This window comes from Streptomyces sp. NPDC093586, from assembly GCF_044764905.1.
Lineage (GTDB): Bacteria > Actinomycetota > Actinomycetes > Streptomycetales > Streptomycetaceae > Streptomyces.
This window is the reverse complement of the sequence record NZ_JBIWJA010000022.1, coordinates 1-57,014: the sequence shown is the minus strand read 5'-3', so window position 1 is coordinate 57,014 and position 57,014 is coordinate 1. Positions and strand designations below refer to the sequence as shown.

Here is a 57,014-nt window from a genome sequence, read left to right as displayed (position 1 = left end):
TGCCGGTGCCGTCCCGCTCCGGCCGGCCGGCACCGCGCCGGGCCACGCGCCGGTCAGCGGGACCTCGACACCCAGCCCCGCTCGTACGCGTGCCAGCCCAGCTGCAGCCGGGTCGTCACCCCGGCCAGTTCCATCAGCCGCTTGACCCGGCGCTGCACCGTCCGCAGGCCCAGGTCGAGCTGCTTGGCGACGCTCGCGTCGGTCAGGCCGGCCAGCAGCAGGGAGAGGATCTCCAGGTCGGTGCCGTCGGGCCCGTCCGGGCCCTGCTCCGTCACACCCGAGGCGCCGAGCCGCAGCGGCAGCGCCCCCCGCCACACCGACTCGAACAGGCCCGACAGCAGCTCCAGCAGCCCGCTGGCGTGCACGACCAGAGCGGCCGGTTCCGAGGAGCGCGTGGTGAGCGGCACCAGGGCCAGCGTCCGGTCGGCGATCACCAGCTTGGTCGGCACCCGGTCCACCACCCGCACCTGCTCGTCACGGCCCAGCGCCGCGGTCAGCTCGATGATGCCCGTCGGCAGGTCCAGGACCGACCGTTCGACCACCACCCGGTAGCGGACCCCGCGTTCGGTGGCCTGCTCCTCCGCGTCGTTCTCCATGCCGGTGACGGCGACCGGCCTGCCGGTGACCAGCGCGCACACCTCCTCGCTCGCGCCCAGCTGGAGCTGCAGGAAACGGCGCGCCACCGCCGCCGCGCCGGTCACCACCTCCACCAGGTCGTGCACCGCCGGTTCGCCCGCCGCCGCCCGGTACTCCTCGGCCAGCAGCGCCGCCGCCAGCTCCGCCTTCTCCAGCTCGTGCCGCTGCTGGGTGAGCAGCGCGCCCAGCGCCACGCCCGGCGGTGCGGCGACCCAGCGGCCGGGCCGGGCCGAGGACTGGGCCGCCAGACCGTTCTGTTCCAGCCGTCGCAGCGCACGCTCCGTCTCCTGCTCGCCGAGCGCCAGCCTCCGCGCCAGATCCGGGACGTCGGCCGCCCCCACGGACACCAGCGCCCGGTAGGCCGACTCGTGCGTGTTCTCCAGCCCCAGCACTCCCAGCATCAGGTGCCGCCCCTCCCCGAAGACCACCGGATTCCGCGACGTCCGTGTCGTGGCGGAAAACAGCCACGGCACAAACCCGCCTCGGAACATCATCGCCGTACCGTCGGTCACTCTGCCAAGGTGGCGTCGCCGGGCGGTCCTCCCGTGGGGGGTGGGACCGCCCGGCCACCCCACTCGCACCACCGTTCGACCACGTCACCCGACACGCCGTCCGTCGCGCGACGGGCCGGCGGATTTTCCGGATGCCCCGTTTTCATCCGGCCCGTGCGGTGGACAATCAGGGACATGAGTCAGCAGGGGGGAAGGCCCACCGGTCCCGAGGACGACTGGTGGGGGCAGCTGTACGACGACTCCACCGGCGACACCGGCCCGACGGCCGCGCCCGATTCCCTGGACGACCGGTTCGCCTCGGCGGCGGGGGCGGTGGCCCGCCCGGACGGCGCCCCGCCCGACGAGCGGCCTCCCCGGCGGGAGGCGCCGGGGCCGCCGGCCTTCCCGGAACAGCGCGGCACCCGCGAGCAGCGGGGCGTCCCCGGCCCTCGCACCGGCGACGCCGTCGGGGGGACGCCGCAGGACCCGCCCGACCGTGAGCCGGATCCCGTACCGAAGGACCCGCCCGAGGCGTCGTCGCCGCGTGCCCCCTGGGAGCCGCCGTCCGGTGCGCCCACCGGCCCGGTGACCTTCCCGCCCGGCGGGATCCGGCGGACCGGAGGAATCGGGCGGACCGGAGGGACCGGGCGGCGGGCCCGTACGGAACCGCCCGGACGATCGATACCCCCCGCTCCGCCACCGTCCGCGTCACCGCCTTCCGCGCCACGGCCCTCCGCGCCACCGCCCCCTCCGGCCGGCGCCGCCTCCGCCCTGCCGCCGCCCCCGCCGTCGTTCCTCCCCGCGCCTCCGCCGCCGCCCCCGCCGCCGCAGCCCCGCGACGACGGGCCGCCGCGGACCGACGGCCCCCGGCCCGCCGCCGGCGCCCCCGCCCGTGACCACGTCGGCTCGGGTCCGCCCACCTACGACCCCGAGCCCACCGCCCTGCCGCCCGCCGACCCCGACGCGCTGGACGACCTGGTGGCGGACACCGTGCTGGAGGGGGCCCGGTACGGGGCCTGCACCCTGCGGGCCGTCTCGGTGCGGGGCGACTCCGCGCGCTACCGGGGCGACCCGCGCCGCGACGCCCTGCTCGTCGCCCGGTTCGGCGCGGGGGAGCAGGCGCTGGTCCTGGTGGCGATGGCGACCGGCGCCCGCGGGACGGCCGGGACGCACCGCGCCGCCGCCCAGCTCTGCCGGTGGATCGGCAGGGCCGTGGGCCGCAGCCACGCCCGGCTCGCCGAGGACCTGCGCGCCGCCCGGCGCGGCGACCTGAAGTCCGGCCTGCACCGTCTCACCGACCGCAGTCTCGGCCGGCTCCGGGCCGAGGCCGCCGAGCAGGGCCTCGCCCCGCACGAGTACGCGGCCACCCTGCGCTGCCTGCTGCTGCCCGCCGCCCCCGAGTGCCGCACCCGCGTGTTCTTCGGCGTCGGCGCGGGCGGACTGTTCCGGCTGCGGGACGGTGCCTGGCAGGACATCGAACCGCGCCCCGGCGATGTCACCGGTGAGCCCGTCGCCGGCTTCGGCTCCACACCGGGCGGGACATCCGGGGGCGACCGGCTCACCATGGACCTGGGCATCACCACACCGGCCGGCCCGCACGCCGAAGGGCCCGGCGGACCGCCCCCCACGCCGTTCCGCTTCCGCGCCTCGGTAGCCCGCCCGGGTGACGTGCTGCTGATGTGCAGCGCGGGCCTGGCCGAGCCGCTGCTCGGCGAGCCCGAGCTGGGCGAACTCCTCGCGCGGCGATGGGCCGACACCGAGCCGCCCGGCCTCGCCGCCTTCCTCGCCGACAGCGGCGTCCGGGTCAAGGGCTACGCCGACGACCGTACGGCCGCCGCCGTTTGGGAGGCGTGACGCCGTGCCCTGTGCCTCCATGGAGCCATGGCCAAACAGAACGTCGCGGAACAGTTCGTCGACATCCTCACCCGTGCCGGAGTCAAACGCCTCTACGGAGTGGTGGGCGACAGCCTCAACCCGATCGTGGACGCGGTGCGCCGCCACTCCGGCATCGACTGGGTGCACGTGCGGCACGAGGAGACCGCCGCCTTCGCCGCCGGCGCGGAGGCCCAGATCACCGGGAAGCTGACCGCCTGCGCCGGCTCCTGCGGCCCCGGCAACCTCCACCTCATCAACGGGCTGTACGACGCCCACCGCTCCATGGCCCCGGTCCTCGCGCTCGCCTCGCAGATCCCCTCCAGCGAGATCGGCCTCGGCTACTTCCAGGAGACCCACCCCGAACAACTGTTCCGCGAGTGCAGTCACTACTGCGAGCTGATCTCCAGCCCCCAGCAGATGCCGCGGCTGCTCGACACCGCCATCCAGCACGCGATCGGCCGTTCCGGCGTCAGCGTGGTCGCCCTGCCCGGTGACATCGCCGGGCAGCCCGCCCCGGAGAAGGCCGTCGAGACCGCCCTGGTCACCTCCCGGCCGACCGTCCGCCCCGGCGACGAGGAGATCGACCGGCTGGTGCGGCTGATCGACGACGCCGACAAGGTCACCCTGTTCTGCGGCAGCGGCACGGCGGGCGCGCACGCCGAGGTCATGGAGTTCGCCGGGAAGATCAAGTCCCCGGTGGGGCACGCGCTGCGCGGCAAGGAGTGGATCCAGTACGACAACCCGTACGACGTCGGCATGAGCGGACTGCTCGGCTACGGCGCCGCCTACGAGGCCACCCACGAGTGCGACCTGCTGATCCTGATCGGCACGGACTTTCCGTACAACGCCTTCCTGCCCGACGACGTGCGGATCGCCCAGATCGACGTCCGGCCCGAGCACCTCGGGCGGCGGTCCAAGCTGGACCTCGCGGTGTGGGGCGACGCCAGGGAGACCCTGCGCTGTCTGATCCCCCGGGTGAAGGAGAAGAAGAACCGCCGCTTCCTCGACCGGATGCTGAAGAAGCACGCGGACGCGCTGGAGGGCGTCGTCAAGGCGTACACCCGCAAGGTCGACAAGCACGTGCCGATCCATCCCGAGTACGTCGCCGCCGTGCTCGACGAAGTCGCCGACGACGACGCGGTGTTCACCGTCGACACCGGTATGTGCAACGTCTGGGCGGCCCGTTACATCACACCCAACGGCCGCCGCCGCATCATCGGCTCCTTCTCGCACGGCTCGATGGCCAACGCGCTGCCGATGGCGATCGGCGCCCAGTTCACCGACCGGCGCCGGCAGGTCGTCTCGATGTCCGGGGACGGCGGGTTCACCATGCTGATGGGTGACTTCCTCACCCTCGTCCAGCAGGACCTGCCGGTGAAGGTCGTCCTGTTCGACAACTCCTCCCTCGGCATGGTCGAGCTGGAGATGCTGGTGGCGGGCCTGCCCTCGCACGGCGTGGCCAACCGCAACCCCGACTTCGCCGCCGTCGCCGAGGCCTGTGGTGCCTTCGGGGTGCGGGTGGAGAAGCCGAAGGAGCTGGCCGGGGCGCTGAAGGCGGCCTTCAAGCACAAGGGGCCGGCGCTGGTCGACGTCGTCACCGACCCCAACGCCCTGTCCATCCCGCCGAAGATCAGCGCCGACATGGTCACCGGCTTCGCCCTGTCCGCCTCGAAGATCGTCCTGGACGGCGGCGTGGGCCGGATGCTGCAGATGGCCCGCTCGAACCTGCGCAACGTGCCACGACCGTAGGCGCGGTGACGCCCGGGGCACGGCGGAATCCGGCCGGTTCGACCGCCCTGGTGGCCGAACGGGCACGGGTCGGCCATTCGGCATGACTGTCCGGGGTCCTGTCGGGCAAGGATTCCCCCGTGAACGTGTTCGAGACGTAGAAGGGAACCGACATCGGCACGCGGACGGGGGACATGGAGAGGCAGGCGGTGCCACAACTCAGGCGCAGACTGGGCCGGGCGGATCTGCGGGCGGTGCCCGAGGCCCGCCGGGCGCTGCGCGAGCTGCTGCGGCACTGGGGCGGACCGGAACGGTCGGAGATCGCGGAGCTGCTCACCAGCGAGCTCGTCACCAACGCGCTCGTCCACACCGACGACGACGCGGTGCTGACCGCCACGATCTCGGAGCGCGGGCTGCGGGTGGAGGTGCGGGACCGGATCGCCCGGCTGCCCCGGCAGCGCGCCCCGGAACCGGACGAGAGCACCAACGGCCGGGGTCTGCTCCTGGTGCAGTCCCTGGCGGACGCCTGGGGCGTGCGGTCGCACGACGGGGGCAAGTCGGTCTGGTTCGAGCTGGGTGCCGGGGCCGCGTGACCGCCGAAGGGGCGTGACACGCGGTCACGCCCCTTCGGCGGTGCGGTGGTCCGGGCCGGCCGTTCTGCCGTGCCGTCCTAGCCGAACTGCTGCTCCAGGTCCTTGAGCTTGCGCTCCAGGGAGTCCAGGCGCGGCAGGGCCTGGGTGTCGTCCTCCGCGGTGAGGTCGACGGTGACCTGGTCAGCTCCGCCACGCACGGGCTGCAGGGAGGGGAGCCGGCGTACGGGCAGCTGCTCCGGTGCGGATATGGCAGGCTCCGCGGCGGCCCGGTCCGAACCGCGCTCCACCTGCTCCACCTCCACCTCGACCTGCCGGTTGCCGCGGCCGGGGAGGCCCCGGTGTCCGTGGCCCCGGCTGATCGCCTTCAGCTGGGCCCGCTCCAGGCGCTCCTGCTCGCGACGGCGCTGGCGGGCCTCCTCCTTCTGGCGCCTGTCGTCGCGCACCTCCTCGACCGCCTCGTCGAGGCTGCGCACACCCTCCAGGAGCATCAGCGACCAGGCGCGGTAGGTCTCCCGGGGGGCCCGCAGCCAGCGGACCATGCGGATCTGCGGCAGCGGTCGCGGTACCAGGCCCTGCTCGCGCAGCGCGGCCCGGCGGGTCTGCTTCAGGGCCCGGTCGAACAGCACCGCAGCCGACAGGGACATGCCCGCGAAGAAGTGCGGGGCGCCCGCGTGGCCGATGCCCCGCGGCGCGTGCACCCAGTTGAACCAGGCGGCCGCGAACGCGAAGGCCCACACGAGTATCCGGGATCCGAGCGCCGCGTCGCCGTGGCTGGCCTCGCGCACCGCGAGCACGGAGCAGAACATCGCCGCCCCGTCGAGCCCGAACGGGACCAGGTACTGCCAGCCGCCGCTCAGACCGAGGTTCTGCTCGCCGAAGCCGACCAGTCCGTGGAAGGAGAGGGCCGCGGCGACCGCGGCGCAGCAGAACAGCAGCACGTAGGAGAAGGTGCCGTAGAGAGCCTCCTTGCGCCGCCGGCGCTCCTCGGCACGCTCCCACGAGTCGTCCGCGCCCGCGTCCTTCCCCGAGGAGCGCTTGCCGCGCGCGAGCACCGCCACCGCCGCCAGCATGCCCAGGAGCAGTACGGCGCCCGGAAGCAGCCAGTTCAGCGATATGTCGGTCAATCTCATCTGGGGTCCCTTGCCTTGGGATAGGGCGTAACGCCCGCCATGGTGGCCCAAACCCGGCAGCCCTCAGGGGGTTTCGGGACAAGAGGCCGCCGAGGGAGTGAGAGGGGACACCCGGGGACGGCGATCTGCTCGAACTGCCGCATGAGGGACGGGAGTTGAGTTCGAATAAGAATACCCGTGCGGGTGGTTCCGTGGAAACTTCCCGCGAAGCGTGGGGAAGATGTGAAACGGCGCGCGGGCGTCACGTGGCGCAGACCCGGACGATCTTAACGGGAGACGCCGGACGGCCGCACCCGCGGGCGGCTCAACCGGCGGCGGCGAGCAGCTTGTCGACGCGGTCCGCGTCGCAGGTGCGCGGGCAGGTGGCGCACGTGTCCTCGGGGCGCAGCGTGTAGAACATGCAGCAGCTCGCCCGGTCCCGGGTGTGCAGCGGTTCGCCGTCCGGTCCGGTCAGCTCCCGGAACGCGGCCTTGCCGACGTACGGCTTGGTCGCCCCCGGCAGCAGCAGCTCCAGTTCCCGCCGTGCCCGCTCCTGCTCGCCGAACAGATGGGCGACGTACCACAGGCCCTCGACGACCTCGTCGGTCGCCATGCCCCACAGGGCCCGGCCGCGTCGGCGCATGCGCGGCCCGAAGCCGGCCAGCACCGGTTCCAGGTGCTCGGCGACCGCGGCCCGCACCTCGGCCCGCAGCGCCTCCTCGTCGGCGACCACCCGTGCGCCGGGCAGCGCGGCGGCCGGATCACCGGGCAGGCAGGCGAAGCCGACGGGCCGCGCGGCCATGCGGCCCAGCGGCAGTCCGGCGGCGGTGCGGTCGTAGGCGACGTGCGCGGCCGGGTAGCGGGGCACCCTGCGGTGCAGGAACCACGGCACCGTGATCAACAGGCAGGCCGGCCACGCGTACCGGTGCAGGCCGAAGCTCGCGATCACGTCGGGCCGGGCCCGCTGCCCGTAGTCCCGCACCACCTGGGCGTCGTCCCAGGCGAGGAAGGCCTCCAGCTCCGCCCCGCCCGCCGCGAGCGCGGACGCGGCGACCCAGCCGCCCCCGCCGGGCAGCGCCTCCCCGGCCTCCGGCACCGTGATCCCCAGCCCCGGCAGGACCTCGGACAGGCGCGCGTAGGAGTCCGCGACGGCCGGGTGGGAGACAGGCATGCGGGACCACCGATCCATGTCAGGGCGACGGATTGCTTGTAGGTAAGCCTTACCTTACCGAAGATCGCTGATGTGGGAACCGGCGGGTCGTGCGCTTATGGTGCTTGACGGACCGAACGGCGACCCGCCGTAATGACCCCGTACGACCGCACAGAGTGATACGTCCTGGAGGAGGAACCCCGTGAAGCAGGACACGCAGGGCTCCGCCGGGACGGACGGTCCGCGCCCGGGCGTCGTCGGACAGGTCCGGGTACCGGCCCAGCCCGGTGCCGCGGACCGCGACCGCGTCCGGAGCCGGGACGACGTCCCGGACCCGTCCGGGACCGCGCGCGGTGAGCACACGCACGGCGAACGGCCCTTCGACGGTCCCCGCGCCCTCGTACGGCGTTCCTCGGTGCGCGGTCAGGTCCTCGACGCCCTGCGCACCGCACTGGTCGCCGGAGAGCTGCGTCCCGGCGAGGTCTACTCGGCTCCCGTGCTCGGCGAACGGTTCGGCGTCTCCGCCACCCCCGTGCGCGAGGCGATGCAGCAGCTCGCCCTGGAGGGCGCCGTCGAGGTCGTCCCCAACCGCGGGTTCCGCGTCGTCGAGCGGGGCGCCCGGGAACTGGCCGAGCTCGCCGAGGTCCGGGCCCTGATCGAGGTCCCGGTGCTGCTGCGGCTGGCCCGCACGGTGACCCCCGAGCGCTGGGCCCGGCTGCGTCCCGCCGCCGAGGCCACCGTCCGGGCCGCGTCCTCGGGCTGCCCGGCGACCTACGCCGAGTCCGACCGCGCCTTCCACCGCGAGCTGCTCGCGCTCGCCGGCAACGACCAGCTCGTCCGCGTCGCCGGCGACCTGCACCGCCGCGCGCAGTGGCCGCCGGCCGGTGTCCCCGCGACGCGGGGACGGGCCGACCTGATCGCCGACGCGCACCAGCACACGGCACTGCTGGACGCGCTGATCGCCGGCGACCAGGACGTGGTGCGGACCCTGGTGACGGAGCACTTCGCCCCCACCTCCTGAGCCGGGGCCCGACCGCGCGGCCTCCGCCCGGCCCGCTCACGCGGCCGGGCTCCGCTCGCGCGCCTTCGCGCGGGCCCCGTTCACGCGGGCCGCTACGGAACCTCCTGCGACACCTCCCGGGGCTCGCGTTCCCGCACGCGCTGCCGCACCGCCGGCTCCCCGCCGGTCCCGCCCGCACGGCGCGAGGAGCGCGACCCGGAGCCGCGGCCGTGCAGCTCGACGGCGAGCGGGGCGGCGGTGAACACCGACGAGTACGTGCCGACCACCACACCGATCAGCAGGGCGACGGCGAAGTCGGTGAGCGAGTCCTGGGCGAGCACCGCCAGCGAGGCGAGGATCAGCACCGCGCCCATGCCGGTGTTGACCGTGCGCGGCAGCGTCTGCAGGATCGCCCGGTTGGTGAGCCGGGCGAACGGCGTCCTGCGGTCCTTCCCGAGCAGCTCCCGGATGCGGTCGAACAGGACCACCGAGTCGTTGACCGAGTAGCCGATCACGGTCAGCAGCGCCGCCAGGAACACTCCGTCGATGGGCTTGCCGAGCCAGGCGAACACGCCGACCAGGATGACCACGTCGTGCGCGAGCGCGCCGACCGCGGCGGCGCCGAACAGCGGGCGGAAGCGGACGGCGAGGTACAGCAGCTGGGCGCCGAGGGCCAGACCGAGGGCGATGAGGGCGTTCCGGCGCAGTTCCTCGCCGAGGCTCGGCCCGATCAGCTCGTCGCGGACCTTGTCCGTCTTGCCGCCGAGTCCGGCGACGGTCTCGGTGACGGTGGTCGCCTCCGCGTCGCTCAGCTGCTCGGTGCGCACCGTGAGGCCGTTGTCGCCGGAGGACTGCACGACGGCGCGCGGGAAGCCCGCGTCGGCGAGCGCGGTGCGGGCCCGGTCGGGGTCGACCCCGGTCGCGGTGGAGTACTCGATGAGCCGGCCGCCGGTGAACTCGATGCCGAAGTCGAGGCCGCGGGCGACGATGCCCGAGCCGGCCAGCACCAGGACGATGCCGGAGGCGGCCAGCCAGCGGCGCGGCCGGCGCATCAGGAAGGGGTCGCGGCGCAGCAGGGCGTCGCGGACCGGGCCGGTGGTGGAGATGCCGGTGAGGTGCGGGCGGCGGTGGACCGACGGGCGGCCCGCGGCGAACTCGGCGAGCACCCGGGTGATCACCAGGGCGCTGACCATGGAGGCGAGGACGCCGATGCCGAGGGTGACGCCGAAGCCCTTCACCGGACCGGAGGCCAGGAAGAACAGCAGGGCGGCGGCGATCAGCGTGGTGATGTTGGAGTCGGCGATCGCGCTGAAGGCGCTGCGGAAACCGGTCGTCAGCGCCGCACGCGTGCTGGGCCGGGTGCGCAGGGCCTGTTCCTCCCGCGCCCGTTCGAACACCAGGACGTTGGCGTCCACCGCCATGCCGATCGCCAGGACGAAACCGGCCAGGCCCGGCAGGGTCAGCGTCGCGCCGATCGCGGCCAGGGCCGCGTAGGAGATGAGGCCGTAGCAGAGCAGGGCGACCGTGGAGAGGGCGCCCATGAGCCGGTAGACGACGATGATGAACAGGGCGGTCAGGGCGGTGCCGATGACGGCGGCCCAGGCGCCGGCCGAGATGGCCTCGTCGCCGAGGGTGGCGCCGATGGTGCGCTGCTCGACGGTCTCCACCGGCACGGGCAGGGCACCGCCCTTGATCAGCAGGGCCAGCTCGCGGGCCTCGGCGTCGTCGAAGGAGCCGGTGATCTGCGTGGAGCCGCCGGAGATGCCCGCACCGCAGGCCACCGAGGGGTCGACCTGCGGAGCGGAGATGATCTTGTTGTCGAGCACGATGGCGACCCGGCGCTTCGGGTCGCCGGCCGGGTGGCAGGCGGCCTTGCCGGTCACCTCGGCCCAGCGGTCGCTGCCCTTGTCCTTGAAGTCGACGGTGACGTGCCAGCCGGCGCCGTTCTGCTGGTCGAACCGGGCGTCGGCGCCCTTGACGTCCTGGCCGGTCAGGACGGCCGCCGCCAGTCGCAGCGGCTGGCCGGCCTCGTCCGGCAGGACGCGCTCCTTCGCCGCGTCGGCCGGCCGCTCGGCGGGACCGGCCGGCGTCTCGGCGGCGCCGAGCACCGCGTGGACGGTGAGCTGCGCGGTGCGGCCCAGCACGTCGGCCGCCTTCTTCGGGTCCTGTACGCCCGGCAGCTCGACGACGATGCGGTGGTCGCCGGAGCGGACGATGGTCGGCTCGGCGACGCCGAGCGCGTCGATCCGGCCGCGCAGCACCTCCACGGTGCGGTCGGTGGCCTCGGGACCGGCCTTGGCGGTGGACGTGGACCTGGTCTCCAGCACGATCTGGGTGCCGCCGCGCAGATCGAGTCCGAGGCGGACCGGCATGGTCACGGCGATGGCCACCGACACGGCGATCACGGCGAGGGCGACCAGCGCGCGGACGCGGAGCGCCCGGGACTGCGAACGGGAGCGGGGACGGGAACGGGGGTGGGGACGGGAACGTTTCACACGGGCCTCCGGCGGGCACGCCGCGGCGGCGGCTGCGCGGCCGCGACGGAAGTAAGGAAGGGATGAGGACGGATCGTCAGGTGCCGGAAGGCGCGGGGGGTGCCCGCCCGCGGTCGTGGCTCGCGCGGCCGGGGGAGACGGGCGGGGAGCCGGGTGGTGCCGGGGCCCGCCGGCCGGGGGCGGCCGGGACGGCGCCGGCCCCGCGTGCGGTGACGGCGAGGTGGTCCGGTGCCGAGGGGCGTTCGCCGAGGTGGTCGTGGCGGGGCCTGGCCTGGGCGGCGCAGGTGCCCGGACAGTCGTCGTCGGAGTGGAACCCGGTGTCCGGGCGGGGGACGGCCGTGACCGAGTGGGCCGGGAGCGGTCCGCCGGGCGCGACGCGTGCGCCCGGTGCGGGCCAGGCCGGGACCAGGGTCAGCAGGACGGCCAGCAGCGCGGTGACCGTCACCGCGAGGCGTTGCCCGCCGCGGGGGGCGCCCGCCCGGCGGGCCGGCCGCGGGGCGGCACACGGTGCGCCGCCGACCGGCCGCTCGGACGGCCGGGGAGAGCGCGGGGCGGACCTCGTGGGTGGGGGCGGGCCCGGTGTGCCGGCTGCCTGTCCCGGCGGCTCGGGGGAGTGCACGTCGGTTCCCGTGGGCGGGGTGGAATGCGGTGTGCGGGTTGCGTGCTCGGACGGACCGGGGGAGCGTGCGTCGGACTTCGCGGGCGGGGCGGCACACGGTGCGCCGCCGACCGGCCGCCCGGACGGCCGAAGGGAGCGCGGGGCGGATCCCGTGGACGGGGTGGAGCGCGGGGCGGACACCGCGGGCGGGGGCGGACACGGGGGGCCGGCTGCCCGCCCGAGCAGCCCGGAGGAGCGCACGCCGGACCCGGCGGCCCCGGAGTCGTCCGGGTGACGGGACCAGGGCGCGGGACGCATGCGCCGTCCCCTTTCGTGGTGGGTGCGCGGGCGGGGAGGGGCGGGCCCGGGGCCCCGGCCGGGGAGTGGCGGCCGGGACCCCGGGCGGTTCGGGGGAGGGGGTCAGGGTTCGATGAGGCCGGCGCGGATGGCGTACCGGGTCAGCTCCAGCCGGTCGCGCAGGCCGAGCTTCTGCAGCAGGTTCGCCCGGTGCCGCTGCACGGTCTTGATGCTGATGAAGAGGAGCTCGGCGATCTCCTTCGACGAGTGGCCCTCGGCGACGAGCTTGAGGACCTCCTCCTCGCGGGGGGTGAGGAGGTGACCGGCGGGCTCCTCGCCGTGCCGGACCCGGTCGAGGTAGTTGCGGATCAGGGCGGTGACCGCGCCCGGGTAGAGGAACGGCTCGTCGCGCATCGCGGCCCGGCAGGCGGCGACCAGGTCACGGTCGGCGACGGACTTCAGGACGTATCCGCAGGCCCCCGACTTCAGCGCCTGGAACAGGTACTGCTCGTTGTCGTGCATCGTCAGCATCAGGATCCGCAGGCCCGGCTTCAGCGCGGACAGTTCCCGGGCCGCCTGGAGACCGGTCAGCCGGGGCATCGCGATGTCCAGCACGGCGAGGTCCACGGCACGGGTGCGGGCCATGTCGATGGCCTCGGCGCCGTCCCCGGCCTCGGCGACCACTTCGAGGTCCGGTTCCCGGTCGAGGATGAGCCGCACACCGCGGCGCACCAGCGCGTGGTCGTCGGCGAGCAGGATGCGGATCCGGGACGGGTCGCGCGCGGGCGGCCCGGACGCGGTCGGCGCGGACGCGGTCGCCTCGGGCACGGACGGGTCGGGCAGGGACGGGTCGGACATGATCAGTGCTGCTTCCTGGGTGCGGGGACGGGTGCGGTGAGCCGGATCCGGGTGCCGGCCCCGGGCGCCGAGGTGATGTCGAGGGCGGCCCCGATCAGCAGGGCCCGTTCGCGCATGCCGCGGATCCCCGCGCCCTCGCACGCCGCCTCGATGCCGCGGCCGTCGTCGGTGATCGTGAGCACCACCGCGCCCTCGGCCCGGCCGAGGCTCACCTCCAGGCGTTCGGCGTCCGCGTGGCGGGCGGCGTTGGTCAGGCTCTCCTGCGCGACGCGGTAGAGGACCAGCTCCGTCTCGTGGTCCAGGGCGGGCAGATCGGAGTCGAAGCGGCGGACGACCCGCAGACCGGTGTGGGTGGCGAAGTCGTGCGTGAGCGAGGTCAGCGCGCTGATCAGGCCGAGGTCGTCCAGGACCCCGGGCCGCAGCCGGCGCACCAGGCGGCGGACCTCGTCCAGGCTCTCCCGGGTGATCTCCTGGGCCTGGTGCAGCTCGCCGCGCAGCGGCTCGTCGGCGTCGTCCGCCGCGCGCCCCAGCACCAGCAGGATCGCGGTCATGCTCTGCCCGACCTCGTCGTGCAGCTCCTGCGCGATACGGCGCCGCTCCGCCTCCTGGGCGAGCAGGACGCGGGCGCTGCTGGTGGCGCGCTCGTGCTCCAGGCGGTCGAGCATGGCGTTGAAGGTGCGGATCAGCTCTGCGACCTCACCGCCGCCGGACACCGGGAGCCGCTGGCCGGGGCGCAGCAGGTCGACCGTGGTCATCAGCTTCGTGAGCCGGTCCAGCGGCGACAGACCCCAGCGCAGCAGGGCGCCGTTGGCGACCAGCATGACGGCCATGCCGCCCACCAGGACGACGGCCTCGGTCAGCAGGACGGGTACGGAGACGGTCACCGGAGCCCACAGCAGCAGTGCCGTGGCGAAGCCCAGCACCACCGCGTTGAGCCCGAAGATCCGCCAGAACAGGGACACCGGGGGTACGCCTCCTTCTGCGACGCGGCAAGCCTCTGGTTTCGGTCATCGCGCACCCCGTCGGAGCTGCGGCCCTTGATCACGACCGAGCCTGCGCCCAGCCTGCCCCCTCCCACCCCGCCGGGTCGATGGGGTCCGACCCCCATTTCCCGGGTGCGCCGCACCCATACGGCAGTCCCGTACGCCGTGGAGTGGTTGCTCCGCCCCCGGCCAAATGGGGCCTGCGCCCGATGGGAAACCACCGCGGGACCGGCCAGGGTTGAGGGTGACCAGGACGTCCTCGGCCTGGCCGTACTCCTCACGACCCGCCGTACACCCGGTGATCCGCCGTACCCCCGGCCCGCCGTACTCCCGAGAGAAGGACTCATCGTGTCGCTCGACGCCTCCCGCATCGAACCCCGCCCCGAGCGGCTGACCGCCCACGAGGCCCGCCAGCGCCTCGAGCACGCGCGCAACACCCGTATGACCCAGCTCCGGGCCCTCGACGAGAGCAGCCAGGACGACCAGCTGATGTCCGCGCAGAAGACGGCCATCGAACGGGTGCTCAAAGAGATCGAGGAGGCCTTCGCGCGCGTCGAGGACGGCACCTACGGCACCTGCCTGGGCTGCGGCAAGTCCGTCCCGGGCGAGCGCCTGGAGATCCTCCCCTACACGCGGTACTGCGTCGCCTGCCAGCGCCGCGCCGCCGCCTGAGCACCGTCCGTCCGGCTTTCGTCTCCCGCCCTGCCGAGGGGTGAAGTGGTGAACCAACAGATCATCGACGGCCACGGCACACGCCTGTCGCCCGAGGACCTCGCCGTGCTCCGGGACAGCCTCCTGGAGCAGCGGCTGTTCCGCGAGGAGCAGCTGCGGCAGATCGAGACCGTCCCGTCCCGCGCCGGCGACCGGCGCCGGCGGCGCTCCGCCGCGCAGACCGAGGTCCGGGTCCAGCTCGCCGCCTCCGCGCGCATGGTCCTCGCCGACGTCGAGGCGGCCCTCGACCGCATGGCCGAGGGCCGCTACGGCTCCTGCCACCTGTGCCGGCGTCCCATCGCCCGCGAGCGCCTGATGATCGTGCCGCAGGCCCGCTACTGCGCCCGCTGCCAGCAGGTGCGGGAGGCCGGGCGATGACCGTGGTCCGGCGGCCCCGCGCCGCCCTGTCCCGGCACCGGCCGTGGCCCCTGTGCCGGCACTGCAGCGGCGTCGCCCTCGACATGGGCAGCGCCCGCACCCGTGCCTGGGTCGCCGGGCGGGGCGTGATCCTCGACGTGCCGACGGTGACCTTCCCCGGTGCCGGCGCGGTGTATCCCATACAGCGCGGCTCCATCGTCGACACCCAGGGCACGGCCCGGATGCTCGACCGGCTGCTCGGCCACCGCCTGCCCCGCTTCTCCCGTCCGCTGGTCGTGGTGACCGCGCCGGTCCTGGACGGGTTCGCCTACCGCACCGAGGCCCGTACGGCGGTGGAGGTGCTGCGTCCGCGCAGCGTGCTGACCGTCCCCAGCGCGCGGGCCGTCGCCCTGGCGGCCGGGGCGGACCTGTCCCTGCCGCTGCTGGTGGTGGACCTGGGCGCCCGTCTCACCGAGGTGGTGCTGCTGGTGGACGGCGCCGTCTTCGACGCGCGCCGCACCTCGATGGGCACGGACGACCTGGACGCCGCCACCCCGGCGACGCGGATCGCGGACGCGGTGGCCGACATGGTGACGTCGATGCTGCGCCAGGACCGTACGTCCCTGACCGTCGACGCCCTGGGCAGGGGGCCGCTGCTGGCCGGCGGGGGCGCCCTGCGTCCCGAGATCACCTGCCGCCTCGCCGCCCGGCTGCACACACCCCTGCGGGCGGTGCCGGCGCCGCACACGGCCGCGGTCCGCGGGGCCGCCAGGCTCCTGGAGGCCGCCCACGCCCACCCGTCGACCACGGGCCCCGACGCGGACGCGGAGCCACCGGACAGGTGCCCCCACTGACCACGGCCACGGCCCTGCCCCCGGTGCCGGCCGCGGCGGCGATCCACCCGTCCCCCGCCGTCGCGGCCGGCACCGGCCCGCCCGCCCCCTGACCGGCCCGGGAGGGCGGAGTGCGACCGGCCCGGGGCCGACGGCACGCACCCGCACCGCGAGGGCGCACCCGGCCCACCACCCCCGAGCCGTACCGGCACCCACGGCCCGCTCCGGCTGCCCGGACCCTGGAAGGAGGCACACCGTGGCCGGCGACCCACCGCGAGCGCAGCCACCTCCGGCTCCCGCTCCCCGACAGCACCCGTACGTCCCGCTGTGGCGGTGGCGCCGCAACCCCCTGCGGCGCCGTACCGACCGGATGCAGGCGTGGATCGCCCTCGGACTGCTGCTCGCCGTGCTGGCGGCGGCCCCGGCGGCGATGTTCGCGGCCGGTGACGCGGCGTACCGGCACTACCGCGACACCGCCGCGCACCAGGAACGCACCCGGGACCGCGTCCCCGCGGTCCTCGTCCACGACGCCCCGCGCCACCCGGAACCCGGGTCGCACGAGGCGCGCAGGACCCGCTACCCGGTCGAGGTCCGCTTCACCGCGCCGGACGGCGGGACGAGGACCGGGAAGGCCGACGTCGAGCCCGGGCTGCCGGCGGACAGCACCGTCCTGGTGTGGGTGGACGCGGCGGGAGGCGTCACCGAACCGCCGCTGGACGCCGGTCAGATCCGCAGCCGCAGCATGGGCTGGGCGATCCTCGCCTTCCTCGGTGTCGCCCTCGCCGGCCTCGCGGCGCACGCGCTCACCGGCCTGGTCCTGCACCGGCGCAATCTCGCCGGGTGGGACACGGCCTGGGCGGCTACGTCCTCCCGCTGGAGCAGATCCCCCTGACCGGCGTGAAGGCCGTACCGTCCCGACGGGCCGGCCCCTGCCGCCCCGGTCCCGGTGGTCGGGCCGCCCCCGCCTCGCGGTCCGGTACCTCCGCAGCGCGGCGGTCGGCACGGCCGGGCCATCGCGGCCACCGCGGCCGTGGTCCGGCCGTCGCCGTCGGCAGGCGTCACCGATCCCGCCGTCAGGCCGTCGCCGCGCCCGCGGCCGGTGGGGCCAGCCGGCGGGCCAGCCAGGTCGGGACACCGCCCAGGAGACGCAGGAGCCGCTGTGCCTCCTCCCGCAGCCGTGAGGCCTCCGGCTCCGACTCGGCGTCCGCGAGCGACACCAGTGCCGGGGCCGTTCCGACGAGGTACCCCAGCTCCTCGCGGATGCGGAGCGACTCGGCGAATCCGTGCCGTGCGTCCGCCAACTCGCCCTCCCTGAGGGCGAGTCCGGCCAGATGTCGCCAGGTGGACGACTGGAGGAGCGGATCCCCGTGCGCCGTCGCCCCGGCGTGCGCCCGCCGGTACGCCGCGCGGGCGGCCTGCGGCGAGCGGGTCAGGTTCTCCGCGACCAGCCCGCGCCGGAAGTCCAGCAGCGCCCGCTCCCGTGCCCCCGGCGCGATCAGCGCCGCCGCCCGCCCCAGCGCGGCCCGCGCCTCGTCGGCCCGGTCGCGCACCCCGTGCACGGTGGCGGCGTAGGCGAGCTGACCGCGTTCGCAGGCGGCGGCCCCGCGCTCGTCGTCGGTGTGGGCCATCGCCTCGGCGGTGCGCAGCGCGTCCTCCGCCTCCGCCCAGCCCTGCTCGGTGTACAGGCACCGCTCCACCAGCAACGCGGCCCGCTGCAGCGCGGTGGCCGCGGTGACCGGCTGCAGGAGCGCCGCCGCGTCGGCCCAGCAGGCGCGCGAGCGCAGCCGCCACACCGCGGTCTGGAGCGGATCGTCATCCTCGGTCGTTCCCCAACCAGAACCAGCCATGGCGGAATGCGCCACGTCGCCCTCCCCAAGCACGCCATCGAGCCGTCGAGTGGTGGCGGCATCTCAGCACGGATCGAGGGGCCCGGCCAAGGGGGCGGGTGAAAGATTTCACAAAGTGGGGGGAGTTTCGGCGTCCCGGGTTCGGGACGCCGTGCGCTCCGCGCCTCAGCTCATGCGCAGGGCCAGGAAGAAATCGAGCTTGTCCTCCAGGCGCGACAGGTCACGCCCCGTCAACTGCTCGATCCGCCCGACGCGGTAGCGCAGCGTGTTGACGTGCAGGTGGAGCCGGGTCGCACAGCGCGTCCAGGAGCCGTCGCAGTCGAGGAAGGCCTCCAGGGTCGGGATCAGCTCGGCACGGTGGCGGCGGTCGTAGTCCCGCAGCGGGTCCAGCAGCCGGGCCGTGAAGGCGCGGCGCACGTCGTCCGGGACGAAGGGGAGCAGCAGCACGTGCGAGGCCAGTTCCTGGTGGCCGGCCGCGCACACCCGGCCGGGCCGGGCCGCGGCGACCCGCCGCGCGTGCCGGGCCTCCTCCAGCGCGCCGCGCAGCCCCTCCGCCGAGTGCACGGCCGCGCTGACGCCGAGCGTGAGCCGCCCGTCGCCGTCCAGCCCGGCCGACAGCGGGTCCCGTACGGAGGCCAGCAGCGCGTCGGCGAGGATCCCGGCCTCGGAGCCGTCGTGCTCGCCGGCGACCGCCGGCAGCGGCACCAGCGCGATGGCCTCCTCGCCGGTGTGCGCCACGGCGATGCGGTCGGAGGGCTCGGGGCCCGCCGCCAGCGGGTCGACGAGGATCTCCTCCAGGAGCCGCTGGGCGACCGGCCCGGCCTCCACGGCGCCGTCCTCCCACTCGACGCGGGCCACGACGACCTGCCAGTGCGGAGCCGCGCCGAGACCCGGCAGCAGCACCGGCGCCGCGACCCGCAGCCGGGCCGCGATCTCGGCGGGCGCCGCGCCCGTCTGCACCAGCTCCAGCACCTCCTGCGCGAGCCGCCGCCGCACCGTGCGCGCCGCGTCCCGCCGGTCCCGCTCGACCGCTATCAGCTGGGTGACGCCGTGCAGCAGGTCGAGCCGCTCCTCGGCCCACTCCCCGGCGTCCGCCTCCACGGCCAGCAGCCAGTCGGACAGCACGCTCTCGCGCACGTCCCCCGCGACCTGCGGAGCACGCCCGGTACTGCGCACCGGGAAGAGGCTGTACGCCGTCCCGCCCAGCGTCACCCGGTGCGGCGCCCGGCGGCCCGCGCGGGTCGCGGCCAGGTGCTCCGCCGCCAGCCCGGCGCACACCTCGGCGGGCAGCACCGCGCCCGGGTCCTTCGGGTGGGCGACCGGCCGCCCCGTCGGGGACAGCACCCAGGCCCGCAGGTCGAGGTCGGAGCCGAGCAGGTCCAGGACCACGTCGGGGCCGCCGCCCGCCGGCCCGGAGGTCATCATCCGCCGGTGCCGGTCCACCACGGCCGCCAGGTCCCCGGCCCGCTCGCCGGACACCTGGCGCACGACGTGCTCGGTGATGGTCGCGAACGCCACCGACTCGTTCACCGCGAACAGCGGCAGCCGGTGCCGCGCGCACGCCACCACCAGGTCCTCCGGCACGCTCCCCAGCTCGGCCTCACCGGCGGCGAGGGCCGTCACCCCGGCCTGCACCAGGATCCGGACGAACGGTTCGGAGTCGGCGGCGTCCCGGCGCCAGGCCAGGCCGGTGAGGACCAGCTCCCCGCCCGAGAGGTAGCGGCTGGGGTCCCGCAGGTCGGTGGTCATCACGCCCCGGACGGAGCGGTCCAGCTCGTCCTCGCCGCCGAGCAGCTTGAGGCCCAGCGCGTCGGTGTCCAGCAGTGCGCGCAGCCGCATTCTCGTCGCCGCCGTTCTTTCGTCTCGACATGTTCGCTTGATCGTGGTGGGTCCGGGTCAAGGGACCGGTCGGCGGGCCGACGAGCGCCGCTCGCCCGCTTCCGAGCCGTGTTCCAGGTCACGCGGCTGTTTCGCCCGTTTCCAGAGGAATACGAGGAGGTTATTGAGAACCTCCGTTCATACGAATCTACAAGATGCCTGCCGTGGCCAGCCAACTCCTTCATGGTTTCTGCGACTGACCCAGGTGGAGTACCGGGCGGTGTACTGAGCCCACTCCACGTGAACAGCACATGAACGGATCGGGCCCGTCGCATCCGGATCGGCTCACTCCGTACACCTCTCGCGACGTACGCCCCACAAGACGATGAAGAGAGCCGGCCATGGACTTCCTTCGCCCCGCCAGCTGGGAGGAGGCGCTCGCCGCGAAGGCCGAGCACCCCACCGCTGTGCCGCTCGCGGGTGGCACCGACGTGATGGTCGAGATCAACTTCGACCGCCGGCGGCCCGAGTACCTCATGGACCTGAACCGTGTCGGTGACCTGGCCGAGTGGGAGGTCCGGGAGGACTCCGTCCGGCTCGGTGCCTCCGTGCCCTACACGAAGATCATGGAGAACCTGGGCACCGAGCTGCCGGGACTCGCCCTCGCCTCGCACACGGTCGCCTCCCCGCAGATCCGCAACCGCGGCGGCGTGGGCGGGAACCTCGGCACCGCCTCCCCGGCCGGCGACGCCCACCCGGCGCTGCTCGCCGCCGGCGCCGAGGTCGAGGCCGAGTCGGTGCGCGGCGTCCGCCGCATCCCCATCGACGCGTTCTACACCGGCGTGAAGCGCAACGCGCTGGAGCCCGACGAGCTGATCCGCGCCGTCCACATCAAGAAGGCCGACGGCCCGCAGCAGTTCTCCAAGGTCGGCACCCGCAACGCCATGGTCATCGCCGTGTGCGCGTTCGGCCTGGCCCTGCACCCGGAGACCCGCACGGTCCGCACCGGCATCGGCTCGGCCGCGCCCACCCCCGTGCGCGCGACGGCCGCCGAGGACTTCCTCGACGCGGCGCTCGACGAGGGCGGCTTCTGGGACAACGGAAAGACCATCACGCCGTCGGTCGTCAAGCGGTTCGCGGACCTGTGCTCCGCCGCCTGCAACCCGATCGACGACGTACGGGGCACCGCGGGCTACCGCCGCCACGCGGTCGGCGTCATGGCCCGCCGGACGCTCACCTGGGCCTGGGAGGCATACCGCGGCGCCCGCCGTACCACCGAGGGAGCTGCGTGATGCGCGTCAACTTCACCGTCAACGGACGTCCGCAGGAAGCCGACGACGTGTGGGAGGGCGAGTCCCTGCTCCACGTGCTGCGCGAGCGGCTCGGCCTGCCCGGCTCCAAGAACGCCTGCGAGCAGGGCGAGTGCGGCTCCTGCACGGTCCGCCTGGACGGCGTCCCGGTGTGCGCCTGCCTGGTCGCGGCCGGTCAGGCGGAGGGCCGCGAGGTCGTCACCGTCGAGGGACTGGCGGACTTCGCCGAGGAGCGCGCCGGGGGCTGCGCCGCCGACGCCCGCGGCAGCCGGGGCACCACGCTCGACGACGCCAAGCGGTGGCGGGCCCAGGGCAGCGACTCGCACACCGGCGAGGGCGCCGAACTCGCCCCGATCCAGCAGGCGTTCATCGACGCCGGCGCCGTCCAGTGCGGCTTCTGCACACCGGGGCTGCTGGTCGCCGCCGACGAGATGCTGGAGCGCAACCCCAACCCGACCGACGCGGACATCCGCGAGGCGCTGTCGGGCAACCTGTGCCGCTGCACGGGCTACGAGAAGATCATGGACGCGGTCCGCCTGGCGGCCGCCCGCCAGTCCGAGGGGACGTGAGCATGGCTGCCAACGGCGCACCCACCAAGATCACCCAGGGTTCGCGGACCAGGGGCGGCATCGGCGAGTCGACGCTCCGCCCGGACGGCGTCCTCAAGGTCACCGGCGAGTTCGCGTACTCGTCCGACATGTGGCACGAGGACATGCTCTGGGGCCAGATCCTGCGCTCCCCGGTCGCGCACGCCGAGATCGTCTCCATCGACACGAGCGAGGCCCTCGCACAGGCCGGCGTCCACGCCGTCATGACCTACGACGACCTGCCGACCGGCGTGCGGCACTACGGACTGGAGATCCGGGACACCCCGGTCCTCGCCCACGGCAAGGTGCGCCACCACGGCGAGCCGGTCGCGATCGTCGCCGCCGACCACCCGGAGACCGCGCGCCGCGCCGCCGCCAAGATCAAGGTCGAGTACCGGGAACTGCCCGTCGTCACCGACGAGGCCTCCGCCACCGCCCCCGACGCGGTCCTCGTCCACGAGCACCGCGACGACCCCCACGCCGCTCACGTCCCGCACCCGAACATCCTGCACCGCCAGCCCATCGTCCGCGGCGACGCCGACGCGGCCGCCCGGCGCGCCGACGTGATCGTCAAGGGCGACTACTTCTTCGGCATGCAGGACCAGGCCTTCCTCGGTCCCGAGTCCGGTCTCGCGGTGCCGGCCGAGGACGGCGGCGTCGACCTGTACATCGCCACCCAGTGGCTCCACGCCGACCTGCGCCAGATCGCGCCCGTGCTCGGCCTGCCCGAGGACAAGGTGCGCATGACGCTGTCCGGCGTCGGCGGCGCGTTCGGCGGGCGCGAGGACCTGTCGATGCAGATCCACGCCTGCCTGCTGGCCCTGCGCACCGGCAAGCCCGTCAAGATCGTCTACAACCGCTTCGAGTCCTTCTTCGGACACGTGCACCGCCACCCGGCCAAGCTCCACTACGAGCACGGGGCCACGCGCGACGGCAGGCTGACCCACATGAAGTGCCGGATCGTCCTGGACGGCGGCGCCTACGCCTCCACCTCCCCGGCCGTCGTCGGCAACGCCTCCTCGCTGGGCGCCGGCCCGTACGTGATCGACGACGTCGACATCGAGGCCCTCGCCCTCTACACCAACAACCCGCCCTGCGGCGCCATGCGCGGCTTCGGCGCGGTCCAGGCGTGCTTCGCCTACGAGGCGCAGATGGACAAGGTGGCCGCGGAACTCGGCATGGACCCGGTGGAGTTCCGCCGGATCAACGCCATGGAGCAGGGCGCCGTCATGCCCACCGGCCAGCGGGTCGACTCCCCGGCGCCGGTCGCCGAACTCCTGCGCCGCGTCAAGGCGATGCCGATGCCGCCCGAGCGCCAGTGGGAGTCCAGTGAGGGCGCCGACGTACGCCAGCTGCCCGGCGGTCTGTCCAACACCACGCACGGCGAGGGCGTCGTACGGGGCGTCGGCTACGCGGTCGGCATCAAGAACGTCGGATTCTCCGAGGGCTTCGACGACTACTCCACCGCCAAGGTCCGCATGGAGGTCGTCGGCGGCCGGCCGGTCGCCGACGTGCACACGGCGATGGCGGAGGTCGGCCAGGGCGGCGTCACCGTCCACGCGCAGATCGCCCGCACCGAACTGGGCGTCACACAGGTCACCATCCATCCCGCCGACACACAGGTGGGCTCGGCCGGTTCGACCTCGGCCTCCCGGCAGACCTACGTCACCGGCGGCGCCGTGAAGAACGCCTGCGAGCTCGTCCGCGAGAAGGTCCTGGAGATCGGCCGCCGCAAGTTCGGTACGTACCACCCCGCCTGGGCCACCGCCGAGCTGCTCCTGGAGGGCGGCAAGGTCGTCACCGACGGCGGCGAGGTCCTCGCCGACCTCGTGGACGTGCTGGAGGACGAGGCCGTGGAGGTCGAGGAGGAGTGGCGGCACCGGCCGACCGAGCCCTTCGACCGGCACACCGGCCAGGGCGACGGCCACGTCCAGTACTCCTTCGCCGCGCACCGCGCCGTCGTCGAGGTCGACACCGAACTCGGCCTGGTCAAGGTCGTCGAGCTGGCCTGCGCCCAGGACGTCGGCAAGGCGCTCAACCCGCTCTCCGTCATCGGCCAGATCCAGGGCGGCACCGTCCAGGGCCTGGGCATCGCGGTGATGGAGGAGATCGTCGTCGACCCGAAGACGGCCAAGGTCAGGAACCCGTCCTTCACGGACTACCTGCTCCCCACGATCCTCGACACGCCGACCATCCCCGTCGACGTGCTCGAACTCGCCGACGACCACGCCCCGTACGGGCTGCGCGGCGTCGGCGAGGCACCCACCCTGTCGTCCACACCGGCGGTCCTCGCGGCCGTCCGGAACGCGACCGGGCTGGCGCTGGACCGCACGCCGGTACGGCCGGAACACCTCACCGGCACGGCGTGACCGGGGGGTGTCGTTCGGATCAGGCCGGCTCCGGGCAACGGCGCCCATGGAACCGGGCCGAGCGGGGTCCGGTGCGTGCGGCTGCAAGGCGGAGGAGGGCGTCGGGGCGGAGCCCCGGCGACCGACGACAACGCCGCAGATGCGCGTGCCGGACCCCGCGACCCCGGCAAGATCCGAACGACACCCCCGCACCCTCCGGGCGGTGCGCGGAACGTCACACCCTCCGCGCCGCCCGGAGCACACCCCGGGTCCCGTCCGCTCGCGGGGCCCGGCGCACCACCACCCATGCGTTCGTCTCGGGCCGTCCCCCGGGTCGTGCACGTCCCACAACCCCGCGGCCGCCCCGGCGGTCGGCACGGGTGCCCCTATGAACCTTGGGAGACGACCCCATGACCCAGCAGTCAGTCGAGCCCGGGACCACAGCCGAGGACGCGGGCGCGGGCTCCCGCGTCCCCGCCGGCCGGTCCTGGCTCGACCGGTACTTCCACATAACCCACCGTGGATCCACGGTGGCGCGTGAGGTGCGCGGCGGCATCACCACCTTCATGGCGATGGCGTACATCGTCCTGCTCAACCCCGTGATCCTGTCCGGCAAGGACGCCGCGGGGGACACCCTGGGCCAGAAGGCCCTGATCACCGCGACGGCGCTCGCCGCGGCGGTCACCACGCTCCTCATGGGCTTCGTCGGCAAGGTGCCGCTCGCCCTGGCCGCCGGACTCTCGGTGTCCGGCGTGATCGCCGGCCAGGTCGCCCCCCAGATGACCTGGCCGCAGGCCATGGGCATGTGCGTCATGTACGGCGTGGTGATCATGCTGCTCGTGGTCACCGGGCTCCGCGAGATGATCATGAACGCGATCCCGCTCGCCCTCAAGCACGGCATCACCATGGGCATCGGCCTGTTCATCGCCATCATCGGCCTGGTGAAGGGCGGTTTCGTCCACAAGGGCGAGTCCACCCCGCTCACGCTCGGCCCCGCCGGTGAACTCGCGGGCTGGCCCGTCCTGCTCTTCGCGGGCACCCTGCTCCTGATCTTCATGCTCCAGGCGCGCGACACCCCCGGCGCGATCCTGATCGGCATCGTCTCCGGCACCGTCGTCGCGGTCCTGCTGAACGCCGCCGGGGTCATCGACCCGAAGCAGTGGGCCAACGGCGCCCCGGAACTGCACGGCAGCGCGGTCTCCATGCCCGACTTCTCGCTCTTCGGCAGCCTGGAGTTCGGCGGCTGGGGCGAGGTCGGCGCGATGACCGTCGGCATGATCGTCTTCACGCTGGTGCTGGCCGGGTTCTTCGACGCGATGGCCACCATCATCGGCGTCGGCACCGAGGCGAAGCTCGCCGACGACAAGGGCCGGATGCCGGGCCTGTCGAAGGCGCTGTTCATCGACGGCGCCGGCGGCGCCATCGGCGGTGTGGCGGGCGGCTCCGGCCAGACCGTCTTCGTCGAGTCCGCGACCGGCGTCGGCGAAGGCGCCCGCACCGGACTCGCCTCCGTCGTCACCGGCGCGTTCTTCGCGGCCTGCCTCTTCTTCACGCCGATCACCGCGATCGTGCCGCAGGAGGTGGCCTCGGCCGCGCTGGTCGTCATCGGCGCGATGATGATGATGAACGCCCGGCACGTGGACTGGGCCGACCGGGCCACCGCGATCCCGGTCTTCCTGACCGTCGTCCTGATGCCGTTCACGTACTCCATCACGGCGGGCGTCGCCGCCGGCGTCATCTCCTACGTCGCCATCAAGACCGCGCAGGGCAGGGCACGGGAGATCGGCGCGTTCATGTGGGCGCTGACGGCGATCTTCCTCGTCTACTTCGCCCTCCATCCCATCGAGAGCTGGATGGGCGTGCACTAGCCCCTCCCCCGGGGAACCCCTTCCATATCACCACGGGCAAGGAGACCGAGCATGCTGGACATCGCCGAGGAGCTGCACCGGTGGGTCGAGCAGGGACGCGACGTCGCCGTGGCCACCGTCGTGGCCGTCGGCGGCAGCGCCCCCCGTCCGCCCGGTGCCGCCCTCGCGGTGGACGCCGACGGCACGGTGATCGGCTCGGTCTCCGGCGGCTGTGTGGAGGGGGCCGTCTACGAGCTGTGCCGACAGGCGCTCCGGGACGGCCGAACCGTCGTCGAGCGCTTCGGCTACAGCGACGAGGACGCCTTCGCCGTAGGCCTGACCTGCGGCGGGATCATCGACGTCCTCGTCACGCCGGTACGGGCGGACGGCCCCGCCCGCCCGGCCGTCGCCGCCGCCCTCGCCGCCGCCGCGCGCGGGGCGGCGGCGGCGCTGGCGCGGATCGTGAGCGGCCCGGCGGACCTCATGGGCCGCGCCCTGGCCGTCCGCCCGGACGGCTCCCGCACCGGCGGCTTCGGCACCCACCCCGAACTGGACCGCACGGTGGCCGCCGAGGCGGGCGCCTTCCTGGACGCGGGTCGCACGGGCACGCTGGAGATCGGGGAGCGGGGCTCGCGCTGCGGAGCGCCGCTCACGCTCCTGGTCGAGTCGTCCGTCCCGCCCCCTCGCATGATCGTCTTCGGTGCGATCGACTTCGCCTCGGCACTGGTCCGCGTCGGCAAGTTCCTCGGCCACCACGTGACGGTGTGCGACGCGCGCCCCGTCTTCGCGACGCGGGCCCGCTTCCCGGACGCGGACGAGATCGTCGTGGAGTGGCCGCACGAGTACCTGGCGCGCACCACCGTCGACGCCCGCACGGTGCTGTGCGTCCTGACCCACGACGCCAAGTTCGACGTACCGCTCCTCGAACTGGCCCTGCGCCTGCCGGTCGCCTACGTCGGCGCGATGGGCTCCCGCCGCACCCACCTGGACCGCGACGAGCGTCTGCGCGAGGCCGGCGTGAGCGACCTGGAGCTGAGCCGCCTCAGGTCCCCCATCGGCCTGGACCTCGGCGCCCGCACGCCCGAGGAGACGGCCCTGTCCATCGCCGCGGAGATCGTCGCCGCCCGCCGCGGCGGCAGCGGCGCCCCGCTGACCGGCGCCCACACCCCGATCCACCACGCCGACGCCCCGACCGCGACCGACCGGGCCGGCTCCGTGGCCTGAACGCCCCGCCCCGGCTCAGGCGGCGGTCCGCCACCGGGTCGTCGAGGATGCGGTTCCGGAAGGGGGTCCCGGCCGCCGTCGGCCTTTTCCAGAGGGAGCGGCGGCGGACGGAAGGCGTGAGGACGGGAGCGCCGTCACGCGCGTTCCGCCCCGCGCTCGTCCGGCGGTGGCGGCTGGGCGCTCTGCCGAGCGGGCGACGGGGGATCCTCCCGCTCCCAGCACCGCAGCTTCTCCGGGTTGCGGACCACCCAGATCCGGTTGACGTGTCCGTCGCGGACGTCGAACGCGGCCACGGTCACGACGACGCCGGCCCGCCGGGCCACCAGACCGGGCATACCGTTGACCGACCGCTCCAGGAGTTCGAGCCCCGGTGCCTTGTCGGCGATGGCGGCCATGTACTGAGCGATGCGCGCGGCGCCCTCGACCGGGCGCAGGACGGTGCTGACCATGCCACCGCCGTCGGCGGCCATCACGGCGGCCGGGTCCAGGAGACCGACGAGAGCCGCGATGTCCTTGGTCTGCCACGCCTCCTTGACGTGCCGCACCACGTCGGCCTGGCCGGACGTCGTCACCGGAGCGTGCGCGGCGCTCACCCGCCGCCGGGCGGAGGCCGCCAACTGCTTGCAGGCCGCGGGGGTCCGGCCGAGAACGCCGGCGATCTCGGCGAACGGGTACCGGAAGACGTCGTGCAGGACGAATGCCACCCGCTCGGCCGGCGTCATCGACTCCAGGACGACGAGGAAGGCCATGGTCACCGATTCGTCCATGACGATCTGGTCGGCGGGGTCGGTGCGCTCCAGGGGACCGGCGCCGCCGGCGTGGCCCCACTCGGTGCGGTCGGGCAACGGCTCGGGCAGCCAGGCGCCGACGTAGCGCTCCCGGCGGGCCCGGGCCGAACCGAGCCGGTCCAGACAGATGCGGCTGGTCACCGTCGTCAGCCAGGCACCGGGGGAGCGGACCTCCTCCCGTCGGCTTCGTGGCAGCCCGTACCACCGCGCGTAGGCGTCCTGCACGGCGTCCTCGGCCTCGGTCACCGAACCGAGCAACCGGTAGGCGACATTGATCAGTTGACGCCGCTCGCCCACCGTCTCGTCCGCGCTGGTCCCGACAGTCCCCATGATTCCGGCCGCCCCCTCGCCTTACCTTTCGCAGGCCCGCGTCGTCGGACCGGTGAGACCTTACCGATCTACTGCCCGAGGGCGGGAAAAGGGGACTGCCGCATGACCACTCAGGTGACGACGACAGCGATGGCGACGGCGGACACGCGGCGCGCCTCCTCGTTCCTGCGGGCCGCGATCGCCCTGCAGACCCTCACCATCTTCCTCCAGGCGATCTCCGCGGGCTTGTTGCTGACCTCGTCCTACGGAGAGACGCTGCACAGCGTCGGAGCCCGGGTGATGTACGGGGCGTCGATGCTGTACGTGCTCGCGGCGGTGCTGGCGTGGAAGCCGGGCGGCGGCTCGGTACGCCCCGTATGGCACGCCACGGGTTTCCTCGTCCTCGCCTCGGTCCAGGTCGTGCTCGGCATCGCGCACGTTCCGTCGGTCCATCTCCCCCTGGGTGTCCTGATGTTCGGCCTGAGCCTGCTGGACCTGGTCCGCCCGGAGACCCGGCGCTGACGCCCGGCGGGGCTGCTCAGGGCCGCCTGAGCAGCCGGTTCACCGCCCGTCCGAACACGTACCGTCCCGACCGGCCCAGCACGCCGTCGAAGAGGGACGGCAACAGGCGGACGCGCAGCTCCTCGCGCCAGACCACCCGTGCCCGTCCGCCGGGGCCCGGCCTGACCTCGATCTCGGCCCACCCCCTGATCAGCCGGCCCCGCTTGACCAGCCGGCACCGGCCGGGCGCGTCCTTTCGTGGCGGCTCCCAGACGGTCACCTCCATGGTGTCGTCGAAGGCGAGGGGGCCGATCCCGGTGCGGGCGACCACCACCGTGCCCACGGCCGTGGGCGGGGGAGTGGTCACGGTGACCCGGGTCAGCGGCACGGCGTCGCCGTGGCGGTGCCATGCGGTGAGCCGTCGCCATGCCTCGTCCGGAGGGAGCGGAGCGGTGCGTTCGAGCGAGAAGGTGACCACGTCACGATCGTATGCGCGCGGAGCGCTGCCAGGATGTCAGGGCTCCGGCGATGTCGGCGATCGCGTCGACACCCGTCCGCGCGCGGGGTGGAGGCCCGGCGGAGAGGGTCACCCTTCGCCCGCCTGCCGCCCCTTCGCCAGGTCCCGTATCGCCCGCTCCAGCCGTGTCCGCCGGGTCTCCGGCGTCGCGGCCTGGAGGAGCGGGAGCATCACGAGGTAGCGGGCGGTGCGGTCGAGTGAGTCGAACGCCTCGCGCGCCGCCGGATCCGCGGCGAGTGCCGCGGCGAGGTCGTCGGGGACGGTCGCTGTCGCCTGCGACGCGTACGCGCGGTCCCAGCGACCGTCCTCCCGGGCCCGTCGGACCTCGGCGAGGCCGGGCTCCCGCATCCGGCCCGCCGCCGCCAGCGCCGCGACCTTCTCGACGTTCACCCGCGACCACAGGCTCCTCGGTCTCCGCGGTCCGTACTTCTGGAGGTAGTACCGGTCGTCCAGGCCCCGGCGCTGCCCGGAGATCCAGCCCCAGCACAGCCCCACGTCGACCAGTTCGTCATCGGTGACCGACGCGATCCCGGACGCCTTCTTCGCGACCTTGACCCACACGCCCTCTCGGCGCCCGTGGTGCGCGGTCAGCCACGCGTCGAAGGCCGCCGCATCCGGGAACGCGAGGATTTCCACCCCGTTGAACTCCTCCATGCGGGCCAGGCTAGGGTGCGGCCGGAAGCGGATCAATGCCCGGGCCGCGGCCGGTACGGCCGACGCGTGACGATCGGTCTTCGGCCACTTTCGTCCGAGCCGGCGGAAGAGGCCGAGACGGTCCGCGCGCGCCACCCTCGCGATCACCGAGTTCGTGGGCGGACCCACCACGATGCCCCGGGGTCTCTCGTACGGGTCGGGCCGCAGGGAAGCAGCGGGAGCCGCAGGGAAGCGGCGGGACCTGTCAACACCGCGGACGGGCGGGCCGGATCCCGCGTCCGCGGCATGATCCGAACGGAAGGCCTAGCGGTACACCTTGCCCGGTTCGGCCTTGCCCGGGGCCAGCAGCTGCGGCACCGTCACGAACACGTAGCCGCGCTTCTTGAGCGCGTCGATGATGCCGGGCACGGCGGGCACGGTGCCGTCGTAGAGGTCGTGCAGCAGGATGATGCCGTCCCGGGAGGACTGGTCCAGGACGCGCTCGGTGATCAGGTCGGAGTCGTTCGTCTTGTAGTCCTTGGCGGTCACGCTCCACAGCACCTCCGACAGGCCCAGCTCGCGGCTGATGTCGTGCACCGTGTCGTCGGTGCGGCCCTGCGGCGGGCGCATCAGCGTGGGGCGGTGTCCGGTCAGGCGCTCTATCTCCTTGTTGGGGCGCTCCAGTTCCTCGCGTATCTCGTCCGGCTCGGCATCTGTGAGGATCTTGTGCGTCCAGGTGTGGTTGGCCACCTCGTGGCCCTCGGCGGCCATACGCTTGACGAGTTCCGGATACGTGTCGATGTGCCGTTTGCCGAGCAGGAAGAAGGTCGCCGGGACCTGCTTCTCCTTGAGTATGTCGAGCAGCTTGGCGGAGTGCTCGCTCGGTCCGGCGTCGAAGGTCAGCGCTATGCACTTGGCCTTGCGGCAGTCGACGGTGCCGAAGCCGCCCGCGGCCCGCGCCTGGGCGCCGGCCGCGCCCCGGACGGAGCTGGGGGAGGTCGTCTCGAGCTTGGTGCAGCCGCTCAGTGCCAGTGTCAGCGAGGCGGCCGCCGCGAGAATCGCGGCTCCACGCAACCTGGTCCCGGTCTTTGTCGTCTTGCTGGTCAGCGAAGGCATGCGAGGAATATACACAGCGGGTATATACGCAGTGCATAGTGGTCCCTCGTATGCGCGTTCGAGGTAGCGGGGGCTTGCACCGGGTTACTCAGCCGGCACGAACGTGTCGGCGAGAGTGAGGAGAGACCCGTGAGCGAGAGTCCTGTGGGTGGACGCGCCTGGCGCCGGGCCCTGGTGACCGGCGGCGCCGGGTTCGTGGGATCCCACCTGTGCCACCGGCTGCTGGACGACGGCACCGACGTCGTCTGCCTCGACAACCTGGCCACCGGCTCCCGGAGCAACGTGGCCGACCTGGAACGGCACCGCGGCTTCCGCTTCGTCCGGGCCGACGCGACCGACCCGGCGGCCCTGCGCGGTCTGCCCGGCCGCTTCGACCTCGTCCTGCACTTCGCCTGCCCGGCCTCGCCCGCCGACTACCTCCGGCTTCCCCTGGAGACCCTCGACGTCGGCAGCACCGGCACCCGCAACGCCCTGGAGCGGGCCCGCGCCGACGGTGCCCGCTTCCTGCTCGCCTCCACCTCCGAGGTCTACGGCGACCCGCTCGAACACCCGCAGCGCGAGAGCTACTGGGGCAACGTCAACCCGATCGGCCCGCGCAGCGTCTACGACGAGTCCAAGCGCTTCGCCGAGGCCCTGGTCACCGCCCACCGCCAGGTGCACGGCACCAACACCGCCATCGTGCGCATCTTCAACACGTACGGCCCCCGGATGCGCACCGGCGACGGCCGCGCCGTGCCGACCTTCATCGCGCAGGCCCTGGACGGCATGCCCCTCACCGTCGCCGGGGACGGCGGCCAGACCCGTTCCCTGTGCTACGTCGACGACACCGTCGACGGCGTCCTCGCCCTGGCCGCCTCCGGCGAGAGCGGCCCGGTCAACATCGGCGGCTCCGACGAGATCACCATGCTGGAACTGGCCCGGCGCATCGTCGAACTCACCGGCTCCGGCTCCCGCATCCGCTTCGTCGAACGGCCCGTCGACGACCCGGGCCGACGCAGGCCCGACACGACCCTCGCCCGGGAGCGGCTCGGCTGGCGGCCGCGGGTCGGCTGGAGCGAGGGCCTGGAGCGGACCATCGGCTGGTTCGCGCACTCCGTCGCCGCGTAGGCCCCCGGCGGGGCGGTGCGCGTCGGCCGCTGTGCGGGCGTCCGGCGGGGCGGTGCGCGTCAGCCGCCGCGCAAACCTCCGCGGGATGGCGCGCGCACACTTCACACTCCGCGACGAATCAGCCCATTTCCGGAATTGAGCTGTCTCCAAGTGTTTGAGTCAGCCGCACCACGGCACCCGCCAGGCCAGACAGACCCAGCAGACGCCCGGGACGGAGCACACCCCATGCGCATCCTCGGTATCAACGCCCTGTTCCACGACCCGGCCGCCGCACTCGTCGTCGACGGCCGGACCGTCGCGGCCGCCGAGGAAGAGCGCTTCAGCCGCCGCAAGCACGGCAAGCGCCCGGTGCCCTTCTCCGCGTGGGAGGTGCCGGAACTGTCGGCGCGGTGGTGCCTGGAACACGCCGGGGTGCGGCCCGAGGAACTCGACGCCGTCGCGTACTCCTTCGACCCCCGGCTCGCCCGGCCCGCCCGCGACATGGGCCTGGACGACCCCTGGGACCCGCTGCGCCTCGAATACGCCCGCCGGGCCCCGGGGTTCCTCGCCGACGCGCTGCCCGGACTCGACCCCGACCAGGTCGTCTTCGTCCCCCACCACGTGGCCCACGCCGCCTCCGCCGGACCGGCCTCACCCCACCCCGACAACGACGTCCTCGTCCTCGACGGGCGCGGCGAGTGCGCCTCCCACCTGGCCGGCCGCTACCGCGACGGCAAGCTCGACACCCTCGCCACCCAGGCACTCCCGCACTCGCTGGGCCTGGTCTACGAGGAACTGACCGAGCACCTCGGCTTCCTGCGCAGCAGCGACGAGTACAAGGTGATGGCCCTCGCCTCCTACGGCAAGCCCCGCTTCCTGGACCGGCTGCGCGAGCACGTCCACGCCACCGGCGACGGCGGCTTCCGCGCCCACGGCGTCGACTGGGCGGCCCTCGCCCCGGCCCGCGCCCAGGGCGAGGACTGGACGAAGGACCACGCGGACCTGGCCGCCAGCACCCAGGCGGTGCTGGAGGAACTGCTCCTCGAACTCGTCCACTGGCTGCACCGCGAGGCCGGCGGCGAGGCCCTCACCATGGCCGGCGGCGTCGCCCTGAACTGCGTCGCCAACTCGAAGATCGCCGCGCGCGGCCCGTACCGGCACGTGTGGGTGCAGCCCGCCGCCGGCGACGCCGGAACCGCCCTCGGCGGCGCCCTGCACGTGGCCGCCGCCCAGGAGGGCACCGCCCCCGCGCCCATGCCCGGCGCCGACCTCGGCCGCGGCTGGAGCGACGACGAGATCCGCGCCTGGCTCCAGACGGCCGCGATCCCCTACGAGGAACCGGACGACATCGCCGAGACGGTCGCCGAGGAACTCGCCCGGGACGGCATCGTCGCCTGGTTCCAGGGCCGCAGCGAGTTCGGGCCGCGCGCCCTCGGGCACCGCTCCCTGCTGGCCCACCCGGGCCGCGCGGAGAACCTGGAACGCCTCAACCACGTCAAGGGCCGCGAGGAGTTCCGCCCCGTGGCGCCGATGGTGCTGGCCGGCCGCGCCGCCGACATCTTCACCGGGCCGATCCCCAGCCCGTACATGCTCTTCGTGCACGACGTCGCCCCCGCCTGGCGCGACCGCATCCCGGCCGTCGTCCACGTCGACGGCACCGCCCGCATCCAGACCGTCGAGGAGCGCCGCGAGCCGCTCGTCGCGCGGATGCTGGCCTCCTTCGAGAAGCGCACCGGGCTGCCCGTCGTCGTCAACACCAGCCTCAACACCGCCGGGCGGCCCATGGTCGACGACCCGCGCGACGCGCTGGAGTGCTTCGGCTCCGCGCCCGTGGACCTGCTGGCCATCGGCCCGTTCGCGGTGCGCCGGGGGAAGGCGTTCGGATGAGCGGCGCCCCCATGACCGGCTACGCCGTCGTCATCCCCACGCTCGTCCGCGAGACGCTGGCCGACTGCCTGGCCGCGCTGGCCGCCGCGACCGGCCCCGGGCCCGACGAGATCGTCCTCGTCGACGACCGGCCCGCCCCCGACGCCGACCCGGCCGCCCTGGAGCACCCGCTGAGCGTCCTCGGCGACCTGCGCGAACGCACCGTCGTGCTGCGCAGCGGGGGCCGGGGGCCCGCCGCCGCCCGCAACACCGGCATCCGCGCGGTCACCTCGCCGTGGACCGCCTTCCTCGACGACGACGTCCAGGTCGGCCCGCACTGGTGCGACCAACTGGTCCAGGACCTCGCCGAGGCCGCCCCCGACACCGGCGCCGTCCAGGGCGTCATCGCCGTCCCCCTGCCCGGCGAACGCCGCCCCACCGACTGGGAACGCGGCACCGCCGGGCTCGCGCAGGCCCGCTGGATCACCGCCGACATGGCCTACCGCACCGACGTGCTCAAGCGGGTCCACGGCTTCGACGAACGCTTCCCGCGCGCCTTCCGCGAGGACGCCGACCTCGCGCTGCGCGTCCTCGACGCCGGCTGGCGCATCCAGCGGGGCCGCCGCACCACCCGCCACCCCGTCCGCCCCGCCTCCCGCTGGGTGTCCCTCGCACAGCAGCGCGGCAACGCCGACGACGCCCTGATGCGGCGCCTGCACGGCCCCGACTGGTGGTCCAAGGCGATGGCCCCCCGGGGCCGGATCCGCCGCCACGCCGCGATCACCGCCGCCGGCGTCGCCGCCCTCGCCCTCGCGGTCGCCGGCCGCCCCCGGGCCGCCGCGCTCGCCGGGCTCGGCTGGGCCGCCGGCACCGCCGAGTTCGCCTGGGCCCGCATCGCCCCCGGACCGCGCACCCGCGACGAGGTGACGACCATGCTGGTCACCAGCGTCCTCGTCCCGCCCGCCGCGACCTGGTACCGGCTGAGCGGACTGTGGCGGCACCGCGGTGCCCGCGCCTGGCGGGAGGTGGCCGCATGAGCCCCGTCAAGGCCGTGCTCTTCGACCGCGACGGCACCCTCGTCCACGACGTCCCCCACAACGGCGACCCCGAACGGGTCCGGCCCGTCGACGGCGCCCGCGAGGCGGTCGCGCTGCTGCGCGAGCACGGCATCGGCGTCGGCGTCGTCACCAACCAGTCCGGCGTCGCCCGCGGCCTGATCGGCGACGCCGACGTGCGCCGCGTCAACCGGCGCGTCGACGAGCTGATCGGCCCCTTCGACGTCTGGGCGGTCTGCCCGCACGGCCCCGACGACGGCTGCCACTGCCGCAAGCCGCAGCCGGGACTGGTCCTGTGGGCGGCCGGACGGATCTGCACCGACCCCGCCGACTGCGTCGTCATCGGCGACATCGGCGCCGACGTCGAGGCCGCGCGACGGGCGGGCGCCCACGGCATCCTCGTCCCCAACGAACAGACCCGGCCCGAGGAGACGGCCGCCGCCGACCACATCGCCCCCGACGTCCTGACCGCCGTACGCGCCCTCCTCACCGGCCCGCCGAAGGGCCGCGTCCTGGCCGACGAACGCCCCGTCAAGGCGGCGTTCGCCACGGGCGGCGCCGCCGGCACCCGCGGGAGGCCGCGATGAAGGCACTGGTCACCCGGCTCGACAGCTTCGGCGACGTACTGCTCGCCGGGCCCGCCGTGCGCGCCGTCGCCGCCCGCGCCGACCACGTCACCCTGCTGTGCGGACCGCGCGGCGCGCCCGCGGCCCGGCTGCTGCCCGGCGTGGACGAGATCCTGGTGTGGGACGCGCCGTGGGGCGGATTCGAGCCGCCCGACGTCAGCCGGGAGGACATCGACGCCCTCGCCGAGAGGATCGACGCCGACACCGCGCTGGTCCTCACCTCCTTCCACCAGTCCCCGCTGCCCACCGCCCTGGTGCTGCGCCTGGCCGGCGTCCGGTACATCGCCGCCGACAGCGTGGACTACCCCGGCTCCCTGCTCGACCTGCGCCACCGCCGCGCCCCGCACGCCCACGAGGTGGAGGCCGCCCTCGACCTCGCCGAGGCGGCCGGGTTCCCGCGGCCCGACGACGGCAGGCTCCGGGTGCACCCGCCGCCCCGCACCGACGACCTCACCGGACCCGGCCCGTACGTCGTCCTGCACCCCGGCGCCAGTGTCCCCGCCCGCGCCTGGAGCCCCGAGCGCAGCGCCGAGGCCGTACGCGAACTGGCCGCCGCCGGGCACCGGGTGCTGGTCACCGGCGGCCCCGACGAGCGCGGCCTCACCGCGTACGTCGCGGGCACCCACGGCACCGACCTCGGCGGCCGCACCGAGGCACCGGAACTGTCCGGCGTCCTCGCGGGCGCCTCGGTCGTCGTCACCGGCAACACCGCGCCCGCCCACCTCGCCGCCGCCGTCGGCACCCCCGTGGTGTCCCTGTTCGCCCCGGTCGTACCGGCCGAGCGCTGGCGGCCGTACGGCGTCCCGTACGTCCTGCTCGGCGACCAGGACGCGCCCTGCGCCGACAGCAGGGCCCGCGAGTGCCCCGTCCCCGGCCACCCCTGCCTGACCACCGTCACCGGCACCGACGTGGCCGCCGCCGTCGAGAAACTCCTGGGGGAGGCATGAGGATCCTCATCTGGCACGTGCACGGGTCGTGGACCACGGCCTTCGTGCAGGGCCCCCACACCTACCTCCTCCCGGTCACCCCGGACCGCGGACCCGACGGCCTCGGCCGCGCCCGCACCTGGGACTGGCCCGCGTCGGTGGTCGAGGTCCCGCCCGAGCGGCTGCGGGACGAGGACGTCGACCTCGTGATCCTCCAGCGCCCGCACGAACTCGCCCTGGTCGACCAATGGCTGGGCCGCCGCCCGCCCCTGGTCTACCTGGAGCACAACGCCCCCGACGGCCGCGCTCCAGGGGTACCCGACACCCGCCACCCCGCCGCCGACATCCCCGGCGTCACCCTCGTCCACGTCACCCACTTCAACCGGCTGATGTGGGACTCCGGGACGACGCCCGCCACCGTCGTCGAACACGGCATCGTCGACCCCGGCCACCGCTGGACCGGCGAGCTGGAGCGGGCGGCCGTCGTCGTCAACGAGCCGATACGGCGCGGCCGTACGACCGGCACGGACCTGCTGCCCGAATTTGCGCGCGCCGCCCCGCTCGACGTGTTCGGCATGCGCACCGAGGGACTCGCCGCACACATCGGCGTCGACCCCGGACGCTGCCGCACCCGGGACGTCGCCCAGAGCGACCTGCACACCGAGCTGGCCCGCCGGCGCGTCTACGTCCACCCCGTGCGCTGGACCTCGCTGGGCCTGTCCCTGCTGGAGGCCATGCACCTGGGCATGCCCGTGGTCGCGCTCGCCACCACGGAGGTGACCGAGGCCGTCCCCCCGGGCGCCGGAGTCGTCTCCAACCGCATCGACGTACTGACCGACGCCGTACGCGACTTCCTCGCCGACCCGCCGCACGCGCGGGCCGTCGGCGAGGCGGCCCGCGCGGCGGCCCTGTCCCGCTACGGGCTGTCCCGCTTCCTGGACGACTGGGAGCGGTTGCTGAAGGAGGTGACCCGATGAGGATCGCCATGGTGTCCGAGCACGCGAGCCCGCTCGCCGCGCTCGGCGGCGTCGACGCCGGTGGACAGAACGTCTACGTGGCCCGTCTCACCGAGGAGTTGGCCCGGCGCGGCCACGACGTCACGGTCTACACCCGCCGTGACTCGCTGGACCTGCCCGATCGGGTGCCGCTGCCCGGCGGCGGCATCGTCGAGCACGTCCCGGCCGGGCCGGCCGAGGTCCTCCCCAAGGACGACCTGTTCCCGCACATGCCGACCTTCGGCGCCTGTCTGGCGCGCGCGTGGAGCCGGGAGCGGCCCGACGTGGTCCACGCCCACTTCTGGATGTCCGGCATGGCCTCCCAGATCGGCGCCGGACCGCACGGCATCCCCGTCGTGCAGACCTTCCACGCCCTGGGCACCGTCAAGCGGCGCCACCAGGGCATGCGGGACACCAGCCCGTACGAACGCATCGGCATCGAGCGGCAGATCGGCCGCACCTGCGAACGGGTGCTGGCCACCTGCACCGACGAGGTCGTCGAACTCGGCGACATGGGCGTACCGCCCCGGCAGGTGTCCGTCGTGCCCTGCGGCGTCGACGCCGGGCACTTCCGCCCCGGCGCCGCCTCCGGCCGCACCCCCGCCCGACGGCAGCGGCACCGCCTGCTGGCCTGCGGCCGGCTGGTGCCCCGCAAGGGCTACGACCAGGCGATCCAGGCCCTCGTCGACATCCCCGACACCGAACTCCTCATCGCGGGCGGCCCCCCGTCCGACGCCGTGGCCGCCGACCCCGAGGCGCGGCGCCTGACCGCGCTGGCCCACCGCGCCGGCGTCGCCGACCGGGTCCGGCTGCTCGGCGCGGTCGACCCGCGCGACATGCCCGCCCTGCTCGGCAGCTCCGACCTGGTGCTGTGCACCCCGGTCTACGAACCCTTCGGCATCGTCCCGCTGGAGGCCATGGCCTGCGGCGTGCCCGTCCTCGCCACCGACGTCGGCGGCCACCGCGACTCCGTCGCCGACGGGGTCACCGGCCGCCTCGTCGCCCCGCAGGACCCGGACGCGATCGCCGAGGCCGCCTGCGAACTCCTCGCGGACGAGGAACTGCGCCGCCGGTACGGCGCGGCCGGCCGCGAACGCGTCCTGACGCACTACACGTGGCGGCGCGTCGCCGACGGCGCGGAACAGGTGTACCGCCTGACGCTCGCCGACCACGCCCTGTCGAAGGAGGTGGCGTGATGACCGTGCACCCGCCCGTTCTCGGGCACTGCGACGAACTCCAGGAGGCGCTGGACGCCTTCCGTGCCTCCGCGCACATCACCGAACGCTGGGGCGAGCGGCTCGCCGACGTCCTGTCCGGCGGCGGCAGGCTGCTGGCCGCCGGCAACGGCGGCAGCGCCGCCCAGGCCCAGCACCTGACCGCCGAACTCGTCGGCCGCTACCGCGACGACCGGCCGCCGTTCTCCGCGATCGCCCTGCACGCCGACACCTCCAGCACCACCGCGATCGCCAACGACTACGGCGTCGACGAGGTGTTCGCCCGCCAGGTGCGCGCCCACGGCCGCGAGGGCGACGTGCTGATGCTGCTGTCCACGTCCGGTGCCAGCGCCAACCTGCTGTCCGCCGCCGACGCCGCACGCGTCACCGGCATGCGGGTGTGGGCGCTCACCGGCTGCGAACCCAACCCGCTCATGGCGGGCAGCGACGAGTCGCTGTGCGTGGACGCCCCCTCGACGGCCACCGTCCAGGAGATCCACCTGGTCGCCGTGCACATGATCTGCGCGGCCTTCGACGCCGCCCTGGACCGGGGCGCGCGGGGCAGGACGACGCGGAGGTGACGACGCATGGCTGACAGGTCCCCGCTGGTGGTGGTCGGCGACGCCCTGCTGGACCGCGACCTGACCGGCTCCGCCGACCGGCTCGCCCCCGACGCGCCCGTACCGGTCGTGTCCGGGTGCGCCGAACGCGTACGGCCCGGCGGCGCCGCGCTCGCCGCCTACCTCGCCGCCCGGGACGGCCGCGAGGTCACGCTGGTCGCGGGCGTCGGCGACGACCCGGCGAGCCGGGTCCTGCGCGAACTGCTCGACCCGTGGCTGACGTTGATCGCGCTGCCGCTGACCGGCACGCTGCCCGAGAAGACCCGCGTCCTCGCCCAGGACCGGCCCGTCGTCCGCCTCGACCGCGGCGGCGGCCGGGCCCGTGAGGCCACCGGCGAGGCCCGCGCCGCGCTGCGCTCCGCGCGGGCCGTGCTGGTCTCCGACTACGGCCGCGGCGCGGCGGACGCCCTGCGGGACGTCCTGGCCGCCCGCCCGCCCCTGGTCTGGGACCCGCACCCGCGCGGGGGCACCCCGGTGCCCGGCACCCGGCTGGTGACGCCCGCCGAGAAGGAGGCGCACGGCTTCGCGCCCCGGGACGGCGACGCCGGCGGCGGTCTGCGCGCGGCCGCGCACCACGCCGCCGCGCTGGTACGCGACTGGCGGGTGGCCGCGGTGACGGTGACCCTCGGGGCGCGCGGCGCCCTGCTGTCGTACGGGGAGCACCCGCTGCTCGTCCCCGCGCCCGCCGCCCATCCCGGCGACTCGTGCGGGGCGGGCGACCGGTTCGCCGCGACCGCCGCCGGACTGCTCGCCGACGGCACGCTGGTGGGGGAGGCCGTCGAGGGCGCGGTGAGCGCCGCGACGGCGTTCGTCGCCGCGGGCGGCGCGGGCGCCCTGCCGCCCGCCGGGTCCGGTCCCGTGCCGGACCCGCGGCCCGACACCGACGATCCGCTCGCCCTGGCCGCCCGCGTGCGCGCCCAGCACGGCACCGTCGTCGCCGCGGGCGGCTGCTTCGACCTGCTGCACGCCGGACACGTCGGCCTCCTCCAGGCCGCGCGGCGGCTCGGCGACTGTCTGGTGGTGTGCGTCAACTCCGACGCCTCGGTGCGCCGCCGCAAAGGAGCCGGCCGCCCCGTCAACCCCCTCGCCGACCGCGTCCGCGTGCTGCGCGCCCTCGCCTGCGTCGACGCGGTCGCCGTCTTCGACGAGGACACCCCCGAACGCCTCCTGGGCGACCTGCGTCCCGACGTGTGGGTCAAGGGCGGCGACTACGCGGGCGCCGACCTCCCGGAGGCCGCGCTGCTCCAGGAGTGGGGCGGCCAGGCGGTCCTGCTGCCGTACCTCGACGGCCGCTCCTCGACGGCCCTGATGGCCCGCGCGGCGGAGGGCGTCCGATGACGCACGGCACCCCGCCCCGGACCCGGCCGCCGGCCCCGCCCTTTGCCGGGGGCCCGGTGACGGGCGACCCCGTGCACCCGCCCCGGCCGGACGCCGCGCGCGCCGGCGCCGCGCCCGGGACCGGCGCGGAACGGGGCGGGCTGCGCGCGGCCGTGCGGTCCGCGGGCGGGGAGCGGACGGACGGCCGCGCGGTCGAGGCCCCCGGCGACGGGGCACCGGCCCGGGACGCGGGCCGCCGCGGCCCATCGGTGCCGGGCGGCTCGCCGGCCGCGGGGCCGGTGAGCGGTGAGGCGCCCGTGCCCTCCGCCGGGGGCCCGGTGACGGGCGACCCCGTCCATCCTCCGCACGCCGGCCTCGTGCCCCCGCCGCCCGGCCGCCCCGCGTCGCACCGGACGTCCGGTGCGACGCGGGACCGGCAGGCCGGTGCCCGGCCCCGGGTGCTCGTGCTGCGGGCCCTCGGGCTCGGTGACCTCCTCGCCGGTGTCCCCGCGCTGCGCGCCCTGCGCCGGGCGTACCCCGGGCACGAGCTGGTGCTGGCCACCCCCGCCGAACTGGCGCCCGTCGCCGCGGCGACCGGTGCCGTCGACCGGGTGCTGCCCGCCGCCGAACCCGGCCGGGCCGTGCCGCGCGGCCTCGGCTGGACCGGCCCGCCCCCCGACGTCGCCGTCGACCTGCACGGCAACGGGCCGCCCAGCCACCGCCTGCTGGCGGGACTGCGCCCGCTCAGGCTGATGGCGTTCGCCCACCCCGGGACCCCGGAGGTCGACGGCCCGCCCTGGTACGCGGACGAGCACGAACGCGACCGCTGGTGCCGGCTCCTGACGTACTACGGCATCGACGCCGATCCCGCCGACCTGCTCCTGCCCCGCCCGGAGACCCCCTCCCCGGCGCCCGGCGCGATCGTCGTGCACCCCGGCGCGGGCGCCCCCTCCCGGTGCTGGCCCGTCGAGCGGTACGCCGCCGTCGCCGAGGCCCTGCGCGCCCGCGGCCGGCGGGTCGTGGTCACCGGGGGAGCGGACGAGGGCGACCTCGTGGCCCGTCTCGCCAAGCTCGCCGCCCTGCCCGACGCGGACGTGTTCGGCGGCGGCCTGCCCCACGACCGGCTCTCCGCCCTGGTGGCCGGCGCCCGCGCCGTGGTCAGCGGCGACACCGGCATCGCCCACCTCGCCGTCGCCCACGCCGTACCCTCCGTCACCCTCTTCGGCCCCGTCCCGCCCAGCCGCTGGGGCCCGCCGGACCACCCCCGCCACCGCGCCCTGTGGCACCCCGGGCCGGACGGCGACCCCCACGGCCACGAGACCGACCCCGCGCTGCTGCGGATCGGCACCGACGACGTCCTCGAGGCGCTCGGCGCCCTGGACGCCCTCTGCGAGGCACCATGAACCACCACACCCCCCACGCCCCCGGCGCCGCGGCGGCCACCCGCGAACGGCCGCACACCGACCCCACGGGACACGCCCCCGTCGGCATCGTCATCGCCACCCGCAACCGCTCCGCGAGCCTCGCCGTCACCCTGCGCCACCTGCTCGCCCTGCCCGAGCGGCCCGAGATCCTCGTCGCCGACAACGCCTCCACCGACGACACCCGCGCGATGCTCGCCCGCGACTTCCCCCGGGTACGCGTCCTCGCGCTGCCCTTCAACCGCGGCGCCCTCGCCCGCACCCACGGCGTCCGCGCGCTCGACACGCCGTACGTGGCGTTCAGCGACGACGACTCCTGGTGGGCGCCCGGCGCCCTCGCCACGGCGGCCCGCCTGTTCGACGAGCACCCGCGGCTCGGCCTGCTCTCCGCCCGCACCCTCGTCGGCCCCGACGACGACCCCGACCCGCTCGACGACGTGCTCGCCGACTCCCCCCTCGGCCGCGCCGCCGACCTGCCCGGCACCCAGGTGCTCGGCTTCCTCGGCTGCGCCGCCGTCGCCCGCCGCGAGGCCTACCTCGACGCCGGCGGCTACCACCCCCTGCTGTTCTTCGGAGCCGAGGAGACCCTCCTCGCCTACGACCTCGCCGCCCGCGGCTGGGGCGTCACGCACTGCCCCGAGGTCGTCGCCCACCACCACCCGGCCCCCGGCCCGCGCACCGGCCGCCCGGCCGTCGTGCGGCGCAACGAACTCCTCACCGCCTGGCTGCGCCGCCCCCTGCCGCACGCCCTCGCCCGCACCCGTGCCCTCGCCGTCGAGGCCCGCCGGGACCCGCACGCCCGCCGCGCCCTGCGCGAGACGCTCACCCGCCTGCCCTCCGCCCTGCACGCCCGCAGGCCCCTGCCCCCGCACGTGGAGCGGGCCGCCCGCCTCCTGGAGGGAGAGACCGCGTGACGGACCCCCGCACGACCGTCGTCGTCATCACCCACAACCGGTGCCCCGAACTCCTGCACACCCTGGACCGCCTCGCCCGGCTGCCCGAGAAACCCCCGGTGATCGTCACCGACAACGGCTCCACCGACGGCACGGCCGACGCCGTCGCCCGGCACCACCCGGACGTACGGCTGCTGCGCCCCGGCCGCAACCTCGGCGCCGTCGGCCGCAACCTGGCGGTCCGTCAGATCACCACGCCCTACGTGGCGTTCTGCGACGACGACTCCTGGTGGGCGCCGGGCTCGCTGTCCGGCGCCGCCGACCTGCTCGACCGGTACCCGGCGGTCGGCTCGGTCACCGCCCGCATCGTCGTCGAACCGGACGGCACCGAGGACCCGATCGTCGCGGAACTGCGCGACTCGCCCGTGCCCCGACCGGACTGGCTGCCGGGGCCGGCGCTCGGCTCGTTCCTGGCCGCCGCGACCGTCCTGCGCACCGACGCCTTCCGCGCCGCGGGCGGCTTCCACCCCCGGCTGTGGCTGGGCGGCGAGGAGGAGCTCCTCGCCGCCGACCTGGCCGCCGACGGCTGGTGGCTGACGTACGACGACGACCTGACGATCCATCACCGCCCGTCGGAGGTACGCGACTCGACGCTGCGCCGGGCGCACGGCATCCGCAACACCCTGTGGTTCACCTGGCTGCGCCGCCCGGCCGGATACGCCCTGCGCCGCACCCTGCGTCTGGCCCGCACCGTCCCGCGCGACACCGCGTCCCTGCGGGCCTTCGCCGAGGCGGCGGCCGCCCTGCCGTGGGTCCTGCGCGAGCGCCGGGTGCTGCCCGCGGAGGTGGAGGCGCGCCTGCGCGCCCTGGAGCCGGCCCAGCGCGCGTCGACGGCGCGCAGCTACACGGGCTGAACAGCCGCACGCGTCCGACCCCACGCGGAGGGGACGCGGGGTCGGACGCGTGTGCGGACCGTTACGGCGGTGCGGACTCAGTCGGAGCCGCCCGGGCGCTCGCCCTCGGGGCCACGGCCGTGTTCCGTCCGCGGACCGCGACCGCGCATGCCGTCGCCTTCCTGGAGCTCCTCGTCGGCAGCCCGGTCGGCGTCCTGGTCGGAGATCCCGGACCGCTCGGCCTCCCTGCGGAGCCTGGACCGCAGGGTGTCGTACCTCTTGCTTCCGGGTTCGGGCACGACGATCACCTCCCTGTGGCGACCGGCCCCCGGGCCGCAGACGCCGGGCGGTCAGCCCCGCGACCACCGGCACAGCAGCCGGAACACCGCGAACAGCGTCCCCGGCCACACCGCGGCGAAGGCCCAGATCACGCCGGGGTCGGAGGTGACGACGCCGGTCACCATGAGGGTGACGGACAGGACGAGCAGCAGGAGGACGGTCAGGGCGCGCGGGCGGTAGGCCGCCACGCGGGTGAGGTCGGGACGGCGGCTGAGCCGGAAGGTGCGCATCCGCCGGTCGAGCCGGCGGTCGCGGCGCAACGCCCGTTCCACCTCGTCGAGTATGCGCTGTTCGTGATCGGGGAGCCGGCCGATGGTCACGATGTCTCCTCCAGGGTGCGGACCGACGACCACCGGGTGCCCGCCCGCGCGCGGAGTCAACCGACCGGCCGTAGCCCCAGTGCCGCCACGAGGCCGTCGGCACCGTCCGGCCGCGCGTCCGCCCGGAACGCGGCGCCGGCCCGCCGCGCGGCCTCCCGCCCGTCGGCCAGGCACCACCGCCACCAGCGTTCCAGCACCCCCGTCTCCAGCCGCTCGGCGGCCACCAGCGCGGGCCAGCCGCAGGCGCGGGCCTGCGCCGTCACCTTCGCGCCGCCCGCGACCGGGTCCACCGCCAGCACCGGCGTCCCGGCCCGCAGCGCCAGCACCAGCCCGTGCAGCCGGTCGGTGACGACCAGGTCCAGCCGGGCGAGGACGGCCTCCAGCTGGGCCGGGGTGCCGCACAGCCGCCAGTCGTGCGCGTCCAGCCGGGTCTCCAGCTCCAGGCGCGCACAGTCCTTGCCGGCCAGCCAGCGCGTCACCCCTTCGGCGACCCGGTCGTGCCGCCGCCGGGCCCCGTACTCGTGCTGCCCGTGCGTGAGCACCACGCCGACGACGGGCCGGGCGGGCAGGGCGGGGGCGCGGGCCGCGAGGTCCGGGGTCGGTCCGGTGCCGGCGGCGTCCCGGGCCAGGACGCGGTCGAAGCCGGTGACGGCCGGGGAGGCGGGATCCACGACGGAGACGCCGACCGCGATCCGCACGCAGTGCGCGAACCGCCGGTGCAGCTCCTCGACCTGCCACCCGTGCGCCGGCCCGCACACGAACACCAGATGCGAGTACGCCGCCGGGTCCACGTCCGCGACGTGCAACCCGTCCGCCCGGAAGCCCGGGCTCCACACGACGTCGTGGGCGAGTCCCGCGCCCCGCAGCACCTCCTCGACCCGGTGCAGCGCCAGGACGTCCCCGGCGGTCGCCTCCCCGTCCAGGAAACTGAACCACCCGGTCACCAGCACCCGGTCCCGCGCGGCGCGTCCGTCGCCTCCGACGCGACCGTCCCGCCCGTCCCGACCGTCCCGTCCGTCGTGTTCGTGTAGTCCGTGCACAGTGGCCCCGGGTGCCCGCCCGGCCGCGGGGCAACCACCGTGTCCCCCGTTCGCCTACTCCTCCTCCGAGGCGACGTTCATGTCGGCGTCGATCACGCCCTCGGCGTGGAACAGGTCGGAGGTCAGCCGCACGGCGTCCCCGGTCCCCTCCAGCCGCAGCAGCACCCGTGCGGCCGGATCCGTACGGCCCGGCAGCCGGTCGGCGGCCACCCGCAGGATGCGGAACCCGCGCCGCGTGCACGTCTCCATCAACTGCGGCAGCAGCGCCCTGCCGGTCAGGTACGTCAGCCGGAGCTCCACCGTGGTGGCCGTCTCCTTGGCGAGCCGCGAGGTCAGGGCCGGGTAGCCGCGCACGACCACGAAGTGCAGCGCGGTGGTCGCCAGGGCCAGGATCGGCAGCCCCCCGCCGCAGGCCATGCCGACCGCGCAGGTCAGCCAGATGGTCGCGGCGGTCGTCAGCCCCCGCACCGCATCCCGCCGTACGAAGATCAGACCGCCGCCGATGAAGCCGATCCCGGAGACGATCTGGGACGCCACCCGGGACGGGTCGAGGGAGACGCCGTCCATGCCCAGCACGCCGGTGAAACCGTGCTGGGAGACCTCCATCATCAGCGCGCTGGCCACGCCGACCAGGGTGTGGGTGCGCAGCCCGGCGCTCTTCTGCTGGGCCTCGCGCTCGAAGCCGATCAGGCTGGACAGCAGCAGGGCGAGTCCCAGCTCGGCCAACTGGCGCAGCCCCTGCCCGTTGCCCACGTCCCACAGCGACACCGCCAGCTCACGCATCCGCGGCCTCCCTCGCGATCCCGTCGTTGCCACACCGGGCCGGCCCTCTTCGCGATCATCCCGTACGACCGCTCCGCCGGCCCCCCGAGGACCCGGCGACCCGCCGCCCGCCCCCGGGACGCCCGGTGCGGGCCCGCCATCGAGGACAGAAGCTGACCGCGATCGGCACTACCGTGCACGGCATGACGTCCAAGGCATCCACGACGGCCCCCGTGCTCGGCACCCGCGCGCTCAACCGCGCCACGCTCGCCCGCCAGTCGCTGCTGCGCCGCGCGCCGATGCCGGCCGAGGACGCGGTCGCGCACCTCGTCGGGCTCCAGGCCCAGAACGTGAGGCCCCCGTACTACGCGCTCGCCGCCCGCCTCGACGGCTTCCGCCCCGAGGACCTGTCCGCCCCGATGGCCGACCGCCGGGTCGCCCGCATCGTCACCCTGCGCTCCACCATCCACACCCACACCGCCGACGACTGCCTGACCCTGCGTCCGCTGGTGCAGGCCGCCCGGGACCGCGAGCTGAGGACCTTCCGCAAGGGGCTCGTGGGCGTCGACCTGGACCGGCTCGCCGACGTCGCCCGCGAGCTGGTGGAGGCCGAGCCGCGCACCATGGGACAGCTGCGCGAGGCGCTGCTCGCCGAGTGGCCCGACGCCGACCCGCAGGCCCTGTCCGTCGCCGCGCGCTGCCGGCTCCCGCTCGTGCAGGTGACCCCGCGCGGACTGTGGGGCCGCAGCGGCCAGGTCGTGCTCACCACCGCCGAGCACTGGTTCGGACGGCCCGCGCAGCCGGCGCCGGCACCGGACGACGCCGTGCTGCGCTACCTCGCCGCCTTCGGCCCGGCGTCCGTGAAGGACATGCAGACCTGGGCCGGACTGACCCGGCTGCGGGACGCCTTCGAACGGCTCCGCCCCCGGCTCGTCACCTTCCGGGCCCCGGACGGCACCGAGCTGTTCGACCTGCCCGACGCGCCGCGCCCCGCCCCGGACACCCCGGCCCCGCCGCGCTTCCTGCCCGAGTTCGACAACCTGCTCCTGTCCCACGCCGACCGCACCCGCCTGGTCCCGCCGGAGCACAAGGGCCGTACCTGGCGGGGGAACCTGGCGTACCGCGTCCTCCTCGTCGACGGCTTCGTGGCCGGACTGTGGAAGCTCGGGGACGGCGCCCTCGTCGTCGAGGCGTTCGACCGGCTCACCGCGGCGCAGCGGGACGAGGTCGTGGCCGAGGGGGAGCGGATGCTGACGACGATGCACCCGGGGGAGGCGTACGACGTCCGGTTCGGGACCGTGCGCGACTGACCGGCGGCGCCGGGCGCCGGCACGGAGAGGGGGCGTCGCGGGAGCGGGCGGGGAAGACCAGCGCCGGCCCGTTTCCGACGGCCTCGTACCACAGCCTGTATCCGTCATCGGCGGCGACGATCGGCAGGCCGGCCCCTCCCATCGGCACGACGGCGAGCAGGCTGGCGCCCGGTCACCCTGCGCCCCGGCCACCATGGCAGCGTGCGCCGGCCCGTTCTCAGAGGGTGGTGCGCGAGTCGGCGGCCCATATCCTCGGTACCGCCGTACTCGCCACCGGAGGTATCCGATGACCAGCTCAGCCACACCGGACCAGCCCGTCCCGCAGGCCGACACGGCAGCGAACCCGACGGAACGCCTGGTCGAACAGCTCGGTAGCCGGGCCTCGGTGACAGCCGTCTTCGGCGAACCCGTCACCAGCGGCGGAACCACCGTCATCCCGGTCGCCGAGACCGGCTTCGGATTCGCCGGCGGCACGGGCCCCGAAGCCGGAGGCGCCCACACCGGCGGAGGAGGTGGCGGAGTCGGCGCCCGCCCCCGCGGCTACATCGAGATCAAAGACGGCACCGCCACCTACAAGCCCCTCCGAGCCCCCTGGGTGGATGTCGCCGTACCGCTCGCCGCCCTCCTGGCGGGAACCGTCGTCCCTCTGCTCCTTCGTCGCCTCGCCAAGCGCTGTCCTCGCTGAACGACCGCGACGACGAACCGGACGGCGCCCGCGAGGCGGGTGCGTGGAACAGGGGCGGCCCTCCTGCTGCTCCACGCGGTGGTGCCTGCGCCACTTCGCCCGCCGGCTTGCCCTCCTGGCCCTCGAGATGTCTTGACGGACCCAGCTAACGGCATTAGCTTGTGGCTAACGGTGTTAGCCAATCGGATCCGGGGGATGCCATGACCGAGTACCTTGCCGTCGACGGCGGCACGATCGCGTACGAGGTGGCGGGGACCGGACCTCTCGTCGTCCTCGCCCACGGCATGGGTGACAGCCGCGCCGCCTACCGCGCCGTGATCCCCGTCCTGGTGGCGGCGGGCCACCGGGTCGCCGCCGTCGACCTGCGCGGCTGCGGCGAGTCCAGCGTCGGCTGGCCGGCCTGGAGCCGCACCGACATCGCCGGCGACCTGCTCGCCGTCATCCGGCACCTGGGCGGTCCGGCCGTCGTCGTCGGACACTCGGTCTCCGGCGGCGCCGCCACCATCGCCGCCGCACGGGAACCCTCGCTGATCACCGCGGTCGTCGAGCTGGCACCGTTCACCCGCAAGCAGTCCGTCCGCCTCGGCGACCTGCGGGTGAAGCGCTTCAGGCGGGGCATGACGCGGCTGCTCGGCGCGGGCGCGTTCGGCAGCGCGCGGCTGTGGCGCTCCTACCTCGACGTCGCCTATCCCGGCGTCAGGCCGGCCGACTGGGCCGAGCGGCTCGACCGCATCGACTCCCTGCTGCGCGAGCCCGGCCGGATGAAGGCCATGCAGGGCATGGGCCGCAGCGCCCCGGCCGACGCCGGCGCACAGCTCGCGGCCGTCCGCTGCCCGGTCCTGGTCGTGATGGGCACGCTCGATCCCGACTGGGCCGACCCGCGCGCCGAGGGCGCGGCGATCGTCGACGCCCTGCCGCCCGGCCTCGGCCGCCTCGAGATGATCGAGGGCGCCGGACACTACCCCCACGACCAGTTCCCCGACCGCGTGGCGGAACTCGTCCTCGCCTTCCTCCGGGAGGACGCCGCCCGCGCGTAGGAGCTGTCTCCCGGCATCCTGCCGCGACGGGGTCCGGACCGTCGGCCCGTCCGGCGACAACCGGCGGACCGTCGCGAAAGATCGCGATTAACCCCCGCATCATTCCCGGGACGCATTTCGTTCTCCTTTCGGCCGGCGGAGCGCGTCCCGGATTGTTTCGGCGCGCCCCCCGCGCATTTCGTCATTCACCATTCGTTCTCCGTTCATCGGCCACGACACAACTCTGGTGGAATACCCCCGGTCTAATCGGTCGTACAAAGCGCGCAGGGAGTGACGTCCCCACAAGAGGCGCTGTACGCAACGAATTTCCTGGGGGCCCGCCGAGAATGGATCGCTCAACCCTGCGCGGCAGGCCGCGGCAGGCCGCCGCACTGCTCGCCGCGGCCATCACCGTCACCGCGTTCTGCGCGGCCGACGCCGTCGCCCGCAGCTATCCCTTCGGCCCGCGCACCCGCGCGGTCAACGACCTGGGCAACCAGTACGTGCCGTTCCACGCCCACTTGTGGGACCTGCTGCACGGCCGGTCCGACGGCGGGCTGCTCGTCAACTGGCAGTCCGGGTTCGGCTCCAGCTTCCTGCCCGACCTCGGGACGTATCTGAGCAGCCCGTTCGCCCTGCTGGTGGCTCTGTTCCCGAGGGACGAGATCGACCTCGCCGTCTATGCGGTCACCGTCCTGAAGACGGCGTGCGCCGGTGCCGCCATGGCCTGGCTGCTGCTCGGGCTGCGCCCCGGCCGCTGGTGGGCGGCGGGACTGCTGGGCGCCGCCTACGCGCTGTGCGGCTGGTCGCTCGCCGAGGCCTCGTACAACCCGATGTGGCTCGACGGCCTCATCGCCCTGCCGCTGCTGTGCCTGGTCGGCGAATGGGCGCTCACCGGGCGGCGCCGGACGCTCGGCGTGCTGATCGTGGCACTCGCCTGGATCGCCAACTTCTACACCGCGTACATGGCCACCATCGGTGCCGGTCTCGTCCTGCTGCTCCGGCTGTGGCTCTCCGGTCTCCCGCGCCGCCGGGCGTCGGCGGCGGCCGGCCGGGCCGCGGTCACCGTCGCCCTGGGCGTCGGCCTGGCCGCACCGCTGGTCACGGTCGTCTACTTCGGCACCCGGCACGCCTATCCGGGCCGGGTCACGCACTTCTCGCCGGTCGCCACGCAGGACCTGCTGGCCCGGCTGCTGCCGACGACGTACGGATTCAGCAGCCCGGCGCTCTTCGTCGGCACCACCGCGCTGCTGCTGGCCCTCGCCCTGCCCTTCCACCGGGCGGCCCCCGTACGGGTGCGCGCCGGGTGGAGCCTGCTGGTGGCAGCCGTCACGCTGTCGGTGCAGTGGACGCCGACCCATCTGGCCTGGCACGCCTTCGCCACTCCCAACGGCAGCCCCTACCGTCAGACGTTCGTGCTGTGCGCGCTGCTGGTGATCGCGGCCTGGCACACGCTGTCCTACGGCGTGCCCGGCCGGCGCGCGCTGGCCGCGGCCGGCGCGCTGCTCGCCCTCGTCGCCGCCGTCGCGGGCCGGAGCGGCCTGGTGCACTCCTACGCCTGGCCGGTACTGCTCCTGGCCGTCGCCGGAGCGGTCGGGGGGCTGCTCCTGCTGCGCCGCGCGGAAGCCGTCCGGTCCGCCGCGCCCACAGGCCCCGGCGCCGAGAGCGGCCCCGCCGCGGGGGAGGGCCCCGCCGCCGGGCCGAGCGGGGACGGACCCGCCGCCGGGGCGGGCGCCGCAGCCGACGGTGCGGCCGCGCGCCGCCGCACCGCGCTCGCCGGGCTCGCCGTCACCCTCCTGGTCGGCGCCCAGCTCGGCGAGGCCACCGCCACCGCCGCCGTGGCCACCCGGCTGCGGTTGAACCACATGGACGACTACGCGCCCTGGGGGAGCCGGCAGGAGCGTCAGGCGGAGGCCATCGCCGGGGCCGACGGCTGGCCCGCCCACCGCACCGACCCCGGCCGTGAGCAGACCGTGGGCAACGACCCCATGATGGTGGGCGGCCAGGGCTCCCAGTACTACAGCAGCCTCACCGCGGACGTCCTCAGCCGCACCCTCACCGCCCTCGGCGACGGCTGGACCTCGCGCGGCCGGAACGTACAGAGCCTGGACAACGCCGTCACCGACGCGATCTTCTCCGTGGGCGCCCGGGTGCACTCCCCGCCGGACCAGCACCAGAGGTGGAACCCCCGCGACCGCGGCCCGGTGACCGTGTCCCGGCAGGACGTACCGCCGCTGGTCACCGTCCGGCCGTCCGCCGCGCCCACCGCCCGCACCGGCGTCTCCTCCTTCGGGCCGTCGCCCTACCGCAACCAGGAACTGCTGCTGGGCACCCGCGTCTACACCGTGCCCACGCTGACCGTGCGCACCGGCGACGGCGGGCAGCCCGACCGGGCGGCCGGCGACCGGGCGGGCGCGGTGATCGAGGCCCCCCGCGCGAAGGCCGCCGCCGCGCACCGGCCGACGATCACGGCCCCGTGCCCGGCCGGCAGCGAGGTCTACCTCTGGGCACCGCACTTCTCGGGCACCGCCCGCCTCACCGGCACCCCGGCCCACCCGCCGACCGGCCGGTTCACCTCCGACGCCGCCAAGATCGCCGCGATGCAGCGGCTCGGCACGGCCCCGCCCTCCGGCCGGGTGCGGATCGAGCTGTCGCCCACCCGGACCGGCACCGTCCCGGACGGCGCGGTCGGCTGCCTGGACACCGCGCGCCTGCACACCGCCGTCCAGCGGCTCAAGGCCACGGGCGCCGTCGAGGTGACCGTCTCCGACGGCACCGTCCGGGCCCGGCTCCCGGCCGGCAGCAAGGGCACCGCCGTGCTCGCCGCCCCCCGGATCGCCGGCTGGCGGTGCGCCGCGGGCGGGGCCCCGGCGACGCCCGCCCGGACGTACTACGGGCTGATCGCCGTCCCCCTGGACGGCTCCGCGACCAGCGTCACCTGCACCTTCCATCCGCCCGGCCTCCGGCTGGGCGCGGCCGTCGGGGGCGTCTCGCTCCTGACCCTCGTCCTGCTCCGCGTCGTCACCGCCGTCCGCGGACGGCGGGCCGCACACCGCCCGGCGCTCCGCACCGCCGCACGCCCGCGCGAGCGCACCACCAGCGTCCTCTGACCGCGTCCCCCGATCGCGCCCCGGAGAAAAACCATGCTCATCTCGATCGTCGCCCCCTGCTACAACGAGGAAGACGTCATCGAACGCTTCCACGCCGCCGTGCAGAAGGTCGCCGACGACCTGCTGCCGCTCGGCCACGACATGGAGTTCGTCTACGTCGACGACGGCAGCCGCGACCGGACGCTCACCCTCCTGGAACAGCTCGCCGACCGCGACCCGCGCGTCCGCTACGTCTCCTTCAGCCGCAACTTCGGCAAGGAGGCCGCCCTCCTCGCCGGTCTGCGCCACGCCTCCGGCGACTCGGTGGTGGTCATGGACGCCGACCTCCAGCACCCGCCGGAGCTGATCGGACGCATGGTCGAACTGCGCGGCCAGGGCTACGACCAGGTCCTCGCCCGGCGCAGCCGGCGCGGCGACCGGTTCGCCCGCACCCTCACCGCCCGCCTGTACTACCGGCTCGTCAACCGGCTCGTCGACGTCGAACTCGTCGACGGGGTGGGCGACTTCCGGCTGCTGTCGCGTCGCGTGGTGGACGCGGTGCTGGCCCTGACCGAGTACAACCGCTTCTCCAAGGGCCTGTTCGCGTGGGTCGGGTTCCCCAGCACCACCTTCGAGTACGAGAACGCCGTACGCGAGCACGGCCGCAGCTCCTGGACCCTGAAGTCCCTGCTCAACTACGGGCTCGACGGCCTGCTGTCGTTCAACAACAGGCCGCTGCGCGCCGCCCTCCACCTCGGCATGACCCTGCTGACGTGTGCCGGGCTCTACACGGCGTGGATCGTGGGCGCAGCCCTCGTCAACGGCGTGGAGACGCCCGGGTACGTCACCATCGTCACCGCCGTCACCGCGCTCGCGGGGGTGCAGATGGTGATGCTGGGCGTCATCGGGGAGTACACCGGCCGGATCTACTACGAGGTCAAGGGACGCCCGCACTTCCTGGTGAAGGCGACCAACGTGGAACGGACGAAAGACCTCATCCCCTGATGCTTACCGCCATGTCCCGTCCGATGCCGAGACAGATCGCGACCTTCACCGTGGTCGGCGTCGTCAACACCGGCACGTACTACGGCCTTTACCTGTTGTTCCTCATGTACGTGCCCTATCTTCTCGCGCACGTTCTCGCATTCCTGCTCAGCATGGCCGGGTCCTTCTTCCTGAACGCGCGTTTCACCTACCGGACCCGGCCCACCTGGCGGAAATTCCTGCTGTTCCCGCTGACGAACGCCGCGAATTTCGTGATCACCACGGCCGGTGTGTACGTGATCGTCGACGTGCTGCAGGCCGGGAGCCGGTTCGCCCCCCTGCTCGCCTCCGCGGCGGCGATCCCGGTGACCTTCGTGGTCTCCCGCCGGATCATGCTGCGGTGACCGAGGGCGCCGGCGTCCGCCTCCACCCCGCCGGGTCCACCGGTACCGCGTCCTCCCGCCCGCCACCGGCCTGACGTTGTCGGCCCGGGACGGTCCAGCGCGCCGCGGATCTCCACCGTCCCGGCCACGTCCCTCCTCGCGGCCGGTTCCGTCGCTTCCTTCCGTTCGGGGTGGTGAGATGTGCATCACGGACTGGACGATGGCAGCGAGCCGCCCGGCAATGGTCCGTACCGAGGAGGACAGATGACGACGGCGACCGAGCTGTTCCGCAGCGCACGCGACTTCCTGCTGGAACACCGTGAGGACTACGCCACCGCCTACGAGGGCTTCACCTGGCCCCGCCCCGAGCACTTCAACTGGGCCCTGGACTGGTTCGACGTCATCGCCGAGGGCAACGAGCGCACGGCGCTGCACATCGTGGAGGAGGACGGCTCCGAGGTCCGCGTCTCCTTCGCGCAGATGTCCGCCCGCTCCGACCGCGTCGCCAACTGGCTGCGTGAGCGCGGTGTCCGCGCCGGGGACCGCGTCCTCGTCATGCTCGGCAACCAGGTCGAGCTGTGGGAGACCGCCCTGGCGGCGATGAAGCTGCGCGCCGTGGTCATCCCGGCCACCACCCTGCTGGGCCCCGCCGACCTGCGCGACCGCGTGGACCGGGGCCGGGTGCGGCACGTCGTCGCGCGGGCCGAGGACACCGGCAAGTTCGACGACGTGCCCGGCGACTACACGCGCGTCGCGGTCGGCGGCACCGGCCGGTCCGGCTGGCAGCGGTACGAGGACTCCTCCGCGGCCCCCGCCGGTTTCACCCCGGACGGTCCCACCGCCGCCGACGACCCGCTGATGCTGTACTTCACCTCCGGCACGACCGCCCGCCCCAAGCTGGTCGAGCACACCCACGTGTCGTACCCCGTCGGACACCTGGCGACCATGTACTGGATCGGACTGAAGCCCGGCGACGTGCACCTGAACATCTCCTCGCCCGGCTGGGCCAAGCACGCCTGGTCGAACCTGTTCGCGCCGTGGAACGCCGAGGCGACCGTCTTCCTGCACAACTACACCCGCTTCGACGCGGCCCGGCTGATGCGGGAGATGGACCGGGCCCGGGTGACGACGTTCTGCGCCCCGCCGACCGTGTGGCGCATGCTCGTCCAGGCCGACCTCACCCGGCTCGCCACCCCGCCGCGCGAGGCCGTCGCCGCCGGTGAGCCGCTGAACCCGGAGGTCATCGAGCAGGTCCGCCGGGCCTGGGGCGTGACCGTCCGGGACGGCTTCGGCCAGACCGAGACCGCCGTGCAGGTGTCCAACAGCCCCGGCCAGGTGCTGAAGACCGGCTCCATGGGCCGCCCCAGCCCCGGCTACCGCGTCGTGCTCCTCGACCCCGTCACCGGCGCCCCCGGCGCCGACGAGGGCGAGATCGCCCTCGACCTGTCCGAGCGCCCCGTCGGCCTGATGACCGGCTACCACGGCGACCCCGAGCGCACCGCCGAGGCCATGGCCGGCGGCTACTACCGCACCGGCGACATCGGCGCCCGGGACGCGGACGGCTACCTGACGTACGTCGGGCGCGCGGACGACGTGTTCAAGGCGTCCGACTACAAGATCTCCCCCTTCGAGCTGGAGAGCGCCCTGCTGGAGCACGAGGCGGTCGCCGAGGCGGCCGTCGTCCCGGCACCGGACGAGCTGCGCCTGGCCGTCCCCAAGGCGTACGTCGTCCTGGCGGCGGGCTGGGAGCCGGGCCCGGACACCGCGAAGGTCCTCTTCGAGCACTCCCGCGAGGTCCTCGCCCCCTACAAGCGCATCCGCCGCCTGGAGTTCGGCGAGCTGCCCAAGACCGTGTCCGGCAAGATCCGCCGCATCGAGCTGCGCGAGGCCACCGCGGCCGGCTCGCGGGACGAGTACCGTGAGGAGGACTTCCGGTGACCGCGCTCTCCTACGCCCACGGCACGAGCGGCACGGCCCTGCTCGGCGACACCGTCGGTGTCAACCTGGACCGCGCCGTGGCCGCCTGGCCGGACCGTGAGGCGCTGGTCGACGTGCCGTCCGGGCGGCGCTGGACGTACGCCGAGTTCGGCGCCCAAGTCGAGCGGTTGGCGTCCGCGCTCTCCGCCTCCGGGATCACCAAGGGCGACCGGGTGGGCATCTGGGCCGTCAACTGCCCCGAGTGGGTGTTCGTCCAGTACGCGACCGCCCGCATCGGCGCGGTCATGGTCAACCTCAACCCGGCCTACCGCACCCACGAGGCCGAGTACGTCCTGAAGCGGTCCGGCGTCCGGCTGCTCGTCGCCTCCCTGAGCCACAAGAGCAGCGACTACCGGGCGATGGCCGAGGAAGTGCGGGGCAGGTGCCCCGAGCTGCGGGAGGTCGTGCACATCGGCGACCCGAGCTGGGAGGCGCTGCTCGACCGGGCGGGCCCCGCTCCCCGCCACGAGGAGCTGTCCTGCGACGACCCGATCAACATCCAGTACACGTCGGGCACGACGGGCTTTCCCAAGGGCGCGACCCTCTCCCACCACAACATCCTCAACAACGGCTATTTCGTGGGGGAGCTGATCGCCTACAGCGAGCAGGACCGGGTCTGTCTGCCCGTGCCCTTCTATCACTGCTTCGGCATGGTCATGGGCAACCTGGCGGCGACCTCGCACGGCGCCTGCATCGTCATCCCGGCACCGTCCTTCGATCCGGCGGCGACCCTGCGCGCGGTCCAGCGGGAGCGCTGCACCTCGCTGTACGGCGTCCCGACCATGTTCATCGCGGAGCTGAACCTCCCCGACTTCGCCGACTACGACCTGTCCTCCCTGCGCACCGGCATCATGGCGGGCTCGCCCTGCCCGGTGGAGGTGATGAAGCGGGTGGTCGCCGAGATGCACATGGAGCAGGTCTCCATCTGCTACGGCATGACCGAGACCTCCCCCGTCTCCCTCCAGACCCGCATGGACGACGACCTCGAACACCGCACCGGCACCGTCGGCCGGGTCCTGCCGCACATCGAGGTCAAGGTCGTCGACCCGGCGACCGGCGTCACCCTGCCCCGGGGCGGCGCCGGTGAACTGTGCACCCGCGGTTACAGCGTGATGCTGGGCTACTGGGACGAGCCCGAGAAGACCGCCGAGGTCATCGACACCGGCCGCTGGATGCACACCGGCGACCTCGCGGTGATGCGCGACGACGGGTACGTCGAGATCGTCGGCCGTATCAAGGACATGATCATCCGGGGCGGGGAGAACGTCTCCCCGCGCGAGATCGAGGAGTTCCTCCACACCCACCCGAAGATCGCGGACGTCCAGGTCGTCGGCGTGCCGCACGAGCGCTACGGCGAGGAGGTCCTCGCCTGCGTGATCCCGCGCGATGCGGCCGACCCGCTCACCCTGGAGGAACTGCGGGCGTACTGCGACGGTCGGTTGGCCCACTACAAGGTGCCCAGCCGCCTCCAGCTCCTGGACTCCTTCCCGATGACCGTCTCCGGGAAGGTGCGCAAGGTCGAACTGCGGGAGACCTACGCTCCCTAGTGTCCTGCGCCAGTAGTTGATCGTTAGAAATTGCATGACTTCTGCTGCTGGTGCGTCAGTGCCCCGTCGTGGCCCGAAGCTCGAACCGTTG

Annotated in this window: 50 protein-coding genes and 1 pseudogene; 34 read left to right on the top strand and 17 right to left on the bottom strand. The window is 74.6% G+C overall.

The genetic code is table 11. The features are described 5' to 3' along the window. Nucleotides 1-53: 53 nt before the first annotated feature. Nucleotides 54-1,037, bottom strand: coding sequence for a helix-turn-helix domain-containing protein (locus tag ACIRFH_RS22595; RefSeq protein ID WP_403523595.1), 984 nt, complete (start codon nt 1,035-1,037; stop codon nt 54-56). Between the two features lie 285 nt (nt 1,038-1,322). On the opposite strand from ACIRFH_RS22595, the pseudogene ACIRFH_RS22590 reads away from it, so the two are divergent. The 3 genes and pseudogenes from ACIRFH_RS22590 to ACIRFH_RS22580 all read left to right on the top strand — a co-directional run. Next, nucleotides 1,323-2,867: pseudogene (locus ACIRFH_RS22590) on the top strand (protein phosphatase 2C domain-containing protein); the annotation flags it as partial. Nucleotides 2,868-3,008: 141 nt separating this feature from the next. After that, entirely contained in the window at nt 3,009-4,751 is a 1,743-nt protein-coding gene (locus ACIRFH_RS22585) for a pyruvate dehydrogenase (RefSeq protein WP_403523592.1), read from the top strand. A 173-nt stretch (nt 4,752-4,924) separates the two neighbouring features. Beyond that, complete coding sequence (locus ACIRFH_RS22580) at nt 4,925-5,323, top strand: ATP-binding protein (RefSeq protein WP_403523588.1); 399 nt, start codon at nt 4,925-4,927, stop codon at nt 5,321-5,323. Nucleotides 5,324-5,400: 77 nt separating this feature from the next. Here the strand turns inward: ACIRFH_RS22580 and ACIRFH_RS22575 are convergent, their stop codons facing one another. Next, nucleotides 5,401-6,453, bottom strand: coding sequence for a DUF2637 domain-containing protein (locus ACIRFH_RS22575; RefSeq protein WP_403523586.1), 1,053 nt, complete (start codon nt 6,451-6,453; stop codon nt 5,401-5,403). 304 nt (nt 6,454-6,757) lie between these two features. Further along, a complete protein-coding gene (locus ACIRFH_RS22570) occupies nt 6,758-7,603 on the bottom strand; it encodes a (2Fe-2S)-binding protein (protein WP_403523584.1) in 846 nt (281 codons plus the stop codon). A 181-nt stretch (nt 7,604-7,784) separates the two neighbouring features. Here ACIRFH_RS22570 and ACIRFH_RS22565 point away from each other — a divergent pair, with 181 nt between their 5' ends. Further along, a complete protein-coding gene (locus ACIRFH_RS22565) occupies nt 7,785-8,603 on the top strand; it encodes a GntR family transcriptional regulator (RefSeq protein ID WP_403523581.1) in 819 nt (272 codons plus the stop codon). A 92-nt stretch (nt 8,604-8,695) separates the two neighbouring features. Here the strand turns inward: ACIRFH_RS22565 and secD are convergent, their stop codons facing one another. From secD to ACIRFH_RS22545, 4 genes are all read right to left on the bottom strand, one after another. Next, entirely contained in the window at nt 8,696-11,077 is a 2,382-nt protein-coding gene (gene secD, locus ACIRFH_RS22560; RefSeq protein ID WP_403523578.1) for a protein translocase subunit SecD, read from the bottom strand. Between the two features lie 76 nt (nt 11,078-11,153). Then, on the bottom strand, nt 11,154-11,522 hold the full coding sequence (locus tag ACIRFH_RS22555) for a hypothetical protein (protein ID WP_403523576.1): 369 nt from the start codon (nt 11,520-11,522) through the stop codon (nt 11,154-11,156). Nucleotides 11,523-12,095: 573 nt separating this feature from the next. Next, nucleotides 12,096-12,830 (bottom strand): response regulator, encoded by a 735-nt coding sequence (locus ACIRFH_RS22550; RefSeq protein ID WP_403523573.1) that lies wholly within the window; start codon nt 12,828-12,830, stop codon nt 12,096-12,098. A gap of 2 nt (nt 12,831-12,832) precedes the next feature. Continuing rightward, nucleotides 12,833-13,792 (bottom strand): HAMP domain-containing sensor histidine kinase, encoded by a 960-nt coding sequence (locus ACIRFH_RS22545; RefSeq protein ID WP_403523569.1) that lies wholly within the window; start codon nt 13,790-13,792, stop codon nt 12,833-12,835. Between the two features lie 369 nt (nt 13,793-14,161). Here ACIRFH_RS22545 and ACIRFH_RS22540 point away from each other — a divergent pair, with 369 nt between their 5' ends. From ACIRFH_RS22540 to ACIRFH_RS22525, 4 genes are all read left to right on the top strand, one after another. After that, a complete protein-coding gene (locus ACIRFH_RS22540) occupies nt 14,162-14,485 on the top strand; it encodes a TraR/DksA C4-type zinc finger protein (RefSeq protein ID WP_403523566.1) in 324 nt (107 codons plus the stop codon). 45 nt (nt 14,486-14,530) lie between these two features. Further along, entirely contained in the window at nt 14,531-14,902 is a 372-nt protein-coding gene (locus ACIRFH_RS22535; RefSeq protein ID WP_403523564.1) for a TraR/DksA family transcriptional regulator, read from the top strand. After that, nucleotides 14,899-15,735: a rod shape-determining protein gene (locus ACIRFH_RS22530; protein WP_403523562.1), complete on the top strand. Its 837-nt coding sequence runs from the start codon at nt 14,899-14,901 to the stop codon at nt 15,733-15,735. The genes ACIRFH_RS22535 and ACIRFH_RS22530 overlap by 4 nt, the downstream gene beginning before the upstream one ends. Nucleotides 15,736-15,970: 235 nt before the next feature. Then, nucleotides 15,971-16,606 carry a hypothetical protein gene (locus ACIRFH_RS22525; RefSeq protein ID WP_403523559.1) on the top strand — a complete coding sequence of 212 codons (636 nt, stop codon included), beginning with the start codon at nt 15,971-15,973 and terminating at the stop codon, nt 16,604-16,606. A gap of 181 nt (nt 16,607-16,787) precedes the next feature. On the opposite strand, the gene ACIRFH_RS22520 is transcribed toward ACIRFH_RS22525, so the two are convergent. Both ACIRFH_RS22520 and ACIRFH_RS22515 read right to left on the bottom strand, forming a co-directional pair. After that, nucleotides 16,788-17,576, bottom strand: coding sequence for a hypothetical protein (locus ACIRFH_RS22520; protein ID WP_403523557.1), 789 nt, complete (start codon nt 17,574-17,576; stop codon nt 16,788-16,790). Between the two features lie 150 nt (nt 17,577-17,726). After that, nucleotides 17,727-19,400, bottom strand: coding sequence for a PucR family transcriptional regulator (locus ACIRFH_RS22515; RefSeq protein WP_403523554.1), 1,674 nt, complete (start codon nt 19,398-19,400; stop codon nt 17,727-17,729). A gap of 380 nt (nt 19,401-19,780) precedes the next feature. Here ACIRFH_RS22515 and ACIRFH_RS22510 point away from each other — a divergent pair, with 380 nt between their 5' ends. The 5 genes from ACIRFH_RS22510 (at nt 19,781) to ACIRFH_RS22490 (ending at nt 26,695) form a co-directional block, all read left to right on the top strand. Then, the gene (locus ACIRFH_RS22510; RefSeq protein WP_403523552.1) at nt 19,781-20,671 is read left to right on the top strand and encodes an FAD binding domain-containing protein; all 891 of its coding nucleotides are present in this window, start codon (nt 19,781-19,783) and stop codon (nt 20,669-20,671) included. Continuing rightward, entirely contained in the window at nt 20,671-21,258 is a 588-nt protein-coding gene (locus ACIRFH_RS22505; RefSeq protein WP_403523549.1) for a (2Fe-2S)-binding protein, read from the top strand. Before ACIRFH_RS22510 ends, ACIRFH_RS22505 begins: the two co-directional genes overlap by 1 nt. 2 nt (nt 21,259-21,260) lie before the next feature. Then, nucleotides 21,261-23,645 (top strand): xanthine dehydrogenase family protein molybdopterin-binding subunit, encoded by a 2,385-nt coding sequence (locus tag ACIRFH_RS22500; RefSeq protein WP_403523546.1) that lies wholly within the window; start codon nt 21,261-21,263, stop codon nt 23,643-23,645. 389 nt (nt 23,646-24,034) lie between these two features. After that, nucleotides 24,035-25,492, top strand: a complete 1,458-nt coding sequence (locus tag ACIRFH_RS22495) for an NCS2 family permease (protein WP_403523543.1) — start codon at nt 24,035-24,037, stop codon at nt 25,490-25,492. Nucleotides 25,493-25,543: 51 nt separating this feature from the next. Further along, nucleotides 25,544-26,695 carry an XdhC family protein gene (locus ACIRFH_RS22490; RefSeq protein WP_403523539.1) on the top strand — a complete coding sequence of 384 codons (1,152 nt, stop codon included), beginning with the start codon at nt 25,544-25,546 and terminating at the stop codon, nt 26,693-26,695. Nucleotides 26,696-26,829: 134 nt separating this feature from the next. Here the strand turns inward: ACIRFH_RS22490 and sigJ are convergent, their stop codons facing one another. Further along, nucleotides 26,830-27,813, bottom strand: coding sequence for an RNA polymerase sigma factor SigJ (gene sigJ / locus ACIRFH_RS22485; RefSeq protein ID WP_403523537.1), 984 nt, complete (start codon nt 27,811-27,813; stop codon nt 26,830-26,832). Between the two features lie 102 nt (nt 27,814-27,915). Here sigJ and ACIRFH_RS22480 point away from each other — a divergent pair, with 102 nt between their 5' ends. Then, nucleotides 27,916-28,314, top strand: coding sequence for a hypothetical protein (locus ACIRFH_RS22480; RefSeq protein WP_403523534.1), 399 nt, complete (start codon nt 27,916-27,918; stop codon nt 28,312-28,314). Nucleotides 28,315-28,330: 16 nt separating this feature from the next. Here ACIRFH_RS22480 and ACIRFH_RS22475 read toward each other — a convergent pair whose 3' ends face one another. From ACIRFH_RS22475 to ACIRFH_RS22465, 3 genes are all read right to left on the bottom strand, one after another. After that, a complete protein-coding gene (locus ACIRFH_RS22475; RefSeq protein WP_403523531.1) occupies nt 28,331-28,771 on the bottom strand; it encodes an SRPBCC family protein in 441 nt (146 codons plus the stop codon). A gap of 108 nt (nt 28,772-28,879) precedes the next feature. Then, on the bottom strand, nt 28,880-29,464 hold the full coding sequence (locus ACIRFH_RS22470; protein ID WP_403523528.1) for a YdeI family protein: 585 nt from the start codon (nt 29,462-29,464) through the stop codon (nt 28,880-28,882). A 303-nt stretch (nt 29,465-29,767) separates the two neighbouring features. Then, nucleotides 29,768-30,559, bottom strand: coding sequence for a polysaccharide deacetylase family protein (locus tag ACIRFH_RS22465; RefSeq protein ID WP_403523525.1), 792 nt, complete (start codon nt 30,557-30,559; stop codon nt 29,768-29,770). Between the two features lie 129 nt (nt 30,560-30,688). On the opposite strand from ACIRFH_RS22465, the gene ACIRFH_RS22460 reads away from it, so the two are divergent. From ACIRFH_RS22460 to ACIRFH_RS22405, 12 genes are all read left to right on the top strand, one after another. Then, nucleotides 30,689-31,666, top strand: a complete 978-nt coding sequence (locus ACIRFH_RS22460; protein WP_403523521.1) for a UDP-glucuronic acid decarboxylase family protein — start codon at nt 30,689-30,691, stop codon at nt 31,664-31,666. A 225-nt stretch (nt 31,667-31,891) separates the two neighbouring features. Then, a complete protein-coding gene (locus ACIRFH_RS22455; RefSeq protein ID WP_403523518.1) occupies nt 31,892-33,532 on the top strand; it encodes a carbamoyltransferase in 1,641 nt (546 codons plus the stop codon). Then, nucleotides 33,529-34,548, top strand: coding sequence for a glycosyltransferase (locus ACIRFH_RS22450; protein ID WP_403523515.1), 1,020 nt, complete (start codon nt 33,529-33,531; stop codon nt 34,546-34,548). Before ACIRFH_RS22455 ends, ACIRFH_RS22450 begins: the two co-directional genes overlap by 4 nt. Continuing rightward, nucleotides 34,545-35,153: a D-glycero-alpha-D-manno-heptose-1,7-bisphosphate 7-phosphatase gene (locus tag ACIRFH_RS22445; RefSeq protein WP_403523512.1), complete on the top strand. Its 609-nt coding sequence runs from the start codon at nt 34,545-34,547 to the stop codon at nt 35,151-35,153. The genes ACIRFH_RS22450 and ACIRFH_RS22445 overlap by 4 nt, the downstream gene beginning before the upstream one ends. Continuing rightward, complete coding sequence (locus ACIRFH_RS22440) at nt 35,150-36,139, top strand: glycosyltransferase family 9 protein (RefSeq protein WP_403523509.1); 990 nt, start codon at nt 35,150-35,152, stop codon at nt 36,137-36,139. Before ACIRFH_RS22445 ends, ACIRFH_RS22440 begins: the two co-directional genes overlap by 4 nt. Beyond that, on the top strand, nt 36,136-37,095 hold the full coding sequence (locus ACIRFH_RS22435; RefSeq protein WP_403523506.1) for a glycosyltransferase: 960 nt from the start codon (nt 36,136-36,138) through the stop codon (nt 37,093-37,095). The genes ACIRFH_RS22440 and ACIRFH_RS22435 overlap by 4 nt, the downstream gene beginning before the upstream one ends. Next, nucleotides 37,092-38,309: a glycosyltransferase gene (locus ACIRFH_RS22430; protein WP_403523503.1), complete on the top strand. Its 1,218-nt coding sequence runs from the start codon at nt 37,092-37,094 to the stop codon at nt 38,307-38,309. Before ACIRFH_RS22435 ends, ACIRFH_RS22430 begins: the two co-directional genes overlap by 4 nt. After that, nucleotides 38,309-38,908: an SIS domain-containing protein gene (locus tag ACIRFH_RS22425; protein WP_403523500.1), complete on the top strand. Its 600-nt coding sequence runs from the start codon at nt 38,309-38,311 to the stop codon at nt 38,906-38,908. The genes ACIRFH_RS22430 and ACIRFH_RS22425 overlap by 1 nt, the downstream gene beginning before the upstream one ends. A gap of 6 nt (nt 38,909-38,914) precedes the next feature. After that, nucleotides 38,915-40,285, top strand: coding sequence for a D-glycero-beta-D-manno-heptose 1-phosphate adenylyltransferase (rfaE2, locus tag ACIRFH_RS22420; protein WP_403523497.1), 1,371 nt, complete (start codon nt 38,915-38,917; stop codon nt 40,283-40,285). Nucleotides 40,286-40,722: 437 nt separating this feature from the next. Beyond that, nucleotides 40,723-41,667 carry a glycosyltransferase family 9 protein gene (locus tag ACIRFH_RS22415; protein WP_403523804.1) on the top strand — a complete coding sequence of 315 codons (945 nt, stop codon included), beginning with the start codon at nt 40,723-40,725 and terminating at the stop codon, nt 41,665-41,667. Beyond that, entirely contained in the window at nt 41,664-42,599 is a 936-nt protein-coding gene (locus ACIRFH_RS22410) for a glycosyltransferase family 2 protein (RefSeq protein ID WP_403523494.1), read from the top strand. Before ACIRFH_RS22415 ends, ACIRFH_RS22410 begins: the two co-directional genes overlap by 4 nt. Further along, entirely contained in the window at nt 42,596-43,492 is an 897-nt protein-coding gene (locus tag ACIRFH_RS22405; RefSeq protein WP_403523492.1) for a glycosyltransferase family 2 protein, read from the top strand. Before ACIRFH_RS22410 ends, ACIRFH_RS22405 begins: the two co-directional genes overlap by 4 nt. A gap of 77 nt (nt 43,493-43,569) precedes the next feature. Here ACIRFH_RS22405 and ACIRFH_RS22400 read toward each other — a convergent pair whose 3' ends face one another. From ACIRFH_RS22400 to ACIRFH_RS22385, 4 genes are all read right to left on the bottom strand, one after another. Next, nucleotides 43,570-43,770, bottom strand: a complete 201-nt coding sequence (locus ACIRFH_RS22400) for a hypothetical protein (protein WP_403523490.1) — start codon at nt 43,768-43,770, stop codon at nt 43,570-43,572. A gap of 51 nt (nt 43,771-43,821) precedes the next feature. Beyond that, the gene (locus tag ACIRFH_RS22395; RefSeq protein WP_403523487.1) at nt 43,822-44,130 is read right to left on the bottom strand and encodes a DUF3040 domain-containing protein; all 309 of its coding nucleotides are present in this window, start codon (nt 44,128-44,130) and stop codon (nt 43,822-43,824) included. A 56-nt stretch (nt 44,131-44,186) separates the two neighbouring features. Next, nucleotides 44,187-45,074: a polysaccharide pyruvyl transferase family protein gene (locus ACIRFH_RS22390; RefSeq protein WP_403523484.1), complete on the bottom strand. Its 888-nt coding sequence runs from the start codon at nt 45,072-45,074 to the stop codon at nt 44,187-44,189. Between the two features lie 150 nt (nt 45,075-45,224). Next, nucleotides 45,225-45,953: an MgtC/SapB family protein gene (locus ACIRFH_RS22385; RefSeq protein WP_403523481.1), complete on the bottom strand. Its 729-nt coding sequence runs from the start codon at nt 45,951-45,953 to the stop codon at nt 45,225-45,227. Between the two features lie 182 nt (nt 45,954-46,135). Between ACIRFH_RS22385 and ACIRFH_RS22380 the strand changes: the two genes are divergently transcribed. From ACIRFH_RS22380 to ACIRFH_RS22345, 8 genes are all read left to right on the top strand, one after another. Further along, complete coding sequence (locus ACIRFH_RS22380; protein WP_403523479.1) at nt 46,136-47,242, top strand: winged helix DNA-binding domain-containing protein; 1,107 nt, start codon at nt 46,136-46,138, stop codon at nt 47,240-47,242. Nucleotides 47,243-47,528: 286 nt separating this feature from the next. Next, on the top strand, nt 47,529-47,927 hold the full coding sequence (locus ACIRFH_RS22375; RefSeq protein WP_403523476.1) for a spore germination protein GerW family protein: 399 nt from the start codon (nt 47,529-47,531) through the stop codon (nt 47,925-47,927). Nucleotides 47,928-48,127: 200 nt separating this feature from the next. Beyond that, complete coding sequence (locus ACIRFH_RS22370) at nt 48,128-48,964, top strand: alpha/beta fold hydrolase (RefSeq protein ID WP_403523474.1); 837 nt, start codon at nt 48,128-48,130, stop codon at nt 48,962-48,964. A gap of 326 nt (nt 48,965-49,290) precedes the next feature. Then, a complete protein-coding gene (locus ACIRFH_RS22365; RefSeq protein WP_403523471.1) occupies nt 49,291-52,053 on the top strand; it encodes a YfhO family protein in 2,763 nt (920 codons plus the stop codon). Between the two features lie 33 nt (nt 52,054-52,086). Then, nucleotides 52,087-53,037: a glycosyltransferase family 2 protein gene (locus ACIRFH_RS22360; RefSeq protein WP_403523468.1), complete on the top strand. Its 951-nt coding sequence runs from the start codon at nt 52,087-52,089 to the stop codon at nt 53,035-53,037. Further along, a complete protein-coding gene (locus ACIRFH_RS22355; RefSeq protein WP_403523465.1) occupies nt 53,037-53,420 on the top strand; it encodes a GtrA family protein in 384 nt (127 codons plus the stop codon). Before ACIRFH_RS22360 ends, ACIRFH_RS22355 begins: the two co-directional genes overlap by 1 nt. Nucleotides 53,421-53,663: 243 nt before the next feature. Further along, the gene (locus tag ACIRFH_RS22350; RefSeq protein ID WP_403523463.1) at nt 53,664-55,337 is read left to right on the top strand and encodes an AMP-binding protein; all 1,674 of its coding nucleotides are present in this window, start codon (nt 53,664-53,666) and stop codon (nt 55,335-55,337) included. Further along, nucleotides 55,334-56,923: an AMP-binding protein gene (locus ACIRFH_RS22345; protein WP_403523460.1), complete on the top strand. Its 1,590-nt coding sequence runs from the start codon at nt 55,334-55,336 to the stop codon at nt 56,921-56,923. Before ACIRFH_RS22350 ends, ACIRFH_RS22345 begins: the two co-directional genes overlap by 4 nt. Nucleotides 56,924-57,014 lie beyond the last annotated feature (91 nt).

Coding starts and splice junctions, on each gene's coding strand:
- ACIRFH_RS22595 (WP_403523595.1), bottom strand. CDS start 1,037: ATGCTGGGAGTGCTGGGGCTGGAGAACACGCACGAGTCGGCCTACCGG.
- ACIRFH_RS22585 (WP_403523592.1), top strand. CDS start 3,009: ATGGCCAAACAGAACGTCGCGGAACAGTTCGTCGACATCCTCACCCGT.
- ACIRFH_RS22580 (WP_403523588.1), top strand. CDS start 4,925: ATGGAGAGGCAGGCGGTGCCACAACTCAGGCGCAGACTGGGCCGGGCG.
- ACIRFH_RS22575 (WP_403523586.1), bottom strand. CDS start 6,453: ATGAGATTGACCGACATATCGCTGAACTGGCTGCTTCCGGGCGCCGTA.
- ACIRFH_RS22570 (WP_403523584.1), bottom strand. CDS start 7,603: ATGCCTGTCTCCCACCCGGCCGTCGCGGACTCCTACGCGCGCCTGTCC.
- ACIRFH_RS22550 (WP_403523573.1), bottom strand. CDS start 12,830: ATGTCCGACCCGTCCCTGCCCGACCCGTCCGTGCCCGAGGCGACCGCG.
- ACIRFH_RS22530 (WP_403523562.1), top strand. CDS start 14,899: ATGACCGTGGTCCGGCGGCCCCGCGCCGCCCTGTCCCGGCACCGGCCG.
- ACIRFH_RS22515 (WP_403523554.1), bottom strand. CDS start 19,400: ATGCGGCTGCGCGCACTGCTGGACACCGACGCGCTGGGCCTCAAGCTG.
- ACIRFH_RS22510 (WP_403523552.1), top strand. CDS start 19,781: ATGGACTTCCTTCGCCCCGCCAGCTGGGAGGAGGCGCTCGCCGCGAAG.
- ACIRFH_RS22505 (WP_403523549.1), top strand. CDS start 20,671: ATGCGCGTCAACTTCACCGTCAACGGACGTCCGCAGGAAGCCGACGAC.
- ACIRFH_RS22500 (WP_403523546.1), top strand. CDS start 21,261: ATGGCTGCCAACGGCGCACCCACCAAGATCACCCAGGGTTCGCGGACC.
- ACIRFH_RS22495 (WP_403523543.1), top strand. CDS start 24,035: ATGACCCAGCAGTCAGTCGAGCCCGGGACCACAGCCGAGGACGCGGGC.
- ACIRFH_RS22490 (WP_403523539.1), top strand. CDS start 25,544: ATGCTGGACATCGCCGAGGAGCTGCACCGGTGGGTCGAGCAGGGACGC.
- sigJ (WP_403523537.1), bottom strand. CDS start 27,813: ATGGGGACTGTCGGGACCAGCGCGGACGAGACGGTGGGCGAGCGGCGT.
- ACIRFH_RS22480 (WP_403523534.1), top strand. CDS start 27,916: ATGACCACTCAGGTGACGACGACAGCGATGGCGACGGCGGACACGCGG.
- ACIRFH_RS22470 (WP_403523528.1), bottom strand. CDS start 29,464: ATGGAGGAGTTCAACGGGGTGGAAATCCTCGCGTTCCCGGATGCGGCG.
- ACIRFH_RS22465 (WP_403523525.1), bottom strand. CDS start 30,559: ATGCCTTCGCTGACCAGCAAGACGACAAAGACCGGGACCAGGTTGCGT.
- ACIRFH_RS22455 (WP_403523518.1), top strand. CDS start 31,892: ATGCGCATCCTCGGTATCAACGCCCTGTTCCACGACCCGGCCGCCGCA.
- ACIRFH_RS22450 (WP_403523515.1), top strand. CDS start 33,529: ATGAGCGGCGCCCCCATGACCGGCTACGCCGTCGTCATCCCCACGCTC.
- ACIRFH_RS22445 (WP_403523512.1), top strand. CDS start 34,545: ATGAGCCCCGTCAAGGCCGTGCTCTTCGACCGCGACGGCACCCTCGTC.
- ACIRFH_RS22440 (WP_403523509.1), top strand. CDS start 35,150: ATGAAGGCACTGGTCACCCGGCTCGACAGCTTCGGCGACGTACTGCTC.
- ACIRFH_RS22435 (WP_403523506.1), top strand. CDS start 36,136: ATGAGGATCCTCATCTGGCACGTGCACGGGTCGTGGACCACGGCCTTC.
- ACIRFH_RS22430 (WP_403523503.1), top strand. CDS start 37,092: ATGAGGATCGCCATGGTGTCCGAGCACGCGAGCCCGCTCGCCGCGCTC.
- ACIRFH_RS22425 (WP_403523500.1), top strand. CDS start 38,309: ATGACCGTGCACCCGCCCGTTCTCGGGCACTGCGACGAACTCCAGGAG.
- rfaE2 (WP_403523497.1), top strand. CDS start 38,915: ATGGCTGACAGGTCCCCGCTGGTGGTGGTCGGCGACGCCCTGCTGGAC.
- ACIRFH_RS22410 (WP_403523494.1), top strand. CDS start 41,664: ATGAACCACCACACCCCCCACGCCCCCGGCGCCGCGGCGGCCACCCGC.
- ACIRFH_RS22385 (WP_403523481.1), bottom strand. CDS start 45,953: ATGCGTGAGCTGGCGGTGTCGCTGTGGGACGTGGGCAACGGGCAGGGG.
- ACIRFH_RS22380 (WP_403523479.1), top strand. CDS start 46,136: ATGACGTCCAAGGCATCCACGACGGCCCCCGTGCTCGGCACCCGCGCG.
- ACIRFH_RS22375 (WP_403523476.1), top strand. CDS start 47,529: ATGACCAGCTCAGCCACACCGGACCAGCCCGTCCCGCAGGCCGACACG.
- ACIRFH_RS22370 (WP_403523474.1), top strand. CDS start 48,128: ATGACCGAGTACCTTGCCGTCGACGGCGGCACGATCGCGTACGAGGTG.
- ACIRFH_RS22365 (WP_403523471.1), top strand. CDS start 49,291: ATGGATCGCTCAACCCTGCGCGGCAGGCCGCGGCAGGCCGCCGCACTG.
- ACIRFH_RS22360 (WP_403523468.1), top strand. CDS start 52,087: ATGCTCATCTCGATCGTCGCCCCCTGCTACAACGAGGAAGACGTCATC.
- ACIRFH_RS22355 (WP_403523465.1), top strand. CDS start 53,037: ATGCTTACCGCCATGTCCCGTCCGATGCCGAGACAGATCGCGACCTTC.
- ACIRFH_RS22350 (WP_403523463.1), top strand. CDS start 53,664: ATGACGACGGCGACCGAGCTGTTCCGCAGCGCACGCGACTTCCTGCTG.